This is a genomic window from Streptomyces sp. NPDC002076, from assembly GCF_053593835.1.
Window position 1 is genome coordinate 1 of sequence record NZ_JBSFDI010000006.1, and the last position, 57183, is coordinate 57183.

At 71.2% G+C, this 57183-nt stretch carries 48 protein-coding genes, 2 tRNA genes, 2 pseudogenes and 1 riboswitch (1 of these 53 only partly in view); of the genes and pseudogenes, 23 read left to right on the forward strand and 29 right to left on the reverse strand.

Features of this window, described 5'->3' with window-relative positions:
- Window positions 1-481 precede the first annotated feature (481 nt).
- Window positions 482-1033 (reverse strand): MarR family winged helix-turn-helix transcriptional regulator, encoded by a 552-nt coding sequence (locus ACWCQS_RS14400; protein WP_451004741.1) that lies wholly within the window; start codon window positions 1031-1033, stop codon window positions 482-484.
- A gap of 134 nt (window positions 1034-1167) precedes the next feature.
- Here ACWCQS_RS14400 and ACWCQS_RS14405 point away from each other — a divergent pair, with 134 nt between their 5' ends.
- Window positions 1168-2427: an MFS transporter gene (locus tag ACWCQS_RS14405; protein ID WP_451005070.1), complete on the forward strand. Its 1260-nt coding sequence runs from the start codon at window positions 1168-1170 to the stop codon at window positions 2425-2427.
- A 155-nt stretch (window positions 2428-2582) separates the two neighbouring features.
- Here the strand turns inward: ACWCQS_RS14405 and ACWCQS_RS14410 are convergent, their stop codons facing one another.
- Window positions 2583-4229, reverse strand: coding sequence for an ATP-binding SpoIIE family protein phosphatase (locus ACWCQS_RS14410; protein WP_451004742.1), 1647 nt, complete (start codon window positions 4227-4229; stop codon window positions 2583-2585).
- Window positions 4230-4360: 131 nt separating this feature from the next.
- The gene (locus ACWCQS_RS14415; RefSeq protein WP_451004743.1) at window positions 4361-5740 is read right to left on the reverse strand and encodes an NAD(P)/FAD-dependent oxidoreductase; all 1380 of its coding nucleotides are present in this window, start codon (window positions 5738-5740) and stop codon (window positions 4361-4363) included.
- A gap of 375 nt (window positions 5741-6115) precedes the next feature.
- Between ACWCQS_RS14415 and ACWCQS_RS14420 the strand changes: the two genes are divergently transcribed.
- Together ACWCQS_RS14420 and ACWCQS_RS14425 are read left to right on the forward strand one after the other, a co-directional pair.
- Entirely contained in the window at window positions 6116-6892 is a 777-nt protein-coding gene (locus ACWCQS_RS14420; RefSeq protein WP_451004744.1) for a TetR/AcrR family transcriptional regulator, read from the forward strand.
- Window positions 6893-7225: 333 nt separating this feature from the next.
- Entirely contained in the window at window positions 7226-9109 is a 1884-nt protein-coding gene (locus tag ACWCQS_RS14425) for a sigma-70 family RNA polymerase sigma factor (protein ID WP_451004745.1), read from the forward strand.
- A 31-nt stretch (window positions 9110-9140) separates the two neighbouring features.
- Here the strand turns inward: ACWCQS_RS14425 and ACWCQS_RS14430 are convergent, their stop codons facing one another.
- A complete protein-coding gene (locus ACWCQS_RS14430) occupies window positions 9141-12488 on the reverse strand; it encodes a BTAD domain-containing putative transcriptional regulator (RefSeq protein ID WP_451004746.1) in 3348 nt (1115 codons plus the stop codon).
- A 225-nt stretch (window positions 12489-12713) separates the two neighbouring features.
- On the reverse strand, window positions 12714-14789 hold the full coding sequence (locus ACWCQS_RS14435) for an asparagine synthase-related protein (protein ID WP_451004747.1): 2076 nt from the start codon (window positions 14787-14789) through the stop codon (window positions 12714-12716).
- 668 nt (window positions 14790-15457) lie between these two features.
- On the opposite strand from ACWCQS_RS14435, the gene ACWCQS_RS14440 reads away from it, so the two are divergent.
- The 4 genes from ACWCQS_RS14440 to ACWCQS_RS14455 all read left to right on the forward strand — a co-directional run bounded on the left by ACWCQS_RS14440 (window position 15458) and on the right by ACWCQS_RS14455 (window position 20412).
- Window positions 15458-16882 carry an MFS transporter gene (locus ACWCQS_RS14440; protein ID WP_388622368.1) on the forward strand — a complete coding sequence of 475 codons (1425 nt, stop codon included), beginning with the start codon at window positions 15458-15460 and terminating at the stop codon, window positions 16880-16882.
- 62 nt (window positions 16883-16944) lie between these two features.
- On the forward strand, window positions 16945-18162 hold the full coding sequence (lhgO, locus tag ACWCQS_RS14445) for an L-2-hydroxyglutarate oxidase (protein WP_451004748.1): 1218 nt from the start codon (window positions 16945-16947) through the stop codon (window positions 18160-18162).
- 57 nt (window positions 18163-18219) lie between these two features.
- A complete protein-coding gene (gene trmB / locus ACWCQS_RS14450; RefSeq protein WP_451004749.1) occupies window positions 18220-19044 on the forward strand; it encodes a tRNA (guanosine(46)-N7)-methyltransferase TrmB in 825 nt (274 codons plus the stop codon).
- A 42-nt stretch (window positions 19045-19086) separates the two neighbouring features.
- Complete coding sequence (locus ACWCQS_RS14455; RefSeq protein WP_451004750.1) at window positions 19087-20412, forward strand: PrsW family intramembrane metalloprotease; 1326 nt, start codon at window positions 19087-19089, stop codon at window positions 20410-20412.
- Window positions 20413-20518: 106 nt separating this feature from the next.
- Here the strand turns inward: ACWCQS_RS14455 and ACWCQS_RS14460 are convergent, their stop codons facing one another.
- Together ACWCQS_RS14460 and ACWCQS_RS14465 are read right to left on the reverse strand one after the other, a co-directional pair.
- Window positions 20519-21463: an aldo/keto reductase gene (locus ACWCQS_RS14460; RefSeq protein WP_451004751.1), complete on the reverse strand. Its 945-nt coding sequence runs from the start codon at window positions 21461-21463 to the stop codon at window positions 20519-20521.
- Between the two features lie 72 nt (window positions 21464-21535).
- Window positions 21536-22561, reverse strand: a complete 1026-nt coding sequence (locus ACWCQS_RS14465; protein ID WP_451004752.1) for a M23 family metallopeptidase — start codon at window positions 22559-22561, stop codon at window positions 21536-21538.
- 9 nt (window positions 22562-22570) lie between these two features.
- A riboswitch (cyclic di-AMP (ydaO/yuaA leader) is annotated at window positions 22571-22717 on the reverse strand.
- Window positions 22718-23038: 321 nt separating this feature from the next.
- Here ACWCQS_RS14465 and ACWCQS_RS14470 point away from each other — a divergent pair.
- Window positions 23039-23112, forward strand: a tRNA-Met gene (locus ACWCQS_RS14470).
- A gap of 55 nt (window positions 23113-23167) precedes the next feature.
- Here the strand turns inward: ACWCQS_RS14470 and ACWCQS_RS14475 are convergent.
- Window positions 23168-24301: a dihydrofolate reductase family protein gene (locus tag ACWCQS_RS14475; RefSeq protein ID WP_451004753.1), complete on the reverse strand. Its 1134-nt coding sequence runs from the start codon at window positions 24299-24301 to the stop codon at window positions 23168-23170.
- A gap of 78 nt (window positions 24302-24379) precedes the next feature.
- Here ACWCQS_RS14475 and ACWCQS_RS14480 point away from each other — a divergent pair, with 78 nt between their 5' ends.
- Together ACWCQS_RS14480 and ACWCQS_RS14485 are read left to right on the forward strand one after the other, a co-directional pair.
- Window positions 24380-24901, forward strand: a complete 522-nt coding sequence (locus tag ACWCQS_RS14480; protein ID WP_451004754.1) for a MarR family winged helix-turn-helix transcriptional regulator — start codon at window positions 24380-24382, stop codon at window positions 24899-24901.
- Between the two features lie 82 nt (window positions 24902-24983).
- Entirely contained in the window at window positions 24984-25616 is a 633-nt protein-coding gene (locus ACWCQS_RS14485) for a GTP cyclohydrolase II (protein WP_451004755.1), read from the forward strand.
- A 198-nt stretch (window positions 25617-25814) separates the two neighbouring features.
- Here ACWCQS_RS14485 and ACWCQS_RS14490 read toward each other — a convergent pair whose 3' ends face one another.
- From ACWCQS_RS14490 to ACWCQS_RS14510, 5 genes are all read right to left on the reverse strand, one after another.
- The gene (locus ACWCQS_RS14490) at window positions 25815-26261 is read right to left on the reverse strand and encodes a hypothetical protein (RefSeq protein WP_451004756.1); all 447 of its coding nucleotides are present in this window, start codon (window positions 26259-26261) and stop codon (window positions 25815-25817) included.
- Window positions 26258-26923: a TetR/AcrR family transcriptional regulator gene (locus ACWCQS_RS14495; RefSeq protein WP_451004757.1), complete on the reverse strand. Its 666-nt coding sequence runs from the start codon at window positions 26921-26923 to the stop codon at window positions 26258-26260. The genes ACWCQS_RS14490 and ACWCQS_RS14495 overlap by 4 nt, the downstream gene beginning before the upstream one ends.
- A 65-nt stretch (window positions 26924-26988) precedes the next feature.
- Window positions 26989-27411 (reverse strand): arsenate reductase ArsC, encoded by a 423-nt coding sequence (locus ACWCQS_RS14500; protein ID WP_451004758.1) that lies wholly within the window; start codon window positions 27409-27411, stop codon window positions 26989-26991.
- A gap of 28 nt (window positions 27412-27439) precedes the next feature.
- The gene (locus ACWCQS_RS14505; RefSeq protein WP_451004759.1) at window positions 27440-28174 is read right to left on the reverse strand and encodes an aquaporin; all 735 of its coding nucleotides are present in this window, start codon (window positions 28172-28174) and stop codon (window positions 27440-27442) included.
- Complete coding sequence (locus ACWCQS_RS14510; protein ID WP_451004760.1) at window positions 28171-28545, reverse strand: ArsR/SmtB family transcription factor; 375 nt, start codon at window positions 28543-28545, stop codon at window positions 28171-28173. The genes ACWCQS_RS14505 and ACWCQS_RS14510 overlap by 4 nt, the downstream gene beginning before the upstream one ends.
- A 111-nt stretch (window positions 28546-28656) precedes the next feature.
- Here ACWCQS_RS14510 and arsM point away from each other — a divergent pair, with 111 nt between their 5' ends.
- Complete coding sequence (arsM, locus tag ACWCQS_RS14515) at window positions 28657-29436, forward strand: arsenite methyltransferase (protein WP_451004761.1); 780 nt, start codon at window positions 28657-28659, stop codon at window positions 29434-29436.
- A 351-nt stretch (window positions 29437-29787) separates the two neighbouring features.
- Window positions 29788-30465 carry a GAP family protein gene (locus tag ACWCQS_RS14520; RefSeq protein WP_451004762.1) on the forward strand — a complete coding sequence of 226 codons (678 nt, stop codon included), beginning with the start codon at window positions 29788-29790 and terminating at the stop codon, window positions 30463-30465.
- 42 nt (window positions 30466-30507) lie between these two features.
- Here the strand turns inward: ACWCQS_RS14520 and ACWCQS_RS14525 are convergent, their stop codons facing one another.
- Together ACWCQS_RS14525 and ACWCQS_RS14530 are read right to left on the reverse strand one after the other, a co-directional pair.
- Window positions 30508-31152, reverse strand: coding sequence for a response regulator transcription factor (locus tag ACWCQS_RS14525; protein WP_451004763.1), 645 nt, complete (start codon window positions 31150-31152; stop codon window positions 30508-30510).
- Complete coding sequence (locus ACWCQS_RS14530) at window positions 31116-32732, reverse strand: histidine kinase (protein WP_451004764.1); 1617 nt, start codon at window positions 32730-32732, stop codon at window positions 31116-31118. Before ACWCQS_RS14530 ends, ACWCQS_RS14525 begins: the two co-directional genes overlap by 37 nt.
- 220 nt (window positions 32733-32952) lie before the next feature.
- Between ACWCQS_RS14530 and ACWCQS_RS14535 the strand changes: the two genes are divergently transcribed.
- Both ACWCQS_RS14535 and ACWCQS_RS14540 read left to right on the forward strand, forming a co-directional pair.
- Window positions 32953-33645, forward strand: a complete 693-nt coding sequence (locus ACWCQS_RS14535) for an ABC transporter ATP-binding protein (RefSeq protein ID WP_451004765.1) — start codon at window positions 32953-32955, stop codon at window positions 33643-33645.
- Window positions 33642-36011, forward strand: coding sequence for an FtsX-like permease family protein (locus ACWCQS_RS14540; protein ID WP_451004766.1), 2370 nt, complete (start codon window positions 33642-33644; stop codon window positions 36009-36011). The genes ACWCQS_RS14535 and ACWCQS_RS14540 overlap by 4 nt, the downstream gene beginning before the upstream one ends.
- 42 nt (window positions 36012-36053) lie before the next feature.
- Here the strand turns inward: ACWCQS_RS14540 and ACWCQS_RS14545 are convergent, their stop codons facing one another.
- From ACWCQS_RS14545 to ACWCQS_RS14560, 4 genes are all read right to left on the reverse strand, one after another.
- Window positions 36054-37253: an alpha/beta hydrolase family protein gene (locus ACWCQS_RS14545; RefSeq protein ID WP_451004767.1), complete on the reverse strand. Its 1200-nt coding sequence runs from the start codon at window positions 37251-37253 to the stop codon at window positions 36054-36056.
- 89 nt (window positions 37254-37342) lie between these two features.
- Window positions 37343-38026, reverse strand: coding sequence for a LuxR C-terminal-related transcriptional regulator (locus ACWCQS_RS14550; protein WP_451004768.1), 684 nt, complete (start codon window positions 38024-38026; stop codon window positions 37343-37345).
- Window positions 38017-39654: a sensor histidine kinase gene (locus tag ACWCQS_RS14555; protein ID WP_451004769.1), complete on the reverse strand. Its 1638-nt coding sequence runs from the start codon at window positions 39652-39654 to the stop codon at window positions 38017-38019. Before ACWCQS_RS14555 ends, ACWCQS_RS14550 begins: the two co-directional genes overlap by 10 nt.
- A 517-nt stretch (window positions 39655-40171) precedes the next feature.
- Window positions 40172-40903, reverse strand: a complete 732-nt coding sequence (locus ACWCQS_RS14560) for a GNAT family N-acetyltransferase (protein ID WP_451004770.1) — start codon at window positions 40901-40903, stop codon at window positions 40172-40174.
- 336 nt (window positions 40904-41239) lie between these two features.
- Between ACWCQS_RS14560 and ACWCQS_RS14565 the strand changes: the two genes are divergently transcribed.
- From ACWCQS_RS14565 to ACWCQS_RS14580, 4 genes and pseudogenes are all read left to right on the forward strand, one after another.
- Window positions 41240-41938, forward strand: coding sequence for a hypothetical protein (locus ACWCQS_RS14565; RefSeq protein ID WP_451004771.1), 699 nt, complete (start codon window positions 41240-41242; stop codon window positions 41936-41938).
- A 183-nt stretch (window positions 41939-42121) separates the two neighbouring features.
- Entirely contained in the window at window positions 42122-42928 is an 807-nt protein-coding gene (locus ACWCQS_RS14570; RefSeq protein ID WP_451004772.1) for a hypothetical protein, read from the forward strand.
- 6 nt (window positions 42929-42934) lie between these two features.
- Window positions 42935-43150: pseudogene (locus ACWCQS_RS14575) on the forward strand (helix-turn-helix domain-containing protein); the annotation flags it as partial.
- 102 nt (window positions 43151-43252) lie between these two features.
- Entirely contained in the window at window positions 43253-44098 is an 846-nt protein-coding gene (locus ACWCQS_RS14580) for an ImmA/IrrE family metallo-endopeptidase (protein ID WP_451005071.1), read from the forward strand.
- Between the two features lie 64 nt (window positions 44099-44162).
- Here the strand turns inward: ACWCQS_RS14580 and ACWCQS_RS14585 are convergent, their stop codons facing one another.
- From ACWCQS_RS14585 to ACWCQS_RS14595, 3 genes are all read right to left on the reverse strand, one after another.
- Window positions 44163-45113 (reverse strand): RNA polymerase sigma factor, encoded by a 951-nt coding sequence (locus ACWCQS_RS14585; protein WP_451004773.1) that lies wholly within the window; start codon window positions 45111-45113, stop codon window positions 44163-44165.
- A 509-nt stretch (window positions 45114-45622) separates the two neighbouring features.
- Entirely contained in the window at window positions 45623-46123 is a 501-nt protein-coding gene (locus ACWCQS_RS14590; protein WP_451004774.1) for an NUDIX domain-containing protein, read from the reverse strand.
- Between the two features lie 35 nt (window positions 46124-46158).
- Window positions 46159-47511, reverse strand: a complete 1353-nt coding sequence (locus ACWCQS_RS14595) for a helix-turn-helix domain-containing protein (RefSeq protein ID WP_451004775.1) — start codon at window positions 47509-47511, stop codon at window positions 46159-46161.
- 226 nt (window positions 47512-47737) lie between these two features.
- Between ACWCQS_RS14595 and ACWCQS_RS14600 the strand changes: the two genes are divergently transcribed.
- From ACWCQS_RS14600 to ACWCQS_RS14615, 4 genes are all read left to right on the forward strand, one after another.
- The gene (locus ACWCQS_RS14600; protein ID WP_451004776.1) at window positions 47738-48487 is read left to right on the forward strand and encodes a hypothetical protein; all 750 of its coding nucleotides are present in this window, start codon (window positions 47738-47740) and stop codon (window positions 48485-48487) included.
- Between the two features lie 83 nt (window positions 48488-48570).
- Window positions 48571-49482: an aminoglycoside phosphotransferase family protein gene (locus ACWCQS_RS14605; RefSeq protein ID WP_451004777.1), complete on the forward strand. Its 912-nt coding sequence runs from the start codon at window positions 48571-48573 to the stop codon at window positions 49480-49482.
- A 1-nt stretch (window position 49483) separates the two neighbouring features.
- A complete protein-coding gene (locus tag ACWCQS_RS14610) occupies window positions 49484-50176 on the forward strand; it encodes a class I SAM-dependent methyltransferase (RefSeq protein ID WP_451004778.1) in 693 nt (230 codons plus the stop codon).
- A gap of 30 nt (window positions 50177-50206) precedes the next feature.
- Window positions 50207-50785, forward strand: coding sequence for an HAD domain-containing protein (locus tag ACWCQS_RS14615; protein WP_451004779.1), 579 nt, complete (start codon window positions 50207-50209; stop codon window positions 50783-50785).
- A gap of 101 nt (window positions 50786-50886) precedes the next feature.
- Here the strand turns inward: ACWCQS_RS14615 and ACWCQS_RS14620 are convergent.
- Window positions 50887-51237, reverse strand: a pseudogene (locus ACWCQS_RS14620) (mobilization protein); the annotation flags it as partial.
- A 106-nt stretch (window positions 51238-51343) separates the two neighbouring features.
- On the opposite strand from ACWCQS_RS14620, the gene ACWCQS_RS14625 reads away from it, so the two are divergent.
- The gene (locus ACWCQS_RS14625; RefSeq protein ID WP_451004780.1) at window positions 51344-51826 is read left to right on the forward strand and encodes a DUF5994 family protein; all 483 of its coding nucleotides are present in this window, start codon (window positions 51344-51346) and stop codon (window positions 51824-51826) included.
- 36 nt (window positions 51827-51862) lie between these two features.
- Here ACWCQS_RS14625 and ACWCQS_RS14630 read toward each other — a convergent pair whose 3' ends face one another.
- From ACWCQS_RS14630 to ACWCQS_RS14655, 6 genes are all read right to left on the reverse strand, one after another.
- Window positions 51863-53056 carry a PP2C family protein-serine/threonine phosphatase gene (locus ACWCQS_RS14630; protein WP_451004781.1) on the reverse strand — a complete coding sequence of 398 codons (1194 nt, stop codon included), beginning with the start codon at window positions 53054-53056 and terminating at the stop codon, window positions 51863-51865.
- A 77-nt stretch (window positions 53057-53133) separates the two neighbouring features.
- Entirely contained in the window at window positions 53134-53574 is a 441-nt protein-coding gene (locus tag ACWCQS_RS14635; RefSeq protein WP_451004782.1) for a DUF5994 family protein, read from the reverse strand.
- Between the two features lie 165 nt (window positions 53575-53739).
- Window positions 53740-54696: an STAS domain-containing protein gene (locus tag ACWCQS_RS14640; RefSeq protein ID WP_451004783.1), complete on the reverse strand. Its 957-nt coding sequence runs from the start codon at window positions 54694-54696 to the stop codon at window positions 53740-53742.
- Window positions 54697-55173: 477 nt separating this feature from the next.
- Window positions 55174-55246, reverse strand: a tRNA-Lys gene (locus tag ACWCQS_RS14645).
- A 99-nt stretch (window positions 55247-55345) separates the two neighbouring features.
- Complete coding sequence (locus ACWCQS_RS14650) at window positions 55346-56851, reverse strand: amino acid permease (RefSeq protein ID WP_451004784.1); 1506 nt, start codon at window positions 56849-56851, stop codon at window positions 55346-55348.
- 60 nt (window positions 56852-56911) lie between these two features.
- Window positions 56912-57183 carry the 3' portion of an FG-GAP repeat domain-containing protein gene (locus ACWCQS_RS14655; RefSeq protein ID WP_451004785.1) on the reverse strand. The gene runs 2506 nt beyond the window's last position, so 272 of the gene's 2778 nt are visible here — the last part of the coding sequence; its start codon lies beyond the right edge, outside the window; the stop codon is at window positions 56912-56914.

The following is a 57183-nucleotide window of genomic DNA, read 5'->3' on the forward strand; positions in this document are numbered from 1 at the left end:
GCTGTTGAGTTCTCAAGGAACGGTCGCTTCCTTTGTACTCACCCTCTCGGGCTTTCCTCCGGGCGCTTCCCTTCGGTGTTTCCGACTCTATCAGACCTTTTCTCGATCCGATTTCCTCGGTGCTTTCCAGGTTCCCGCTCTCGCGTTTCCCTTTCCGGCGGTTCCGACTCTATCAGATCCTTTCGGCGTCTGACTCCCAGTCAGGGGGGCTTGTCTTCCCGGCCGTTGGGCCGTTCCGACGTCTCAAACCTTAGCGGATCTGCTCGGCGATTCCCAATCGGGCCACCGGGCTTCCATTCGAATTGAATTCGGGCACGCCGAAAACAACCCGTCCGGGAGATCGTGCTGATGATGTGAGGTGCCGCTCGGGGCGGCTGAGGTGCTGCCGGAGAACCGTTACGGCTCTGTGGCAACCCGAAGAACTTTACGGAACGACCAGGGGGGTGTCAACACCCCTCTGTCAAGATCTTTTACGACCGTCTCAGTCGAGGTCGCTGAGCCGACCGCCGGCGTCCGGCTGGGCGTGCTCCACCCTGCGTAGGAGCCTGGTCAGGACCTCGCCGAGCACCGAGCGCTCCGCGGGGGTGAGGTCCTGGAGCAGGTCCTCCTCGAAGACGGTGGCCAGGCGCATCACTTCCAGCCACTTCTCGCGGCCCTCGGGGGTCAGCTCGACGATCACCCGGACGCGGTTGGACTCGTCGCGCTCCCGGGTGACGAGTCCCTCGGCGACCATGCGGTCGATCCGGTGGGTCATCGCGGCCGGCGTGAGTCCGAGGCGCTTGGCGAGGTCGCTGGGGCCCATGCGGTAGGGAGCACCGGAGAGGACGAGTTCCTTGAGCACCTCCCACTCGGCGTTGCTGATGCCGAGGGCGGAGGTCTGACGGCCGTAGGCGACGTTCATGCGGCGGTTGAGCCGGGACAGCGCCGACACGATCTTCTCGACCTGGGGGTCCAGGTCCTGGAACTCGCGCTGGTAGGCGGCGATCTGCTCTTCGAGCGTCGGCTCTGTGACGCCGGGGGCTGTGTCGGCCATGGGCGCAGTATCGCACGCGGGTGCTTTGCGTTGAAGTCCTTCCGTGTGTAGTCTTTAGCTTCGAACTTTAGCTTTGAAGTCTTCAGGCTTAACTAGTGAGAGAGGTGAACGTGACCAGGGCGATGGGCGCAGCGATGCGCCGGATCCACGTGGGCAACGCACTCAGCGCGTTCGGGCTCGGCTTCACCGTCCCGTACCTGTACGTCTATGTGGCGCAGGTGCGGGGTCTGGGAGCCATGACGGCGGGACTCGTGCTCGCCGTCTTCGCCGTGGCCGCGCTGATCGTGCTGCCGTTCGCCGGCAGGGCGATCGTGCGGCGCGGCCCGCTGCCGGTCCTGCTCGCCGCCCTGGTCACCGCCGCGCTCGGTGCGCTGAGCCTGGGCCTCGCGGGCAACGCCACCGCCGTACTGCTGTCGGCCGCGGCGCTCGGTGCCGGTCAGGCCGTGATGCAGCCGGCGCTGGCGACGATGATCGTGGACTGCTCCACGGCCGACACGCGGTCGCGGGCGTTCGCGATGCAGTTCTTCCTGCAGAACCTGGGGCTCGGTACAGGCGGCCTCATCGGCGGTCATCTCGTCGACACCACGCGCGTGTCGTCGTTCACGGTGCTGTTCGCGATCGAGGCGGCGATGTTCCTGCTGCTGGTCGTGGTGATGGCGACCGTGCGGATGCCGCACTCGCCGCGGATCGAGGACGCCCCGGCACGGTCGGCGAAGGGCAGCTGGAAGCGGCTGCTCGGGAACCGGGCCATGGTGCAGCTGTGTGTGCTGGGCTTTGTGCTGTTCTTCGCCTGCTACGGCCAGTTCGAGTCCGGGCTGAGCGCGTACGGCGTCGAGGCCGCCGGGATATCCACCTCCGCGCTGGGGACGGCCCTGGCCGCGAACACACTGATGATCGTGGTCGCCCAGTTCGCCGTGCTGAAGTTCGTGGAGCGCCGGCGGCGGTCCCGGGTCATCGCCGGTGTCGGTCTGATCTGGGCCGTGGCCTGGCTGGCCGCCGGGTATGCGGGGCTGGGGCACGGCAGCCAGGAGATGGCGACGGCCGCCTTTGTCTCGACGTACGCGCTGTTCGGGCTGGGTGAGGCGATGCTGTCGCCGACGGTCGCTCCGCTGGTCGCCGACCTTGCCCCGGAGGGGATGGCCGGGCAGTACAACTCGGCGTTTGCGCTGGTCAAGCAGTTGGCGCTGGCCGTGGGTCCGGCGGTGGGCGGGCCGCTGGGTGCCGAGCTCCACGGGCCGTACGTGGTGACCTTCCTGCTGTTCTCGTTGGGGATCAGCGTGCTGGCACTGCGGCTGGGCAGGCAGCTCACGCCGGTGCAGGACCAGCCTTGGCTGGCCCGTGGGACCCGGGTCGTCGCCCGGGGTGGAGCACCTGCGGAGTCCCTGGCCGCATAGTCGTGCGGCGCCCGGTGCGGGTCCTGGGTGGGGATCGGGTCGCTTGCCTGCGCCGGCAGGGTGCCGCTGCGCCCACCCGTGCCGCCCCAGCGGCACGACTGCCCGCAGCTACGCATAAGGGGCGCGGGCAACTGCGCGAGCCACCCCCACGGCGCCTAGCTCTTCGGCAGTACGAACTCGCACCAGACGGCCTTGCCGCCGCCAGGCGTTCTGCGGCAGCCCCAGTTCGACGCGATGGTCGCCACGATGGCGATGCCCCGGCCGGACTCGTCACCGGGTTCGGCGCGGCGGCGGCGAGGGAGGTGATCGTCGCCGTCCGTCACCTCGATGATCAGGCGGCGGTCGGTGCGGCGGAGCCGCAGGCGCATGGGCGGAGTGCCGTGCTGGAGCGAGTTGGCGACCAGCTCGCTCGCGGCGAGGACACCGAGATCGTGCAGCTCGGCCGGGAAGCGCCAGCTCGTCAGCACGCCGGAGGCGAACGCACGGGCGCGCGGAGCCGCCTCGACGCCGCCGAGGAGTTCCAGGGCCGCGTTGCGGAAGAGGTCGCCGTCGGGGCCCGTACGGGCGGGGTGCTGGAGGACGAGGACGGCCACGTCGTCGTCGTGGTCGGCGGTGACGCCGGCCGAGCGGACCAGGCGGTCGCAGACGACCTGGGGGGTGCCGGTCGCGCCGGCGAGGGCGCCTTCGAGCGCCGCGATGCCCTCGTCCAGGTCTTCGTCACGGCGTTCGACCAGGCCGTCGGTGTAGAGGACGGCCGTGGAGCCCGGGCCGAGGGCGATGGAGCCGGAGGTGTGCACCCAGCCGCCGGTGCCGAGCGGCGGGCCGGTGGGCTCGTCGGCGCGGGAGACGGTGCCGTTCTCGTCGCGGACCAGGATCGGGAGATGGCCTGCCGAGGCGTAGACCAGCCTGCCCTCGTTGGGGTCGTGGACGGCGTAGACGCAGGTGGCGATCTGGTTGGCGTCGATCTCGGTGGCCAGGCCGTCCAGCAGCTGCAGCACCTCGTGCGGGGGGAGGTCCAGACGGGCGTAGGCCCGGACGGCCGTACGCAACTGGCCCATGACCGCCGCTGCCCGCACCCCCCGGCCCATCACGTCGCCGATCACCAGGGCCGTGCGGCCGCCGCCGAGGGTGATCACGTCGTACCAGTCGCCGCCGACCGCGGCCTCGGTGCCGCCGGGCTGGTAGGTGGCGGCGATGCGCAGGTCGTCGGGTTGTTCCAGTTCCTGCGGGAGCAGGGAGCGCTGGAGGGTCACCGCCGTCTCGCGCTGGCGGCGCTCGCTGGCGCGCAGCCGCTCCGCCGCCTCGGCGTGGTCGGTGACGTCGGTGGCGAAGACGAGCACGCCGCCGTCGCGGTCGCCGTGCTCGTCGACCGGGGTGCAGGTGAAGGTGTAGGAGCGGCCGTCCACGGCCTTGCGGGACTTCAGGGTGCGGGGCTTGCCGCTGCGCAGCACCTGGTCGAGGAGCGGGAGCAGGCCCAGTTCGGAGAGTTCGGGCAGCGCCTCGCGGGCGGGCGTGCCCATGGGCCGTACGCCGAAGGCCGCCACATAGGCGTCGTTGACGTATGCGATGCGGTGGTCGGGGCCGTGCACGAGGGCGACCAGGGCCGGGACCCGGTCGAGGACGTCGCGCGCGGGCAGTTCGTCGACGGCGGGTACCGGGGTCGTGCCATCAATCGGCTGTCCGGCGCGGGCCGCGGGCACGGAGCCTTCCCCCCGCCGGTCCGGGGAGACCGGGGTCTCGGTCCGCGCGGCGGCGCGGCGCTGCGTTCCGGGGAGCCGGGCGCTCCAGCGCGTGAAGTTCACTTGGGAAGAAGCCTCGTGGGTGCTGAGGGCGGGTGGGTGGCCCGCCCGCGGACGTGGGGCAGTCTGGCAGGGGGCGGGCCGCGGCGACATCCGTCAGACGCCTGGGCGGGCCGGGGAGTTCCTGGGTCCGGTCAGGACGACCCCTTCGGGTCGTCCGAGGGGCTGTGAGGAGGCTTTCCACCGGCGGCGAGTTCGAACTCCGCTCGCGGATGTTCGAGCGAACCGAGCGAGACGATCTCCCTCTTGAAGAGCCCGGCGAGGGTCCATTCCGCCAGAACACGGGCCTTTCGGTTGAGGGTGGGCACCCTGCTGAGGTGGTAGACGCGGTGCATGAACCAGGCAGGGTAGCCCTTCAGCTTGCGCCCGTAGACCTGGGCGACGCCCTTGTGCAGGCCGAGGGAGGCGACCGAGCCGACGTACTTGTGGGCGTACGTCTCCAGTGGCTCGCCGCGCAGTGCGTGGGCGATGTTGTCGCCCAGGGTCCGGGCCTGGCGGACGGCGTGCTGGGCGTTGGGGGCGGTCTCGGTGCCGGGTTCGGCGGCGGTGACGTCGGGTACGGCCGCCGCGTCCCCGGCCGCCCAGGCGTGTTCCGTGCCGTCGACGGTCAGCTGGGCGGTGCACTTGAGCCGGCCGCGCGCGGTGAGCGGCAGGTCGGTGGCGGCGAGCAGGGGGCTGGGCTTGACGCCGGCGGTCCACACGATCGTACGGGTCGGGAAGCGCTGGCCGTCGCTGAGGACGGCGACGCGGTCGACGCAGGAGTCCAGCCGGGTTTCGAGGAGCACCTGGATGTTGCGGCGGCGCAGCTGGGTGACGGTGTAGCGGCCCATCTCCTCGCCGACCTCGGGGAGGATGCGGTCGGAGGCCTCCACGAGGATCCACTTCATGTCCTCGGGGCGGACGTTGTGGTAGTAGCGCGCGGCGTAGCGGGCCATGTCCTCCAGTTCGGCGAGCGCCTCCACGCCCGCGTAGCCGCCGCCGACGAAGACGAAGGTGAGGGCGGCGTCGCGGATCGCTGGGTCGCGGGTGGAGGAGGCGATGTCCATCTGCTCGATCACGTGGTTGCGCAGGCCGATGGCCTCTTCGACGGTCTTGAAGCCGATGCCGTGCTCGGCGAGGCCGGGGATGGGCAGCGTGCGGGAGATCGAGCCGGGGGCCAGCACGAGCTCGTCGTAACCGAGGAGTTCGGCCGGTTTTCCCTCCTCGGCGGTGGCGAGCGTGTGGACGACGGCGGTGCGCACCGCGTGGTCGATGGACGTGACCTCGCCGACGACGACATGGCACTGGTCCAGGACCCGGCGCAGCGGTACGACGACATGGCGGGGGGAGATCGAGCCCGCGGCCGCTTCGGGAAGGAACGGCTGGTACGTCATGTAGGGGTCGGGAGTGACGACGGTGATGTCGACGTCCCCCCGCCTGAGCTCGCCCTTCAGCTTCCGCTGCAGACGCAGCGCCGTGTACATCCCGACGTAGCCGCCGCCGACAACCAGAATGCGCGCACGTTCCTTCACCATCCCATGACGCACCCGGCGCTGTTGTTTGTCCACAGCCCCGGCAATTTGTGTGACTGGCGGCCGGGTGTGCGCGGGGCCGGGCGCGCTGTCGGGGCGGGATGAAACGGGCCAGGTCAGCGGGGCCGGGCGAGGGGGAGAGAAGGTGAGGAAACGGGACGTACGAGACCCGTACTCCGATCGAGGGGCGCACTGTGCGGAACCTGCCCCTTCTGAATTGACTCCCTCTCAACTATGTTCGTGTGTCGACGGGGTGTAGGGAATGTGGTCGAACGGGTGCCGCGACGGGCGGACCCGGTCGAGAACGACGTCAGTTCCACGCACTTCGGATCAGAGGCGGGGAGTCTCCGGGGGGAGACGTCATTACCGGGGGAACACATGCATGTTCAGGACACGCATTGGTCATCCGCGGCAGCCATCGCACCCAATGGCGGGGCAATGAGCGCGGCGGTGGGCAACGGACGCGGGGAGGGGTCGCGTACGGCCCCGCTGCGGGTGGACGCACAGCGCAATCTGGAGCACGTGCTGCGTGCGGCGCGTGAGGTCTTCGGCGAGTCGGGGTACGGCGCGCCGATGGAGGACGTGGCCCGGCGGGCCCGGGTGGGTGTCGGCACGGTGTACCGGCGCTTTCCCAGCAAGGACGTGCTGGTCCGGCGGATAGCCGAGGAGGAGACCGCGCGGCTGACCGAGCAGGCGCGGGCCGCGCTCGGACAGGAGGACGAGCCGTGGTCGGCGCTGTCCCGGTTCCTGCGGACGTCCGTGGCGTCGGGGGCGGGGCGGTTGCTGCCGCCGCAGGTCCTGCGGGTCGGCTCCGCCGCTTCGGCCGAGTCGGGTGGGTCTGGCGTGGCGTCCGCCGAGGAGGCTCGGGTGCCTCAGCAGCGGGTGCAGCCGGCGGCCGGTGAGCTTCGGCTGGTGCCCGGGGAGGACTCCGGCGCCGCCGACGACAGCGGGGTCGGGGCGTTGCTCGATGTGGTCGGGCAGTTGGTCGAGCGGGCTCGGGCGGCCGGTGAGCTGCGGGCGGATGTGTCCGTGGGGGACGTGCTGCTGGTGATCGCCACGGCGGCGCCGTCCCTGCCGGATGCTGCGCAGCAGGCGGCGGCAAGTGCGCGGTTGCTGGACATTCTGCTGGAGGGGTTGCGGTCGCGTCCCGCGTAGGGGGGTCGTCCCCGCCGTCGGCGGCTGCGGGTGGGTGCCTTGCAGGCGGTTCGGGGTGGGTGGCCCTGTGGCCTTCGGGCTGATGGTGCGTGGGGGGCGATCGCGCAGTTCCCCGCGCCCCTGGGCAAGCCGCCGGACCGCCTGCCCCCTCGGCGCCCCTCGCCGAAAGCACCCTCTTTCGCGGTCCCTCGTTCGAGTGATGGCCGTAAGTCTGTGCTGACAACGGCCCTCGGATGAGTGGATGCCGTGTACCTGGGGGCCTTGCACAAGAGGCAATGTGGCACTCTGAGCCGGTGACGGGTTGGGCTGGGCCGGTGTCGGGGGCTTTCCGCGATGGGCGTTGACGGGTGGGACGAGTCACGCGACGACGACGCGGGCGCGGAGGCCGCCGCCGGCCCGACCCCGCCCCAGGTGCCGAATCAGGGCGGGCGTCCGGCTTCCACCGGCGGGCGACACGCGAAGAGCGTGCCCGCCCAGCGTGCGGGCAGCGTGCCGCCGCCCCGGGAGATGCCGTCCGACGACGGCGAGCTGATCGAGCGGATGCGCGGCGGTGACGACTCCGCGTACGAGGAGCTCTATCGGCGGCATGCGGACTCCGTACGGCGGTATGCGCGCACCTGCTGCCGGGACGGGCACACCGCCGACGACCTGACGGCGGAGGTCTTCGCGCGGATGCTGCAGGCGGTGCGCGGGGGATCCGGGCCCAGGCACGCCGTGCGGGCCTATCTGCTGACCTCCGTGCGGCGCGTCGCCGCGCACTGGGCCAAGTCCGCCCGGCGCGAGCAGATCGTGGACGACTTCGCCGTCTTCGCCCAGCAGGCCTCGCGCGCCTCGGAGGTGTCCGACGACGGCACGCTGGACCCCGGCGCCGATGTGCGCGCGATGCACGAGGCCGAGCAGTCCATGGCGATGCGGGCCTTCCGCTCGCTGCCCGAGCGCTGGCAGGCCGTGCTGTGGCACACCGAGGTGGAGGACGAGTCCGCGAGCGAAGTGGCCGTGCTGTTCGGGCTGGACGCCAACGGCACCCGCGTGCTGGCGAGCCGCGCCCGCGAGGGACTGAAGCAGGCCTACCTCCAGGCCCACGTCAGCGCCTCCCTCGCCGGTGACCAGGAGTGTGCCCGCTACGCCGACCAGCTCGGCGGCTACGCCCGCCGAAAACTGCGCATCCGTGCCGAACGTGGCCTGCGCAAGCACCTGGAGGAATGCGCCAAGTGCCGGCTGGCGGCCGCGCAGATCGAAGAGGTCGCCGGCGGTATCCCCGGCGTCGTCCCGGTCGCGGTCATCGGCTGGTTCGGGGCCGCCGGGTACGCCAAGGCGCTCGGCATCATCGCCGGGAACGCCGGGGCGGGGGCGGCGGGTGCCGCCGCGGCGGCCACCGGGTCGTCGTCCGGCGGGGCCGGTGGTGCGGGCGGTGCCGCGGCCCCGGAGGCGGTCGGGGCACCGGTGAAGGCGGGGATCGCGGCCGGTGTGGTCGCGGTGGCCGCCGCCGCGGTGGCACTGGCCCTGGTGAACGACAGCCGTCCGCCGGCAAAGGACGTCGCCAAGCCGTCGCCGTCCGCGCCTGTCGTACGGCCTCCGGCGCCGAAGCCAAGCCCGTCGAAGAAGCAGCCCTCGCCGGCGCCGGTGGTGCTCGCCCACGAGCCGACGCCCCCTCCGCCGCCGACGCCCACTCCGAAACCCACGCCCAAGCCGACGCCCAAGCCCAGCCCACCACCGACGCCCACTCCCAAACCCGCGCCCAAACCCACGCCCAAGCCGACGCCCCCTCCGCCGCCGACGCCCACCGTCTACGAGCTGAGCGATCTCGCCTACGACGTCGACGGTGACGGCACCAAGCCCGAGATCCGGCTCGCCGAGAGCAGTTGGGTGTGGCAGCGCCACGGCATGTCGATCGACGGCGAGCAGTACGCGCGCGGGGTGACCGTGCACGGCGAGTCCTCCGTCACTATCGCCCTCAACCGGCAGTGCACCGCCTACGACGCACTGGCCGGCGTCGACGACATGACGCTCGGCCTCGGCAAGGTGTCCTTCTCCGTCTGGGCGGACGGGGTCCGGCTGTGGCAGTCGGGGATGGTCAAGGGGCGCGACCAGGCCGTGCCCGTCCATGTGGACCTCACCGGGCGCGGGGTCGTACGGCTCGTCGTACGGCCGCACAGCAACGTCTTCGACCAGGCGGCGCTCGCGGACTGGGCGGAGTCCCGGCTCACCTGCCGGTAGGCCGGAGGGGCCGGGAGGACGGCGGTGGTCGTCACCGGCCGTGCTCGACGGCCGGCTCCGCCGCGCCGAGCTCCCGCAGTACGTCGGCCACGCCCAGGGACGCGCCCCGGGCGCGCTCGGCCGCGTACCGCTCGGGCGGCAGGGCTGCGCGGGCTTCGGCCTGCACCCGGGCGGCCTCGCTGCACTCCGGCTCGGGACGCGGATTGCCGTCGCGCCAGTGGTCCGCGGCGGCGAACAGCCGGACCGCGCCAGCCAGATCGCCGCATCGGGCCCGCAATCCGGCCGCGATGTCCACCAGCCCCGCCGTGATCGACTCGGCGCACCGCTGGGCCACGGCCACGCGGAGCGCCTCGGTGATGAGCGGCAGCCCGTGCGCGGGGCCCGACTCGTCGGCGGCGAGGAGCGCCTCGACGCTGCGCAGGGCCGCCTCGAACTGCGGTGGCGGGGTGCCGCCGCGGGCCGTGGCGCGGGTCTCCTCGTACAGCTCGCGGGCACGGGCGGGCTGCCCGTCGTACAGAGCGATATGGGCGAGCAGCAGCAGCACGAAGGCACGCGCCTCCGACACCGCGTACCGGTCGGCGGCCGCTCCCGCCTCCTCCAGGGCGGCCAGCGCGGTCTTCGGGTCGCCGGAGCGGTAGGAGATCTCGGCGAGGCGGGCGAGCAGGAACGGCGACTCGGCGTAGGCCCCCACCTCGTAGGCCAGGCGCAGTGCTTCCTCGTACTCACCGCGTGCCTCGGCGAACCTGCCGCGGGCCATGGCCGCCTCGCCGGCCGCGCTGCACACCTGGGCCCGCATCCAGCGGTCCCCGACGCGCCGGCTGAGCGTCCGCAGCTCGGCCAGGTCCTCGTCCACGCCGCGCAGGTTGCCCGGGGAGTCGACGATCACATGGGTGCGGAACATCAGGGAGACGCCGATCTCCCAGTCGCCGCCGTACGCCCGGCAGTTGGCCACGGCTGCGGCCATGTCCGGGCCGATGTCCGCCGGGCCGCCCAGGTAGTAGGCGGTCATCGGCCACACGATGCCCGGGAGCCGGGCGGCCTGCGGCCCGCCGTGCTCGTAGGCGGCACGGACGCGCGCGATGTACTCCGGGGCGCGCGGGTCGGCCGCGAGGTGCTCGGTGCTCGACTCTGAGGTCAGGAACAGGTCGAGCATCCGCACGTCCATCCGCAGTTCCCGCAGCGGATGCCCGGCCTCGCCGTCGGGCACGGCGAGGAAGCCGCCCACGGGGTCGGCCGACTCCGTCAGGGACATCAGGTCGGGGGCGGCACCGAGGGGTTCCGGAGTCGCCGGGCTCGCCAGGGTGTCCAGGACCACGCCCAGGCGGAGGACCAGACGGACCCAGGCGATCGCTTCCTGGCGGTGGTTGCGGAGCCACCAGAACCAGCAGATGGCCAGGACAATCGCGGCCGCCTCCGGCTCGTCCCCGGCGCGCACGGAGCGGTCCAGGGCGGCCCGGATGTTGTCCAGCTCGGTCTCCAGGCGGGAGATCCAGGGCAGTTGGTCCCCCGAGCGCAGGCGCGGCTCGGCCTCCTCCACCAGCGCCCGCACCCACGCGCGATGCCGGCGCTCGGCGGCGGCGCGCAGTCCGGGGACCTCCGTCGCGCGCTCGGTGGCGTACTCGTGGATGGTCTCCAGCATGCGGTAGCGCATGCCGCCGGAGCCGTCGGGACCGCTGGGCGCGGCCACGACGAGGGACTTGTCGACGAGGGCGCCGATCAGGTCGGCCGCCGGCCCGGTGCACACGGCCTCGGCCGCCGCGAGGTCCCAGCCGCCGGCGAACACCGACACCTCGCGCAGCACCGTGCGCTCGCGTTCGTCCAGCAGGTCCCAGGACCAGTCGACGACCGCACGCAGGGTCTGCTGGCGGGGCAGGACCGTGCGGCTTCCGGAGGTGAGCAGGCGGAAGCGGTCGTCGAGCCGGTCGGCGATCTGCCGCGGGGTCAGCAGCCTGAGCCGGGCCGCGGCCAGCTCGATGGCGAGCGGCAGCCCGTCCAGGCGGCAGCAGATCTCCGCCACGGCCCCGGTGTCGGCGAGCACCGCTTCGGCGTCGGGACGGACGGCCTTCGCGCGCTCGGCGAACAGGCGGTGCGCCTGCTCCGGGACGAGGGGCTCGACCGGGCGCACCGACTCACCGGGGACGCCGAGGGGTTCACGGCTGGTCGCGAGGACCGTGAGCCCCGGGCAGTGGGTGAGGAGGGTCTCGGCGAGGGCGGCGGCCGCGCCAATGACGTGTTCGCAGTTGTCAAGGATCAGGAGTTGGCTGCGCGGGGCGCAGTACTCGATCAGCAGGGCGACGGGGTCGGCCTGGGGGGGCGCCAGCTCGTTCGTCAGCAGCACGGTCTCGCGCAGACCGAGCGCGCTGACCACCGCGCCGGGCACCGCCTCCGGATGGTCGAGCGGGGCCAGCTCGACCAGCCATGCCTGGGGGAGCCCTGCGGCGGCCTCCTCGGCGAGGCGGGTCTTTCCCGAGCCGCCCGGCCCGGTGAGCGTGACCAGGCGGTCCCTGTGCAAGTCGGAACGAATGGCCTCGAGTTCTGGTTCCCGCCCGACGAAGGACGTCAGACGGGGGCGGAGATTGCCGGTCCGCTCGGGCGGTTGAGCGGGGGTCGGCGGCATCGGTGGGTTCGGTGACTTCGATGGCTGCGGCCGTGACTGTGGTTCCTGCTGCCTGAGCAACGACGCGTGCAGGGCTTGGAGTTCCCGGCCCGGGTCGGTGCCGAGGGTGTCGGCGAGGGTGCGTCGGGCGGACTCGTACGCGGCGAGGGCGGCGGCGGGGCGGCCGGTGTCGCGCAGGGCGCGGATGAGCAGGGCGTGCAGGGGCTCGTCCAGCGGGTGGGCCGTGGTGAGTTCCGTCAGCTCCGGTACGACGTCCGGGGCGCGGCCGAGGTCGAGGGCGGCGGCGGCCCGGGCGCGGGTGGCCGCCAGGCGCAGGGCCTCCGGGCGGGTGGCGGCGGTGCGGTCGGGGAGGTCGGCGAGGGCGGGGCCGTGCCAGAGGGCGAGGGCGTCGGTGAGGGTGCGGTGCGCGGTGGCCGGGTCACCGGTGGCGAGGGCCTTGGTGCCGGCGTCGACGAGGCGTTCGAAGACGTACAGGTCCACGTCGTCCTCCGTCGCTTCCAGGCGGTAGCCGCCCGGGGTGGAGGCGATGGTGTGTCGGCCGAGGGTGCGGCGGAGGCGGCCGACGAGGGCCTGGAGGGCGGCGGGGGCGTCGCTCGGGTGGTCGCCGGCCCAGATCTCGTCGATGAGGGTTTCGGGGGTGGTGGTGCGGGCGGGGCGGAGGGCCAGGGCGGTGAGCAGTGTGCGGAGGCGTGGGCCGCCGATGGGTACGAGGGTGCCCTGTTCGTCCGCTGCTTGGGCCACGCCCAGGATTCTGTACCGCACCTGGACATTGTCGCGGGGGGCTCGGGGTGAGGCACGGGGGTTTCCCACCCTTGCCGCGCCGGCGGCACGGCTGCCCGCAGGCTACGGCGGCAGGGGCGCCCCGTGAGGGGCGCGGGGAACGGCGCGACCGGCCCCCACCGGCCGCGGCGGCGTACGGCGGGAGCCACCCCGTACAGGGGCCTGGGGCGACAGCCCCCGGCAGGGCAGGGGCAGCGCCCCCAGCCGTCACGCGCCGGAGGCCAGGGCGCCCCTTCTCGGCTGGATCCCGGAGGGCACCGCACGCGCGCGTGCCGGTGTTCCCGTCCAGCATGTGCCCCGGCGGGAGAGCAGGCGGTGGAGCCAGAGTTCGAGGGAGACGAGGTCGGCGAGGCCGTCGAGGGGGAGGGTGTCGCCGGCGGCGGCGTCGCGCAGGGCCGTGCGGATGACGCGGGCCTCCACCAGGCCGGCGTCGGCCAGGAGAGGGGTGGCGAAGAGGTCCTGGAGGGGGTCGGCCGCCACGCGCAGGCCCGCGCGTGCGGCCGCCGCCGAGGAGGCGTGGGAGGGAGCGCCCCAGCCGGGCGGGAGGTCGGTGACGCCGGCGCCCTCCAGGACCGTACGGAGGATCGAGGAGCGGGCGCCCGGTTGGACGCGCAGGGCTTCGGGGAGGGCGCGGCAGGCGCGGACGACCTGGTTGTCGAGGAACGGCGCGTGCAGGCGCTGGGAGCGGATCTCGGCGGCCTGTTCCAGGACGCGCAGGTCGGCGGCGTGGCGGGCGAGGGCGGCACGCGCGCGGTACTCGCCGGGGCGCTGGGCGCCGGTTGCCGAGCGGTCGGCCTCCGCCTGCAGCAGAACCGATACTTCGGCCAGGGCCTCCCCGGTCAGCCAGCGGGCCGCCGGCCCGGGTCTGGCCCAGGTCAGCGCGGCGAGGGACGCGCCGACCGCTCCCCCGGGCTCGTCGAAGCGGCGCCGCATCAGCCGCTCGGCCAGCACCTCCAGGCCGGCCCGGTAGGGCGTGCGGGCGAGCCGTCGGGCGGCGCCGTACACGCGCGCGGGGACCATCACCGAGCCGTCGGCCTTGGCGAGCGCGGCGACGGGCCGGACGAGGTGGCGCCGTTTGCGGTCCATCAGGAGATCGGCCAGGCGGGCGGGGTGGGCGTCCAGGACCTGGCGGGCGCCGTGGCCGGTGAAGTGGTCGGCGCTGCCGGCGGCGAGGCGGGCGCGGTGCCGGGCGGCGGTGACCAGCGAGGGGCCGGGTTCGTCGGTGAGGGGGCCGTCGAGCTCAGCGTAGGGCAGGGTCTCCTCGGCGCCGGTCACGACGACGTGGTGCAGGCGCGGATTGGCGGCCAGCGCGCCGGCGCGCTCCAGTTCGGCCTCGCGGCCGCCCACGGCCAGGTCGTTGAAGGTGACGGCGAGGAGCCGCTCGCCCGCGCCCGTGCCGTGGCCCAGCAGCGTGCCGGGTCTGCCGGGCAGGCCTGCGGCAAGGAGCGCGAGGGTACCGGAGGCGGGGCCGCCGGAGAGGTCGGCGCCGATGCCGGGCACGGGCATCCCGCGCCGGGCCCGCCGCTCGGCCGGGCCCATGCCGGGGACCGGGCCGGGGTCGAGGTCGGGCACGTGCCGCGGGGCCGCCAACCGCGCGCGTACCGCCTCCACCAGGGCGTCCCGTACGGCGTCCACGGCGCGGTCGGGGTCGGCCGGGGCCGCGGCCACGGCGAGGGAGGCGACCGGCTCGTACCCGGCGATCTCGCGCGCCCCCGCGCGCAGCACGAGCGCGTGTCCCGGCGGAACGCGCCGTACGCCCTCGTACGGGGTGGTGTCGCGCAGCGCCGCCGGTACGTCCGGGGCGGCGAGCAGGGCGGCCAGGTGGCCGAAGTCGAGGTTGGCCTCGATGAGGTCGGCGAGGGGCAGCGCGGCGGTGGCGTAGGCGGTGCCGCCGGCCCAGGGGGTGTGGAACACCGGGCGGGCGCCCGCGAGATCGCCGCAGACGGTGATGCGGCGGCCCACCTTGACGACGGCCGTGTAGCTGCCGGGCCACGCGGTCAGATGGCGCAGTGCGCCCCCGCGCGCGGTGAACAGGCCGCGCCGCAGCTCCTCGTCGGAGGCGCCGCAGATGCCGAGGACCGCGATGCGGTTGTCCGCGTCGGCCTTCACCACGCGCACCTCGTCCGGGCGCCAGTCGCCGACGGCCCACAGCGGATCCGGGTCGCCCCACAGGAGTTGGGAGCCGACCGGGTGCAGGGTCTCGCCGTCGTAACCGGTGGCGCCCGCGGAACCGATCCCGGCGATACCCGCGGCGGTGCTGCTCCAACCCACCAACCACCGCATCGACGCCTCCACCGGCTGTGGACAACAGTGCACCGTACGAACCGGATCCCCATGCTGCCATGAGAGGCGCGTGGTGGAAGGTCAGCGGCACCGGCTTCGATCGAGGGAAATGCTTGGCGGGCCTGCGGGCGGTGCGACTCGAATGCGCCCCCTGTACGCTCCCCCAAAACACCCTTCACGCCCTCAAGTTGCATGGTCGGAGCACATGTCAAGCGCGACAGGTGGGGGCGATTTTCAGCCAAATACGCTGAGCGAAGCCGGGTTTGAGCACGCTCCGTACAGGCCTGCGGAAAGCGCGGCGGCGCGGACATGCGCACAGTCCGGGAGGCGGGCAGCGCCTCCCGGACCGGTCCGCCACCCGCGGGGATGAAGGTGGCGGTGTCCCCCAGCCCACTGGATCCAGTACAGCGGGCCGACCCACGCAAGAGCCATGGAACCGCTCCCCCGGTGGCCGGAGAAGAGCGCACGGACGGGCGCACGGCCACACGGGCGGGGGCACGAGGCGACGGGCCGTGCACGGTGCGTACAGGACCGCACTTCCGTACGGACCACAATCCCGCCATCCGGAACAATGCCCCTTAACGCTTGGGATGCGGCGAACTACGCTGGGTTTACGAATGCCGCATGGTTATGCCAGCGCGGCAGCCGTCTGTGTCGAGGGGTGGCGCATGTCCAGGGAGCAACGCGGGCCGAACGAAAAGCTCGGCGCCGTTCTCGCCCTCGCGGGAATCAGCAACGCAGGACTCGCCAGGCGCGTCAACGACCTTGGGGCGCAACGCGGGTTGACTCTTCGTTACGACAAGACCTCCGTGGCGCGCTGGGTGTCGAAGGGGATGGTGCCGCAGGGCGCGGCGCCGCACCTCATCGCGGCCGCCATCGGCCAGAAGCTCGGCCGCCCGGTGCCGCTCCACGAGATCGGCCTGGCGGACGCGGATCCGGCGCCCGAAGTGGGCCTCGCCTTCCCCAGAGACGTCGGACAGGCGGTGAAGTCGGCGACGGAGCTGTACCGTCTCGACCTCGCCGGGCGCCGGGCCGGCTCCGGCGGCATCTGGCAGTCGCTCGCCGGATCGTTCGCAGTGAGCGCATACGCAACGCCCGCCTCACGCTGGCTGATAACCCCCGCCGACAGCTCGGTCGCGCGGGAGGCGGGCTCTGCCGAGGGCTCCGGCGCACCGATCAAAGTCGGCCACAGCGATGTGCAGAAGCTGCGGGAGGCCGCCGAGGACGCCCGGCGCTGGGACTCCAAGTACGGAGGCGGGGACTGGCGTTCCTCGATGGTGCCGGAGTGCCTGCGGGTGGAGGCGGCGCCCCTGCTGCTCGGCGCCTACTCCGACGAAGTGGGCCGCGCGCTCTTCGGGGCGTCCGCCGAACTCACCCGGCTCGCCGGATGGATGGCCTTCGACACCGGTCAGCAGGAGGCCGCGCAGCGGTACTACATCCAGGCGCTGCGGCTCGCGCGCGCGGCGGCGGACGTCCCGCTGGGGGGCTATGTCCTGGCCTCCATGTCGCTTCAGGCGACTTATCGCGGCTTCGGTGACGAGGGGGTCGATCTGGCGCAGGCCGCGCTGGAGCGCAACCGCGGGCTGGCGACCGCGCGCACGATGAGTTTCTTCCGGCTGGTGGAGGCGCGGGCACACGCGCGTGCGGGGGATGCGCAGGCGGCGGGTGCGGCGTTGAAGGCGGCGGAGGGTTGGCTGGAGCGGTCGCGGGAGGGCGACAACGATCCTTCTTGGCTTGGTTTCTATGGATATGACCGTTTCGCCGCTGATGCGGCCGAGTGCTACCGGGATCTGAAGGCCCCGCGGCAGGTGCGGAGGTTCACGGAACAGGCCCTGTCCAAGCCGACCGAGGAGTTCGTGCGGTCGCACGGGCTGCGGCTGGTCGTCTCGGCCGTCGCCGAGCTGGAGTCCGGGAACCTCGACGCCGCCTGCGAGCAGGGAGTGCGGGCCGTGGAGGTGGCCGGTCGGATCTCGTCGGCGCGCACGACCGAGTATGTGAAGGACCTCCTGCACCGGCTGGAGCCGTACGGGGACGAGCCGAGGGTGGTGGAGCTGCGGGAGCGGGCTCGGCCGCTGCTGATGGCCCCGGCCTGAGAACCCGCACCGGCCGCGTTTGAAGGCGTTGTCAGTGGCGCAGTGCACTATCGAGGTGGGAGGTGGTGCAGGTGCCGGTCGGGGCATACGACTGTGATGTGCTCGTGGTCGGCGGGGGGATCGTCGGGCTGTCCACGGCGTACGCGATCACGCGGGCCGCGCCGGGTACGGCGGTCACCGTGCTGGAGAAGGAGCCCGGGCCGGCCCGGCACCAGACGGGGCGCAACAGCGGGGTCATCCACAGCGGGATCTACTACCGGCCGGGCTCCCTCAAGGCGAGGTACGCGGTGCGGGGCGCCGCCGAGATGGTGAAGTTCTGCGCCGAGTACGGCATCGCGCACGCCGTCACCGGCAAGCTGATCGTCGCCACGGACCGGGAGGAGCTGCCCCGGCTGCACGCGCTCGTGCAGCGCGGCCGGGAGAACGGCATTCCGGTGCGGGAGCTGGGGTCCGCCCAGATCGGTGAGTACGAGCCCGAGGTGCGCGGGCTGGCGGCGATACACGTCGGCACCACCGGGGTGTGCGACTTCGTGGGGGTCGCCCGGCAGCTGGCGCGGGGCTCGGGCGCGGAGATCCGGTACGGGGCGCGGGTCGTACGGGTGGACCGGCGGCCGGAGCGGGGCGTGGCCGTGCTCACCTCGGGGGGAGACGTCGTACGCGCGCGCGTGCTGGTGAACTGCGCCGGGCTGTACTGCGACGAGCTGGCGCGGCTGACCGGGGACGAGCCCGAGGTGCGGATCGTGCCGTTCCGCGGGGAGTACTACGAGCTGGCGCGGCCGGAGCTGGTGCGCGGGCTGGTGTATCCGGTGCCCGATCCGGCCTTCCCCTTCCTCGGGGTCCATCTGACCCGGGGCATCGACGGAGGCGTGCACGTCGGCCCCAACGCGGTGCCGGCACTGGCCCGGGAGGGGTACGGCTGGGGGGTCGTACGCCCCCGGGAGCTGGCCGGGACCATGGCGTGGCCGGGGTCGTGGGCGATCGCCCGGCGGCACTGGAGATACGGCGCGGGGGAGCTGCACCGCTCGCTGTCGAAGGCGGCGTTCCTGGAAGCGGTGCGCAGACTGCTGCCCGGAGCGGAGTCGGACGACCTGGTGCGGGCCCCTGCCGGGGTGCGGGCGCAGGCGGTGCTGCGGGACGGGACACTGGTGGACGACTTCTTGATCAAGGAGGGGGCTCGTGCCGTGCATGTACTGAACGCGCCCTCGCCCGCGGCGACCGCTTCCCTGCCGATCGGGCGGGAAGTGGGGCGCCGGGTGCTGGACATGCTCGGTTCGCTGTAGCGGCCGTCCCGGGCGCCGGTCCGTTCGTCAGTGCCGGGCCGTAAAATCTGTCCTACTGTGTCTGACTTCCTCAACGCCCCCGAAGCCCCCTCGCCGGCCACCCACATCCCCGGCGTGTCCGTCCGGCACACCCGGGCCAAGGGGGAGCCACGCTTTCCGGACGGTCCCAAGGCCGATCCCGCCGGGTCGCACTTCGAGCGGCGGATCCGGAGTTTTCAGCCGCGGCGCAGCCGGGTGACCGCCGGGCAGGCGGACGCCCTGCAGCGGCTGTGGCCCAAGTGGGGCCTGGACATCGACGGGCAGCAGATCATCGACCTCGGCGAGCTGTTCGGGAACGACCGGCCCGTCGTCCTGGAGATCGGGTTCGGGATGGGCGAGGCCACCGCGCAGATGGCCGCCGCCGACCCGGAGACCAACATCCTCGCCGTCGACGTGCATACCCCGGGCCAGGGCAATCTGCTGGCTCTCGCCGACCGGAACGGGCTGTCCCACGTCCGCGTGGGCAACGGCGACGCGATCATCCTGCTCCGCGAGATGCTCACCCCCGACTCGCTCGACGGGCTGCGGGTCTACTTCCCGGACCCCTGGCCCAAGAAGCGGCACCACAAGCGGCGGCTCATCCAGCCCGAGTTCCTGACCCTCGCCGCGACCCGGCTGAAGCCCGGAGCGATCGTGCACTGCGCGACCGACTGGGAGCCGTACGCCGAGCAGATGCTCGAGGTGCTCAGCGCCCATCCCGACTTCGAGAACACGCAGGCGGACGGCGGTTTCGCCACGCGCCCCGAGTTCCGGCCGCTGACCCGTTTCGAGGGGCAGGGACTGGACAAGGGACATGTGGTGAACGATCTGCTCTTCCGTCGCGTACCGCATCAGGGCCGGTAAACCGCTCCAGCCCCGCGTCCCGACACCGTTAGGGTCGATGCCGTGGCCACCAGTCCTCCGTTTCCGACGTATCCCCCAGGCCCCCACGGCCCCGTGCTGCTCCGCCATCCGCACTGGTGGCAGCGCAGGTGGGTGCGGTACGGAGCACTGATCACACTGCTCGCGCTGTCCGGTCTCGTCATCCTCGCGCTGGTACGCAGGCAGACCGGCACCGAGGGGTTCCTCGTCGGGCTCGGTCTCGCCGTGCTGCCCGTGCCCTGGCTGACAGCCGCCTTCCGGTGGCTGGACCGGGTGGAGCCGGGGCCCTGGCGGAACCTGGTCTTCGCCTTCGCCTGGGGAGCGTGCGCGGCGGCGCTGATAGCCATCGTCGCCAACAGCTTCGCGACCAAGTGGATAGCCACCGCCACCGCCGACCCGGCCGGTGCCGACACCCTGGGCGCCACCGTGATCGCGCCCATCGTGGAGGAGTCCGCCAAGGCCGCCGCCGTCCTGCTCGTCTTTCTCTTCCGCAGACGTGACTTCACCGGGGTCGTCGACGGGGTGGTGATAGCGGGCATCACCGCCACCGGGTTCGCGTTCACCGAGAACATCCTCTACCTGGGTACGGCCTTCGGCGCCGACCAGGTCAGTGGCGGCCCCGGTATCGCCTCCGTCACCGCCGCCACCTTCTTCGTGCGCATCGTGATGTCCCCGTTCGCGCACCCCCTGTTCACCACCCTCACCGGCCTCGGTTTCGGCTTCGCCGCGTTCTCCGCCGAGCGGCAGCGCGCCCGGCGGGTGCTGCTGCCGCTCGGCGGTCTGCTGCTCGCGATGAGCATGCACGCCTTCTGGAACGGCTCCTCCACCTTCGGCGAGTTCGGGTTCTTTGCCGTCTACGGCGGATTCATGGTGCCCGTGTTCGGGCTGCTGACCTGGCTCGCGATCTGGACCCGGCAGCGGGAGCTGCGGACCGTCCGGGAGGAGCTGCCGGCGTATGTGCTGGCCGGGTGGCTGGGGCCGGCCGAGCCGCTCGCGCTCGGGTCGATGCGGGCGCGGCGGACGGCCCGTGACTACGCCCGGCACCACGGTGGCCGGCCGGCGGCGCGGGCGGTGGCCCAGTACGAGGCGTACGCCACCTCGCTCGCCTTCCTGCGGCACCGGGGCCGGAAGGGGAAGGCAGGGGCCGACTTCGTCGTACGGGAGCGGGAGCTGCTGGACGAGCTGTGGCAGCGGAGGGAAGTGGCCCGGCCGGCGTTGGAGTACGCCGCGCGAGTTGCTCCGCAGGTTCGGCCGATGTACGCGGCGCCCGTGCCGGCGCCTACGGCGTATTGGCCGGGTTACGGCTATCCGGCGGTGCCCTACTCCGCTTACAACCCGTACCAGTACTAGCCGGTCGGGTGGCGGAGGGTTCGGCACCGCCGGAATCCGCCGTCGTGGCTGAGCGCCGTCGCGGCGGAAAGAGGTCAGCTGTCGGCCGGAGAAGCCACCGGAAAGGTCAGGCCGACGCCTCCGTCAGGCTCGCCACTTCCTCGTCCGTCAGCTTCAGGTCCACCACGCCCAGCAGGGCCGGGAGCTGGTCGAGTGTGCGGGCCGAGGCGATGGGGGCAGTGATCGTCGGCCGGGCCGCGAGCCAGGCGAGGGCGACCGTGGCGACGGGGGCGTCGTGGGCGGCGGCGATCTCGTCGAGCGCCGCGAGGACCTTCTGGCCGCGCTCGGACTCGGCGTACTCCTGGGCGCGGCCCGCGCGGGCGCTGTCGACCTTGGTGCCGGGGCGGTACTTGCCGGTCAGGAAGCCCGCGGCAAGGGAGAAGTACGGCACGGAGGACAGGCCCTCCTCGGCGACCAGGTCCTGCAGCGGGCCCTCGTAGGTGTCGCGGGAGACGAGGTTGTAGTGCGGCTGGAGGGCGACATAGCGGGCCAGGCCCTCGCGGTCGGAGAAGTCGAGCGAGGCCTTCAGGCGCTCGGGGCTGATGTTGGAGGCGGCGATGTGGCGGACCTTGCCCGCCTTCACCAGTTCGTCCAGCGCGCCGATGATCTCCTCGACCGGGATCTCGGGCTTGTCGAAGTGGGTGTAGTAGAGGTCGATGTAGTCGGTGTCCAGGCGGCGCAGGGAGGCGTCGGCGGCGGCCTTGATGTTGGCGGCGGACAGCCCCTGGAACTCGGGGTGCTGGCTGACCTTGGTCGCGATGACGACGCGGTCACGGTTGCCGCGGGACTTGACCCACTTGCCGATGACCGTCTCGGACTCGCCGCCCTTGTGGCCCTCGATCCAGGCCGAGTAGGAGTCGGCGGTGTCGATGAAGTTGCCCCCGGCCGCCGTGTAGGCGTCGAGGACGGCGAAGGAGGTCTCCTCGTCGGCGGTCCAGCCGAAGACGTTGCCGCCGAGGCAGAGCGGGAAGACCTCGAGGTCGGAGGAGCCGAGTGTGCGCAGAGAAGTCATGCTCCACATCAACACCGGCGACGGATGATCGCATTCCGCCGCCGGTGCAAAAGTCCCTCGGACAGACGGCTGTCAGGGGGTGAGGCCCTTCTCGCGCAGCCAGGGCGCCGGGTCGATGGCGGTGGCCTGGCCGTTGGGGTGGACCTCCAGGTGCAGGTGCGGGCCGGTGACGTTGCCGGTGGCGCCGACCCGGCCGATGACCTGGCCGGTGGAGACCTTCTGGCCGACGGAGACGTTGATCGAGGACTGGTGGCAGAACCACAGCTCGGTGCCGTCGTCCAGGGTGATGACGGTGCGGTAGCCGTAGGCGCCGGCCCAGCCCGCCTCGGTGACCGTGCCGCTGTGGACGGCCTTGATGAGGGTGCCGGTGGGGGCGGCGAAGTCGAGGCCGGTGTGGTAGCCGGAGGACCACATCGCGCCGGGCTGCCCGAAGGTGCCGGTGATCGTGTACGAGACGACCGGCAGCGTGTACTGCTTGGCCAGCTCGGCGAGCCGCTTGGCCTCGGCGGCCTTCTCGGCGTCGGCCTCCGCCTGCTGCTTGGCGGCGGCGGCCTTGGCGGCGGCCGCCTTCTCCGCCTTGGCGGCCGCGTCGGCGGTCTGCTGGTCGGCGGCTGCGATCGCTGCGGCGGTGGCCTTGCTGTCGGCCTGGCCCTTCTGCTGCTCGGCCTGGGCCATGATCCGGTTGCGCAGGGCCTCGCCGGCGTTGCCGGTGTCGGCGCTGTCGGTGCTCACGCCCACCTTGCTGAGGCCGGTGGTGGCCTGGTGCGCGTCGGAGGAGCCGGCGCCGAAGACGTGCTCGACGGAGTCCAGGTCCGGCAGGGAGATGGAGACCGGCGGCTTGCCGGTGTTCGCGCTGGCCATGCCGCCCGCGCCGACCGCGGCCATCACGCCGACGCCGAGGACGGTGGAGCTGCGCGCGAAACCGCCGCGCTGTTTGGCGACGCGGTGCCGGCCGCGGAGCGGGGCGACGGAGTCCTCGGTGGGGTTCCACTCCTCCCAGGGCCCCTCCTCGGCGCGGTAGGCGCCGTAGCCGAAGGTCTCCGGCTGGGCTTGCGGGGGCATGAACGGGGCTTCTGGGACGGGCCGGTTGGACGCCACGCGGGCGTGCTCCTTTCCTTCCTCCGCCTACCGGGTTAGCTGACGGGTTCGGAGCAGGAAGGTCTCCTACGCGCGTATACCAAGTGCGGCATTCGCGCGATTCACCCCAAGGTGGTGGTTCCCCGGCTCCCTTGCGGGATTCGGCTCGTGCGCACGGAGCCGCCTCTTGTGACGGCTGGGACGACCGCGCTGCGTTATCGAACGTTAATAGACCTGACAGCCACTTTCCAAGCCGTTCGGCTTGATCATTAACGTTTTCGGCCGCGGACTTACCGGTCAGGAGCGCTGCAAATCGGGCGAGTTGACCGCCGTACATGAGTGTCGGCGTTTTTGATGGTGTCTCAGATGTTACGCGGAGGGCGGTCGTCCGGTCACCGTCGGTGAAGGTGATCGCCGGTGACCACGGGCCGGCGAGGGGGCCGTGGGCGGTGTGGCGCCGAGGGGATGAGCGTGTGGTGTACAGTAGAGACACAACGACGCGGGGTGGAGCAGCTCGGTAGCTCGCTGGGCTCATAACCCAGAGGTCGCAGGTTCAAATCCTGTCCCCGCTACTGAAGGCTCAGGGCCCGGAATCCCAAGGATTCCGGGCCCTGAGTGTTTGCGGGCTCAGCCCAGCAGATGCCGGTTCGGCGCCTTGGCGAGTTCCTCCAGCTCGGGCAGTGCGACGACCTCCACACCCCCCTTGACCAGCACCCCCGTACCGTCGGCTGCCGCGACGAACGTGTCCGGCTCCTGCCACGCCGTGACCACCCGCCGCACCCCCGCCCGAAGGATCAGCTCGGCACAGGGCGCGGGCCGCGAGGCACGCCGGGCACACGGCTCCAGGCTGCTGTACACCGTGGCACCGGCCAGCCGGGGATCCGCCGGGTCGACCTTCGCCAGGGCGGCCTCCTCCGCATGGACCACGGGATCCTCGCCCTCCCGGGAGTGGCCGCGAGCCAGCTCCGTACCGTCGGCTGAGACCACCACCGCGCCGACGCTGAACGCCGTCTCCGAGGGCGGGCACAGCGCGGCGAGTTCACAAGCGGTGCGCAGCCAGTGACGGTCGGCGGCGGTGGCGGCCGGGCCGGTGCCGGGGGCGGTGGGCTCGTAGCGCATGAGGACCACGTCCTCGATCCGGCGGGTCTCGGTCAGGCGCAGCCGGCCGGCCTGGTAGCCGCCGGGGCCGAACAGGCGGGGCGCGGCCGGGTCGCCGACGAACAGCGGCGCGAGGACGAGCTGGAGCTCGTCGGCGAGGCCCAGCTGCAGCAGCTGGGTGTGCACCGTGCCGCCGCCCTCGACCATGAGCCGTCCGACTCCGCGCACGTCGTGCAGGTGGGACAGCAGGGCCTCCCAGTCGAGGCCCGGACCGAGCGCGACGACGTCGGCGGTGTCGCCGACGCGGCGGACCGCCCGCTCGGCGCCCTCGTCGGTCGTGTAGACGAGCTTGTCGCCGCCGGTGTGCCAGAAGTTGGCGTCGGGGTCGAGGTCGCCGGTGGCGGTGACGGTCACCTTGAGCGGGTACTCCGGCTTGCCCGCCCGGACGCGGGCGGCGCGGCGCTCGGCGGAGTTGACCAGCAGCCGCGGGTTGTCGGCACGGATGGTGCCGGCGCCGATCAGGATGGCGTCGACGGAGGCCCGTACCGCGTCCACCCGGTCGAAGTCGGCCGGGCTGGACAGCAGGAGCCGGTCGGGGCCGGTGTCGTCGAGGTAGCCGTCGAGGGAGACGGCGGCGGACAGCAGCACGTACGGGTACGACATCGGCGCGGTCTCCTGCGAGGCGAGGCTCGGTTCAAGCTCGATCTTGGTTCAAGTTTGAAACAAACTTACACTGGCGGCATGACGACCCGCTGGCTCACCCCCGAGGAGCAGCGCGCCTGGCGCGCCTATCTCGCCGCGACGCACCTCCTGGAGGACGCGATCGACCGACAGCTCCAGCAGGACGCCGGCATGCCGCACCTGTTCTACTCCGTGCTGGCCAACCTGTCCGACGCGCCCGACCGGCGGCTGCGGATGACCGACCTCGCCGAGACACTGAAGATCACGCGCAGTCGGCTGACCTACGCGGTGACCCGCCTCGAGCGGGACGGGCTGGTGCGCCGGGAGGACTGCCGCTGGGACAAACGCAGCAGCATCGCCGTGCTGACGGACGAGGGGATGGCCGCCCTGGAGCGTACGGCACCGGGCCACGTCGAGACCGTGCGCGCCGCCCTGTTCGACCGGCTCACGCCGGAACAGGTGGGGCAGCTGGAGGAGATCTGCACCGGGATCGCACGCGGACTGCAGGGCGACGGCGCCGAGTCCGCGGCGGAGGACGTGCCCTGGCGGCGGCGCTCCTCGTGTTCCTCCTCCGACAATTGATTGCTTTAAGTTTGAAGCATGAGGTAGGGTCTCCCGGGTACGCTGCTTCAAATCTGAAGCAGCAGCCTCCGGAGGGACCCGCATGCCCGACACCCCCGCCGCCACGCCGCGTGCCCGCGTCCGGGTTCCGCTGCGCTTCCACGACGGCTACAGCGTCGACGCCGAACTCGTCACCTTCCACGGCCTGGCCGACGGCCAGGAGCACGTCGCCGCCGTCCTCGGCGACCCCGCCCCCGGCGCCGTCCCGCTGGTGCGGCTGCACTCCGAGTGCCTGACCGGCGACGTCTTCGGCTCCGCCCGCTGCGACTGCGGACCCCAGCTGCGCGAGGCGGTCGAGCGCATCGCCGACCGCGGCGGCGTCCTGCTCTACCTCCGCCAGGAGGGCCGAGGCATCGGTCTCTACAACAAGCTCGACGCGTACGCCCTCCAGGACCAGGGCCTCGACACCTACGAGGCGAACGCCGCGCTCGGCCTGCCGGAGGACGCCCGCGACTACACGGCCGCCGCGCAGATGCTCGCCGCCCTCGGCATCGGGGAGCTGGACCTGCTGTCCAACAACCCCGACAAGGCCGAGCAGTTGCGCACGCTGGGCGTCGTGGTCCGGGACCGGGTGCCGACCGGCGTCTTCACCACGGCCCACAACGTCCGCTACCTGCGCGCGAAGGTCGTCCACACCCGCCACACCCTGCCCCTGGCGGACCTGAACGCGGGCTGACCTCGGCGGGTAGTAGGAGGTTGGCAGATCTGTTCCACCCGCTGGGCTGTCCTCCCTCGCATGAGGCACGCGGTGCGGAAGCCGGCCGGCTGCATGCCGGAGTGGCGGCGTTCCTGCGGGCCTATGGGGCGGGAGGCACAGGGCTGGTGGTGGCGTGAGGCGGTGAGGGCCGGTCGGTGAGCCGAGGCGTCGTAGGCGTCAGTCCCACCAGTTGAACATCAGCTCGCCCAGTGTCTGCGGGCGCCAGTGGCGGACCGCTTTCAACTCCGCCTCCGGCAGCGCGCTCAGATCGACCCGCTCGATGGGCGCATCCGGCTCCGCGGGCTCCAGCAGTCGGAACCCGGCGTCGGCCAGCGGGCCAGCCCAGGGCGGGGGAGGGACGAACTCCCGTACCGGAGAGCCGGGTTCGAGTGCGGCGCCGCTGAAGGCGGCGACGGGCAGATGACGGTGGACCAGTACGACCGTGCCCGCGATGTCCGCCGCATCGAAGGAGGCGCAGAGGCCGACGTCCAGTCCCCGCACCGCGGCCCCGGCCGTCCGCGCCGCCGCGTGACAGGCACGGCGGAAGGACTTGAGGTCGGTTTCAAGCAGCGGGACCTCGCCGGCTCGGTGGAAGCCGGTGGCTCCGCGTTCGGCGTGGGTCATCGGGCTCCGCGGAGGAGGCCCTCCACCACCCGGCGTACCTTGCCGGCGGCGCTGTCGTCGCCGAGGCGCATGGCGATGTTGGCCGCGTTGCACACGGCGTCGATCTGGAACGCGGCCAGTTCCGCGTCCGGCGAGGGGACGTCACCGGCGCCGCCGGCCCGCCGGAGCTGGTCGGCGAGCAGTTTCAGCCATGCCTCGTGATGGGCGAGCAGGGTGTCGCGCACCACGCCGGGGCGGCTGTCGTAGGCGGGAAGGTTGGCGGACCAGAAGCAGCCGCCGGCGAACAGGGGCGTCTGCGCGTAGGCGATCCAGTGTTCGGTCAGCTCCCGCAGCCGGGCGGAGCCCGCCGGGACGGACCGCGCGGGCCGCACGACCGTCCGCTCGAACTCCCGGCGCGCGCACTCGGCGGCGGCCAGCTGCAGGTTCTCCTTGGTCCGGAACAGCGTCTGGACACCGCTCTTGCTCAGCCCCAGATCAGTGGCGAGGCGGCCGATGCTGAGCCCGTCGAGCCCTTCCAGCGAGGCGATGTCGACGGCGTGCCGGGCGACCCGCTGCCGGGCACGCGCACCGCGCAGCAGCCGCAGATCGGTCACCTCCGGCCCCTCCGCGCCCAGGACTTCCCGGCCCATGCCGCGCTCCGCACCCTGCCGTTCGCTTTCCATCACCGTCATCGTGCCACCACGAAGCAGGCAGGTGCCCGCGAAGGACCTCGTGGTGGACGGCCGGCTCATGCCGCCGGAACACCCAGCTCGGCCAGCAGACCGCGCACCCGCTGCTCGATCTCGTCCCGGATCGGCCGCACGCCGTCCACACCCTGGCCCGCCGGATCTTCGAGCCGCCAGTCCAGGTACCGCTTGCCCGGGAAGACGGGGCAGGCGTCCCCGCAGCCCATCGTGATCACCACGTCGGAGGACCGTACCGCCTCGACGGTGAGGATCTTCGGCGTCTCGGCGGAGATGTCGATGCCGGCCTCTCTCATGGCCTCCACCACCGCCGGATTGACCGCGTCGGCGGGTGCGGAACCTGCCGAACGGACCTCCACGGCATCACCGGCGAGGTGGGTGAGGAAGGCGGCGCCCATCTGGGAACGGCCGGCGTTGTGGACGCACACGAACAGCACGGAGGGACGCGGGGTGGGGGCAGTGGTCATCGCAGGTGTCCTTGCGGGCGGAGGGCGGTCAGGAGGAGGCGAGTTCGGGCTCGCCGTGCGGGACGACGACGTCGTCCGCCGCGCGGGCGGGACGTCCGTACACGACCGCCACGGCGGCCAGCCCGAGTACGGCGCCGAGCAGTTGTGCCGTGATGAACGGGGCGACGGAGGCGGGGGCGATCCCGGCGAAGGTGTCGGTGAAGGCGCGGCCGACGGTGACGGCGGGATTCGCGAAGGAGGTGGAGGAGGTGAACCAGTAGGCGGCACCGATGTAGCAGGCCACGGCCGGCGGGGCCAGGGAGGCGCGGCCGACGCGCTCCAGGCCGAACACGAGCAGGATCAGCCCGCCCGTGGCGACGACCTCCCCCAGCCACAGATGGCCGGCGGACCGGTCGTGGGTGGAGAACTTCACCAGCGGTTCGCCGAACATGGCGTCGGCCGGCACCGCACCGCCGATCGCCCCGGCAACCTGCGCGGGGACGTACGCGGCGACCTCCCGCAGGCTCGGCCCGGCGCCGGTGCGGCGGCCGGTGAACCAGGCCGCGAGGGTGACGACGGGGTTGAAGTGCGCGCCGGAGACGGGACCGAGCAGCGTGCTCAGCACGCCCAGGCCGAAGACGGTGGCCAGCGAGTTGGCCAGCAGTCGCACGCCGACGTCGTGGGAGAGCTCGGTCGCCTGGATGCCGGAGCCCACGACCACGGTCACCAGCAGCCCGGTCCCCACCGCCTCGGCCGCGACACGACGGCCGAGGGGCGCGGTCACGCCGTCATCCCGGAGGTCCGCGGCGTCAGGAACCCGGCGAGCTGGTCCAGGGCGCCGGGCAGCACCCAGTAGTACACCCACGTCCCCCTGCGCTCGCAGTCGACGAGACCGGCCTGGCGGAGCAGCTTGAGGTGGTGGGAGATCGTCGGCTGGGACAGGTCGAAGGCCGGCGTCATCTCGCACACGCAGACCTCGCCGCCCTCCCGCGAGGCGATCATGGACAGCAGGCGCAGGCGCACCGGGTCGCCGAGCGCCTTGAAGACCTTCGCCAGCTCGGCGGCGCGTTCCTCGTCCAGCGGCGCGGCGGCGAGATCCTGGCAGCAGGCGGCGGCGCCCTCCGCGCCGATCACCGCAAGCTCTTGTTTCGACATGCCTCTATGTTGACGTTTCTCGATCCAAGGCGCAAGGTTGCATCAACGAACGTCAATACAGGCCGGTCCCGGGGCGCCGCCATGCGTGCCCCGTCACTCTGGAGTGAATCGATGCGCGAGCAGCCCACCGACCTGCGCGAAACCGTCCGCCGGCGGTACGCCGCAGCAGCCATGCACGTCACCGAGGGCGGCACCGCCTGCTGCGGGCCCGAACCGGCCGAGGCCGACGAGAAGTTCGGCTCCGCCCGCTACGCCGCCGACGAGCGCGACGCCCTGCCCGCCGAAGCGGTCGCCGCCTCCCTCGGCTGCGGCAACCCCACCGCCGTCGCCGAACTCCGCGAGGGCGAGCACGTCCTGGACCTCGGCTCCGGAGGCGGCATCGACGTCCTGTTGTCCGCCCGCCGAGTGGGGCCGACGGGGAAGGCGTACGGCCTGGACATGACCGAGGAGATGCTCGCCCTGGCCCGCGCCAACGCGGCGAAGGCAGGTGCGGCGAACGTGGAGTTCCTCAAGGGCACCATCGAGGCGATCCCGCTGCCCGCGAACACCGTCGACGTGGTCATCTCCAACTGCGTGATCAACCTGTCCGTCGACAAGCCCGCCGTCTTCGCCGAGACCTTCCGTGTCCTGCGGCCCGGCGGCCGGATCGGCGTCTTCGACGTCGTCGCCGACGACGCGCTCACGCCCGAACAGCGCGCGCGGCGTGGCGACCACGTCGGCTGTATCGCCGGCGCGCTGTCCTTCGCCGAGTACCGCACCGGCCTGGAGGCCGCCGGGTTCACGGACATCGAGATCGCGCCGACCCACTCCGTCGCGGACGGCATGCACTCCGCCCTCGTCCGCGCGACCAAGCCCGCCGCCTCCGTCAGGTCGGAACATGTCCGCCGCTGAACGCCCGGGTCGAGGCCGGCCGTCAGCCGGCCTCGACCCGCCCGTATCCCTTGGCGTGCGCGTCGCGCGCCGCCTGCCCGACACCCTCGGCGGAAGCGGCCCCACTCCCTGCAAGGCACGCACGGGCTGCGCTGTCGGTGCGTGGCCGGCGCCGGACCGTCCGACCGCGGGCAGGGCCCCAGCGACCGGTCACCACCGTGGGCACGGACGGAGTGCGAGCGCGCGCCGAGGGAATCCGGCCTTCGGCCGTCAACTCGTTCGGCGCATGCAGCGCGCACGGAGAGCTGCGCCAGGCAACGATGGACACGCCCGTCGCCATCCGTCCGCCCCGCCCACTCAAGGGAGGCCGCCTTGGGACACGCTGTCGGTGATGTGCTGGGCCTGGCAGCCGGTGTCGCCGTCAGTCCCCTGCCCATCGTGGCGATCATCCTCATCCTGGCGACGCCCCGCGGTCACCTCAACGGCCCGCTCTTCGCCCTCGGCTGGGTCCTGGGCCTCGCCGTCCTGGGAGCGATCATGCTCGCCGTGGGCGGCTCGGGAGGTGCCTCCACCCACAAGCACCCGGCCACCTGGGTAGGGGCCCTGAAACTCGCCCTCGGTCTGCTCCTGGCTCTGTTCGGCGCCCGATTGTGGCGTCGGCGCCCCGCCGACCCCGCCCAGGCGCAGTTGCCGAAGTGGATGGCCGCGATCGACCGGTTCACCCCGCTGAAGATCCTCGGACTCGGGCTCGCGCTGTCGGCGGCCAACGCAAAGAACGCCCCTTTGACCATCGCCGCCGGTGCCTCGATCAGCTCGGCCGGAATCCCCCTCCCGCAACAGATCGGCGCCCTCGCCATCTTTGTGCTCATCGCCTCGATCGGCGTACTCGCACCGCTCGCCGTCTACCTGCTCATGGGCGAACGGGCGAAAAGCGTGCTCGGCGACTGGCGGGACTGGGCCACCCGCCACAACGTCGCCGTCATGGCGGCCCTCTTCTTCGTCCTCGGCCTCAAACTGCTCGGCGACGGCATCGGCATCGTCGCCTCCTGACCGTGTGGGCCGGGTTCGCGGGCGAGTCGGCAGGGAGCGCCCTCAGCGGTTGAGGTACGCCAGCACCGCGAGGACGCGCCGGTTGTCGTCGTCGGAGGGCTGCAGGCCGAGCCGTGTGAAGATCGAGGCCGTGTGCTTGGACACCGACCGCTCGGTGATCACCAGGTGCTGGGCGATGGCAGCGTTGGAGCGCCCCTCCGCCATCAGCGCGAGCACCTCCCGCTCGCGCGGGCTCAGCGCGGCCACGGGGCCGTCGGCGGAGTTGTGGGCCAGCAGACGGGCGATCACCTCGGGGTCCATCGCGGTGCCGCCTGCCGCCACCCGTCGCACCGCGTCGATGAACTGGGCGCCGTCCATCACCCGGTCCTTGAGGAGGTACCCCGTGCCACCCCGGCCGGCGGCCAGCAACTCACGGGCGTAGAGCTGCTCGACGTACTGGGAGAGGACCAGGACCGGAAGCCCGGCGGTGAGCCGGCGGGCCTCCAGTGCGGCGCGCAGGCCCTCGTCGGTGAAGGTCGGTGGCAGTCGTACGTCCACGATCGCCGCGTGGGGCTTCTCCGCCGCCACCGCGGCCAGCAGGTCGGGGCCGTTGTCCACGGCCGCCGCCACCTCGAATCCGTGGGCCTCCAGCAGGCGCGTCAGGCCGTCCCTCAGGAGGAAGAGGTCTTCGGCGATGACAACGCGCACGGGATCTCCATGTTCACGATGGTCGGACCGCCGGGCGGGCTGCTGACGGCGAGTACTCCGTCGAAGGCGGCGAGGCGACGCTCGACACCGCGCAGGCCCGTGCCGGCCGCGGGATCGGCCCCACCCCGGCCGTCGTCGGTGACGGTGATGCGCAGCGTACCCGTGGCCGCACCGCCGTCATGGCCGATCTCGATCCATATCTGCCGGGCCTCCGCGTGCTTGGTCACATTGGCCAGCAGCTCGCTCACCGTGAAGTAGGCCGCCGACTCCACCGGAGCGGGCGCCCGGCCCGGCAGGTCGGAGCTGAAGTGCAGCCGGTACGGCAGGTCGAGGGCGAGTGCGTGCACCGCGTCGGCCAGGCCCCGGTCGGCCAGTACCGGCGGATGGATGCCGCGGATCAGGTCACGCAGTTCCGCCAGCGCCCGCGCCGAGGACGCCTTGACCTCGGCCAGCATGCTCCGCGCCGCCTCGGGGTCGGTGGCCAACAGGTGTTCCGCCGTGTCCAGGGCCATTCCCATGGCCACCAGCCGGGCCTGCGCCCCGTCGTGCAGATCGCGCTCGATCCGGCGCATCTCGGCCGCCCCGGCGTCGAGGGTGTCGGACCGGGTCTGCGCCAGGTGGTCGACGCGTTGCGCCAGTTCCTCCTGCCGGCTGGGGCCCAGCAGATAGCGGGCCGACCGGCCGTACGCCGACATCAGCCGGGGCGCGGCCCACAGCACGAGCGGCAGCGCCGTCAGAAGCGCCGTCGTCACCGTGAGGAGTGCCAGGAACACATGCGCGTTGGCGGGCTGCAGCGTGGCGGAACCGAGGAACGTGCCGAGCAGCTGCACCGCGACGTAGAGGGGGATGGCGACCAGCGCGGCGAGGACACCGCCCACGCCTCCGGTGAAGGACGTCCACAGCAGGTCCCGCCAGGTCGCCGGGTCGGTCAGGAGCCAACGTGCCCACAGCCGGGATCGCCCCCACAGCGATCGTCCGCCCGTGGCGGGCGCGGCACGGTACGGCACCGGGACGGGCACCCCGCACCACGAACCCGCCATCCTCCGGTGCAGCCCGGCCACCCAGCGCATGCCCAGCAGGCTGCAGGGGAGCAGCGGCAAGCTGAGCCAGACGACGCCGTGGTCGCCGCCGGGCAGCGGCCCGTGGCGGACCGCCAGGGCGGCCAGTGTCAGGACCGGCGGGACCAGCAGCGCCGCCCAGCCCTTCCCGAAGACGCCCTCGCCGATCCGGCCCGCCCTGCCGCCGCGGACGAGCCGGCGTGCCCCCAGCACCGCGCAGGGAAGCAGGGCGAGGACCGTCAACAGCCAGAAGTGGTACCTGTCCTTGCCGGCGCCGCTCATCGCGGAGGCCGGCGGTTGCCACGCCCGGAACACCAGGTTGACCGCGAGCAGTCCGGGAACGGCCAGCAGGGCCGCGGCCCCGATCAGGCTGACGCCCCAGACCGCGGCCAGCCGGACCGTCGCCAGGACACCCCTGCCGATCCGGGACGGCTCGGGTTCCGGTTCCGATTCCCCTCGCACGCCGTGGTACGGGCTGCGGGGTCCAGGCCCGCTGCCCGGGCTGATCGCACTACCGCTCACGTCCGCTCTCCTCCGCTGTCGGTCCGGACCAGTGTGCGAGCCGGCCGTACCGCCCGGCATCGGTCCTGGGCCCCGGAACCGGGATGTAGCCAGCTACACCTCCAAGAGCCCGCTCAGCCCCGTGTCGGCGAACTCCCGTCTCTCCCTAGCTTCTTCGGCGGCTACGACGGACACCGCAGGAGCGGCGCCCCGGTCGTCGCCCCGACACGTGGGAGGACCCGTGACCGCACCGATCATCGAGATCCGCGACGCGAGCAAGAAGTACGACGGCGGCCCCCCGGCGCTGGCCGGCCTGGACCTGGAGGTGAACCCCGGCGAGGCATTGGCGGTTCTCGGGCCTTCGGGCAGCGGCAAGTCCACTCTGCTCAACCTGATCGCCGGGCTGGACCGGCCCTCCGAGGGCACCGTCACCGTGGACGGACTCCGTCTGGACGGGCTGGGCGAGGCCGAGCTGGCGAAGTACCGCAGGGAACGGATCGGGATGGTCTTCCAGTTCTTCAACCTGCTGGACGACCTGACCGTGGCGGACAACGTGCTGCTGCCGGCCCAGTTGGCGGGCCGGCCGCGCGCCCTGGCCCGCCACCGGGCGGCCGGCCTGCTGGAACGCCTGGGTATCGCCCGGCACGCGCGCGCTTTCCCCGGCCGTCTCTCCGGCGGTGAGCGGCAACGGGTCGCGGTGGCGAGGGCGCTGATGAACAGTCCGCGACTGCTGCTGGCCGACGAGCCGACCGGTGCGCTGGACAGCGCCTCCGCGATGGAGGTCCGGGACCTGCTGGCCGAACTGAATCGCGAGGGGCAGACGATCGTGCTGGTCACGCACGACACCGCGCTGGCGGCCTCCTGCGCGACCCGCACCGTCGAACTCGTCGACGGCCGCATCGCCCGCGACGTCGTGCGGACGGTGGCCGGATGAGCGCGCTGGGCAGGGTGGTCCGCGCCGGTGTCGGCCGACGCCGGATGCAGACCCTGGTGATGGTGCTGACCACGACGATGGCGGTGGCCGCGGCGGTGCTGGCGACCGGACTGCTGGTCGCCTCGCGGGCGCCGTTCGAGCATGCCTTCGCCAAGCAGCGCGGGGCGCAGCTGACCGCCTGGTTCGACCCGGCCGGGGCACCTGCCGCGCAGGTGGCGGCGACCGCACACGTCTCCGGGGTGACCGCTGCGGCCGGTCCCTACCCGGTGCTGTCGCTGTCCCCTCGGGTCGGGGCCAACAGGTCGGGGTTGCCGGTGGGCGGTGGCATGCCCGAGATGAGCGTGGTCGGCCGGGCGGACACCGGAGGGGCGGTCGACGACCTGGTGCTCACCGCGGGCCGCTGGGCCACGGGCGGCGGACAGATCGTGCTCAGTGACCGGAACACACCGCTGGGCCTGGGCGACCGGCTGTCCCTCCCGGATCTGCCGGGCAAGCCGGTGCTGACCGTCGTAGGACTGGCCCGGTCGGTGACCGCGACCGCGGACGCCTGGGTCTCACCGGCGCAGCTCACGTCCCTGACCGTCCGGGGCAGCAGGCCCGGTCTGCAGATGCTCTACCGCTTCCGCAGCGCCGCCACCGATGCCGACGTCAGCGCCGACCGCAAGGCCGTGGAGGCCGCCGTACCGCCGGGGTCGCTGACCGGGGCCTCCTCCTACCTCCAGACCGAACGGTCCGCGAACCGCACGGAGGCGACCTTCGTCCCCTTCGTGGTCGCCTTCGGGGTGCTCAGCCTGGTCATGTCGGTGCTGGTCATCGGCACGGTGGTGAGCGGCGCGGTCGGCTCGGCGACCAGGCGCATCGGCATCCTGAAATCCCTGGGCTTCGCCCCGGCTCTCGTGGTCCGCGCCTACGTCGCCCAGGCGCTGATCCCCGCCTCGATCGGCAGCGTTCTCGGCGTCGTGCTCGGCAACCTGATGGCGATCCCGGCCCTGCACGAGGCCCAACGCGCCTACAGCACGGGTTCCCTGGCCGTCGCACCGTGGATCGACCTGGTCGTACCCGCCGTCGCGCTGGCCGCGGTCGTGGCGACGGCCCTGGTCCCCGCGCTGCGCGCCGGGAGGCTGCGTACGGTCGAGGCGCTCGCCGTGGGCCGGACCCCGCGGGCGGCCCGGGGCCGGGCGGTCCAGCGGCGGCTTGCCGGGCTGCCGCTGCCTCGCGCCCTGAGCCTGGGGCTGGCGGGCCCCTTCGCCCGGCCCGCCCGTTCGGCGACGGTGGCGGCGGCCGTCGTCTTCGGCACGGTCGGGGTGACCTTCGGGACCGGCCTGGCGATCTCGGTGAACGGCGTCCAGAACGGGCTCGACCGCAGGGACGCGGGCGCGGTCACCGTCCAGGACATCGCACCACTGACCGGCAAGGGGTCGACGGACACGGTCGATCCGGCGCTGATCGCCGCGAAGATCGCGGCGCAGCCGGGCACCCGGCGGTACTTCAGCACGGAACAGACCCAGGTCCGCGTGGCCGGTCTGACCGGTTCCGTCTACGTGACCGCCTATCGGGGCTACGCGGGCGACTCCTCCTGGGGCGCCTACCAGTTGGTTTCCGGAACCTGGTTCCACGGCCCCGGCCAGGCGGTCGTCCCCTACGGCTTCCTGCGGGCCACCGGAACGCATGTGGGCGACACCGTCACCCTCACCGCGAACGGCCGCCGCGCGGCGGTGCGGATCGTCGGCGAGGACATGGACGTCCGCGAGGGCGGCATGGTCATGCTGACCGACAGCTCCTCCCTGACCGGCCTCCACCTCAGCATCCCCTCCGAGACGGTGCAGTTCGACATCGACCTGAAGCCCGGCACCGACCCCACGGCCTACGCGGCCTCGCTGGGGAAAGCCCTGCAACCGCCGGGCATCCTGGTGCTCCCGTCCGGTGACAGGATCAACCCGACGATCATCGCCATGGACGGACTGGTGGCGATGTTCACCCTGATGCTGGTCGCGGTGGCCGGGCTCGGTGTCCTCAACACCGTGCTGCTGGACACCCGCGAACGCATCCACGATCTCGGGGTGTTCAAAGCGCTCGGCATGTCGCCGAGGCAGACCGTCGCCATGGTGCTCACCTCGGTGGCCGGGACCGGGCTGGCGGCCGGTGCCGTCGGAGTGCCGGTCGGCGTGGCCCTGCACCAGTGGGTACTGCCGGCGATGGGCCGCGCGGCGGGCACCACCCTCCCGAAGGCGGACATGGCGGTGTACTCACCGCCTGTGCTGGCCGCGCTGGTACTGGGCGGCCTGGTGATCGCCACGGCGGGAGCCCTGTTGCCCGCGGGATGGGCGGCAAGGGCGAGGACGGCGAAGGCCCTGAGGAGCGAGTAGCAGGGGCGGGCGTTCCCACTGGAAGTGACGCGGTCCGTCGCTTCATGGGATGAACGTCACCTCCGGAAAGGCCCGGCTCGGGCCGTCGAGCAGGTGTCCTGGGCGGTGCCGAAGATGAAGGTCGAAGAAGGCGAGCGGGTACGCCTGCTGGATCCGCACCGCCCGGTCCGGATCGAGGGTGCCGATCCACCCCCGCAGATCCTCGTCGCTCATCCCGACGGCTGGTGCCAGTTGCGGGATCAGGAACTGGACATCGCAGTACGACGAGTGCACCGCGCCTTCCGCCTGGACGTTGAGCCGCCAACCCCGCAGGTGCGACCAGAACTCGGCGACGCTCGGCTGCGTGGCCCGGGGGAACTCGGCGGTCATCAGCATGAACGGCCGGTCCAGGTCGGTGGTGACCGTCGGCTGCATCGGCCCGTCGAAGCTCAGCCCGGCCCGGACGCGCCGGTCCTCGCTCATCACGAAGGCCGTCGCCGACGCGCCCTTCGACCAGCCGAACATGCCGATGCGCTGCGGATCGAGGGCGCCGAGCAGGCCGGCCGGCAGCGGCCGCTGCTCGGCGTCGGGGTTGCGCCCGGCCGCGAGGTCCTCGACGCGGTCGAGCACGAACCGGATGTCGGTGGCGAAGTCCCGCGGTGTCAGGGCGGGTCGGTCGAGCGGGACCGTCAGCCGGCCGTCGGGGAACACGCTGAACGCGTCGTATGTGTGGTCCACCGTGACCACCACATACCCGTGGCCGGCAAGCTCCTGCACCACGATGGTGGCGTCCGCACGGTGATCGTGAGCGGCGTGCGAGAAGACGACGACGGGCAGTCGCCGGCCCGTTCGCAGCACCGGGGCGCCCTCATGGCCGGCCGTGAGCGGCGCCACCGCGATGTCGGCCGGAAAGCCCGCCGACCCGAGGAGCGCCCGCGCCACGGCCGGAGACGTCCAGCGGGCCAGTGGATACCGCTCGACGCCCCGGGCGGGGTACCAGACGGCGGCCATCAACTCCCGGTGATGCCCGGGGCCGGCCACGGGATCGGGACGTGAAGTGTCGACGAGGTGCAGGGGCACCGTGCCCACCGGATACGGTCCGGTGGGCACGGGCAGGGTGAGCCGCACCGGGCCCGGGGCGGTCGAAGCCGCCCACGCGGGGCGGGCGGCGCCGATCGGCACGGCGGCCCCGACTGCCAGCGCGGCACCGAGCATGCGGCGGCGCGTCATTCCTTCTCGGTTCATGAACGGCGTGGTTGTCACGGGCCCTCCCTGGGTTTCTGGGCAGCACTGGGCCACGCGCGGCGCCCGGGCCACCGGCCCGGTCCGGCAGTGTTTCGGTCTTGAACAGCTCAGTGGCTCGGCGGAGTACGGCCTTCACGCGGCGCGGACATGAGATGGGCGAGCACGGCCAGCACGCGGCGGTTGTCGTCGTCGGAGGGGGCGAGCTCCAGCTTGGTGAAGATGCTGGTGCTGTGCTTGGACACGGCCTTCTCGCTGATGAAGAGCCGGTTCGCGATGGCGCTGTTGGAGCGTCCCTCGGCCATCAGCTCGAGCACCTGGCGTTCCCGCTCGGTGAGCCTGGACAGCGGCCCGCGTTCGCCACGGCCGCGGCGGCCGAGCAGCTTGGTGACCACTTCGGGGTCCATGACCGTGCCGCCCGCGGCGACCGTACGGATCACGTCGACGAACTGGTCGTCGCTGAAGACCCGGTCCTTGAGCAGGTAGCCGACCCCTCCGGCCTGGTCGGCGAGCAACTCCTGGGCGTAGATCTGCTCGACGTACTGCGAGAGCAGCAGGATCGGCAGCCCGGGGATCCGTTCCCGGGCGGTCAGCGCCGAACGGAGTCCGTCGTCGGTGTGGGTGGGCGGCAGCCTGATGTCCACGACGGCGAGGTCCGGCCGGAGCTCCAGCAGCGCGCCGAGCAGGCCCGGCGCGCTGTCCGTGGCCGCCACGATCTCGAACCCACGTGCCTTGAGGAGCCGGACCAGCCCCTCGCGGAGCAGGAAGAGATCTTCCGCGACGACTACGCGCACGGCACCTCCATGACCACGATCGTCGGCCCCCCGGGCGGGCTGCTGACCGCCAGGATGCCGTCGAAGGCCGCCAGCCGTCGCTCCACCCCGGCCAGCCCGGTGCCCCGGGCGGGATCCGCGGCGCCCACCCCGTCGTCGACCACCTCGATGCGCAGCAGCCCGTCCGTCCGGGCCATGCGGATCTGGAGGCCGTGCGCCGAGGCGTGCCGGACGGCATTGGTGACCACCTCGGCGACGGCGAAGTAGCAGGCCGACTCCAGCGGCGCGGCGAGCCGCTTCGGCAGATCGATCTCGGTCTCGCACGGCAGGGGCAGATCCAGCGCGAGCGCCCGGACCGCCTCCCCCAGGCCCCGGTCGGCCAGCATCGGCGGGTGCATCCCTCTGATCAGGCCGCGCAGTTCCTCCAGTGCCGCCGCCGAGGCGACACGGGCCTCCACGACCAGTGCGGCGGCCTCGTTCGGATCGCTGTGGATCATCTCCTCGGCGACCCGGAGGTTCATGCCGATGGTGACCAGCCGTCCCTGCGCGCCGTCGTGCAGGTCCCGCTCGATCCTGCGCAGTTCGGCGGCCGCGGAGCTGACCGCATCGGCCCGGGTCTCGGTGAGTTCCCGCACCCGCCGGGCCAGCGCCGGATCCGGCCCCCTCCCGAACAGCCGTCCGGCATCCGCCAGCACGGTCCTGGGCAGCAGCCAGAGCCCGAGGGCCAGTAGCACCGCCCCCTGGATGCCGCCGAGGACCGACGCATGGTGGGCGATCTCCAGGGGGAGGGACGGTGCCGGCCCGGGCGGAGAGCCGAACTTCCGCACCACCACCAGGTGTTGTCCGAACCCGCTCTGGGCGACGTCGTACGCCCCGATACCCACCAGCCCCAGCACAGCCAGGTTCGCCGCCGCCCTGGGCCACCGCACCAGCCCGGCCACGACGGCCGCCAGCAGCGCCAGTCCCGCCAGGTAACCCACCACTGCCGGACCGATCCCGGTGCCCGGTGACGCGAACTGCCACAGATCGAGACCGAGCAGGTCACCGGTCATCACCACGACGGCGGGCAGCAGCAGGGCCCAGCGCGCGGACCTCGACGCGTCGGCTCCGGCCAGACGCACGGGCCTGCCGTTCGCAGGCCGGAGCAGAGCCGCACCGGCGAGGGCGGCGAGCACCGGGACGCTCACACAGCCCACCAGGACGTTCAGCAGTGTCCGGCCATAGGAAGCAGAGGAATGCGTGAGCCAGTACGTCCATTCCAGCAGTTCGCCGGTCACCGCCGCGGCCACGGGCGGTAGCCACCTCCTGGGCGCGCGCGCCCCGGTCAGCAGCGTGGTGGCCAGCAGGCCGGCCATCAGGAGCGCCGCAGTAAGCAGCCCGTCGGGTTGCAGATCCGGCATGGTGACGACGTAGCCGCCCGTTCCGGCGGAGTTGTGCAGGGCGAACAGCAGGGTCGGCACACTGCCGTACGCCGCCGTACCCACCAGCCCCGCCACGACCGGCCAGCCGATCCGCCCGGCCGGTCGCGCGGTACGCCCCGGCCGGTCCCGCGCCTGCTCCGCCCTGAAGGCCAGCACCGCACACACCGCGGTCAACGCCACCAGCACGCCCGCCGGCCAGGGCGCCCCGCCCATCGGAAACGGCCACATGTCCGCCCCCCGTCTCGTCCTCCCGGCCACGCGCTGTGGCCTGGAGATCATGCTGCTGCGCGGGGTCCGGCAAGCGCCATGGGCCGAAACCTACTTCTGGGGTAGGCAAACACCTACCTTGCCCGCAGGCCGTCGTACCCGCGCCGGCGGTGGCGCACGAGCCCGAAAAAGAGACAGCACCCGAGCCGGCCAAAGCCGACCCGAGCGCTGCGCAGCAGGTCAGAGGGCATGTAGCCCGCCTGCAGACCGTAGGCCCTGTGGGACTCGAACCCACAACCAATGGATTAAAAGTCCTGGCCAGGACATGACGGGCTGTTCCGGACACTGCTTCGGTGTCCGGAACAGCCTGGTCAGAGCAGGTCCGGTCTGAAGACTGGCCTGATCAATCACGGTCAGTGCCACGTCGTCCGCTCACGCATCGCTCACGCAGGAATGCCCGCTGACCAGATGTCTCAGCGCCGCGTCGGCTCGCATCGGTCTCAGCGCAATCGCAGACCGCTTGACGGCGCGTTCATGCTCACGAAGGGCCTGATGGCATCGCCCCAGGCACCCCGACAAGCACCCCGCCGGGGATTGGCACAGGGGGTTGTCCAGGAGCCTGGGCCATAAGTCCCGGTTGCACGGTGACCTCCTTGCTCAGCGCCTTCCATGAGGTCCGGCAGTCGGTGTGAGCCGGCCGGGGAAAGATGATGCCGCCGGGCAACCCGACGTGTAGCGGCTGCCCCTCGGGCAAGAGTGTGAATCCCGCCTCGGCGTAGTAACGAGCAAGGTGGGTCCGAGAAGGCTCAAAGTCCGCAATCAGCAGTCGGCAGCCTGACTCGCGCAACTGCTCTTCGGCGCGCTGAAGAAGCTGCTGGCCAAGCCGCATTCCGCGTGCCTCGGGTGCAACCGCAAGCGCCTCGATGGTAGCCACCGTACGCGCCAGCCCGCTCCGAAGCAGCGAACCTATAGAGGGGTCCTGCAGCCAGTCGAACGGCGATACGGCGACCAAAGCTCCCAGGAGCTTGCCCTCCTTGTTTTCGACGACAAGGTCTACCGAGAGGCCGACCGACTGCGGCATGCCCTGTCCCGAGTCGATCACCCTCTCCAGACTCTCGAAGGACTCCGGATGATCGGGATCCACAGGGCGCACGAGGTCTCGAACCAACGCGCCTTCGCCGGGCCGAGCTTCGCGGATGCGTATGCCTTCACCGGCCAGCTGCCGCCGTACAGCGAGGGCTGCCGCTCTTTCTCTCGATCTACGTCCCATGGATGGATGGTGTCATGCACGGTGAACGGTCCTGCATAAGCTGATCACAAGACCTTCACCAGTGGCATGCTGAGGACGCCGCCAGCACCAACACCGGGGGAAACCTTGCCAGCGCCATTGGATCCGGACATCGCTGAAGCGCGCATGCGGGCGAAGGGGTGGGTGCCAACCATCCCTTTCCCTGGCGCTGACAAACCGTGGCCAGGCTGGTGCAAGTGGTGCAAAGAGCCTGGCAGGCCGCGCTACTCCAATGTCTGCTCGCCCAACTCCAAGCAGGGTCCATGCCGTCCGTGCAGCGGAGCACAGAAGAAGACCGAGGAGGAAGCGCGGGCGATCATGGCCGAGCGTGGCTTGGTGCCTCAGGTCCCCTACCAAAGCAACAACACACCCTGGGAGTCAGAGTGCGGGAACTGCCACGAGGTGACCTGGCCGACGCTGTCGAGCGTCAAGAAGGCGATCACCCAAGGACAGCCGAAGTGCTGTGACCGGTGCAGACGCAACGGCCCAATCCGTCCGGAGGTCGCTGAGGATCTGCTGCGCCGAGCGGGCGGCGAACCCCTCATGCCCTTCCCGGGGGTAAGGAAGAAGTGGCCGGCGCGTTGCCTCAATGCAGAGTGCCGCCGCGACATCGCCCCCTGGTTCGACAGCATCAAGAATGCAGGAACAGGCGCATGCTGCTACTGCGGTGGCTACGGCATCCGAGCCGACGACAAGGCGCTGGTTTACCTGATACTTCATGACCGGTACGCCGCAGGCAAGATCGGTATCGCCAAGTTCGGCAGTCGACGCATGGCCCTGCATCAGGGCAAGGGGTGGGTGCTCGATAGGCAGGTCACCATGCTCGGGGCTCAGGCTCGCGCCGTCGAAGGCCGCGTATTGCAACTGTGGTCTTCACTGGCCCTTCCCTACGGCGTTAGCCCCGCGAACATGCCCTATGCAGGCTTCACCGAGACCGTCAGCCTAGAAGCGCGCCCGCTGGAACAGTTGCGGGGCGACCTCGCCGACGCCTTGTTTGCCGAAGGCATACCGGCCTAGGTGACAGCCTCACGAAGTCCGACTCCACCTGCCCTGCGCCCTCCTTGGCGCCGCCTGCAGCCAGTGCTCGCAGTAAGGGGCATCTGAGGTACAGATGCCCTCATGCTCTTGAGATGGGAGCGTCGACACGCCAACCCACTTGATTCTCGTGCAGAATTGGTGGCTTGCTGGTATCGTCCTACCGTGGAAATCACTCTGCAGCAGGCAGTGAGTGATCTCCAGCAGGTGCTGGAGATCGTCCGGAGCGTCGCGCGCGAGGTGTACGCGACCAACGCCGACCGTCATGACCCGTCGCACGGGGACGACAACGGCACCTTCGCTCAGCTTGTCTGGCGGAACATCGCCAACCTCTCCTACCAGAGGCTCAACCAAGCAGGGATTCCGGTGCGAAAGGTGGCCGGCGGGGCCATCGAGGTCATTTCCAGCCCGTGGGTCGTGAGGATCTACAAGTTCCCGCTGACCGCCCCCAACAAGGTGCGGGACATGCTCGAACAGCTGAGCTGGGACAGCAGCGCCGCTCGCTTCCGAGGGGCCGTGCTGAACAGCGCCACGAAAGGGCAGCTGGCCTTCGACCATGACCCGGACTGGGCTGACAGCTTCGCTGAAGCTGTTCGGCAGGGGCACGTCCGTATCATGCACACGGGCGACCCGGAGACAGGGAACTGCGTCATCGAAGTGGGTCTGCCGCGCGACAACCGCGAAGGCGGCTCGCCTTGGCTTGATGGCACCGTCGAGATCCACAATGATCTCCAGGTGAGCCTCCCGGCTCCGCGGTCGGCAGAGGACGCTCTCCTCGACCAGGGCGGGCTGCCTCCGGCAGGACTTCCGGATCGAGACGACGAGCTGCCGTCTGAAACGGATTCCGACGCGGGCCGACCGGCTGCCGGGAAGGCGCCGAAGGTGCCCGACTACACAGACCTCGAAGAGAACGACCTGCCGCTTCGCTGGCGCACTGAAGAGACGCGCGATGCGCGCGAGAACACAGACTGAGAAACCATGCCGACACCGCTGCGAGGATCGAGAGGCGCTGAACTCGCCTCCCGCTCCTTCGAACCTGAAGCTCTGACCACAGCCCGTCAGCTTCGAGGACTCCGTAAGAATGAGCTCGCCAGGAAGGTTGGGCTCACGCCGGCAGCGGTCAGCCAGTACGAGCTGGGACAGAGTCGGCCTTCGGCCTCGGTCGTCGCGCAGCTGGCCATTGCTTTGGGGGTGCCGGCCACGTTCTTCGCTACAGGGCACCCGCATCCAACAGTGCCCAGCGCCGCCCACTTCCGAAGCCTCAGGGCGACGACACAGCTGCAACGGGATCAGGCTGTGGCCTTCGGCAAGATCGTCTGGCGGCTAGTTACGACGGTCGAGCACTACGTTGAGCTTCCCCCCGTAACACTGCCGCGCCTAGCCCTGCCGACCGAGCCGAGCAGGGCTGACATCGCGGCCGCAGCTCGCGATGCTCGCGATGCCATGGGCGTTCTAAGGGGACCGATCCCCCATGTGACCCGACTGCTCGAAGCCCATGGCGCCGTAGTCCTGGAGCTACCAGCCATGTCCAAACGGGTGGATGCCTTTTCGCATTGGTACGGGAGCAGGCCGCTGGTCTTCCGGAACCCTGCCAAGAATGACAAGGCTCGGTCGCGATTCGACGCAGCTCACGAGGCCGGACACTTGGTCATGCACCTTGATGCTGAGCCCGGAAGCCGCATCGTCGAGAACCAGGCGCATGACTTCGCCGCTGAGTTCTTGATGCCAGAGGCCGAGATCCTTGAAGAGCTGCCGCAGAGACTGGACTGGGAAGCGCTCTACGCGCTGAAGCGACGCTGGGGTACTTCCCTTAAGGCCCTCGTCTACCGTGCTCATGCCCTCGGTGCCTTCCGGGAGACGACATACAAGCGCGCCATGATGATGCTCTCTCAGCACGGCGATCCAGAGCCGTGTGACCTTGGCCCCCGCGAAGCACCCCTCTTGCTTGAGAAGGCGGTCCGCCTCTGCGATGAGACAGGCGTTTCGTTCGATGAACTTGTCTCACGCTCGGGCTTGCCCTTCGAGTTGGCGAACGAGGTCTACGCCACCGCGACCATGACGAGGCCGCGACTTGCACTGGATGCAACCGAGGAGAGTGATAAGGCGACCGTCCCCGAGGTGCTGACGCTATTCCCAGGCTGATCGTCGTAGTTAAAGCAGTTGGGCTTCACCCGCTCCTTGCGCTGCGTTCCTTTGGCTACAACCTTCAACGACGCGTCTTGAGTGGCCCGCCAGCCCCCGGCAGGTAGGTACGGGTCCGCCATTGGCTGTGCGGTGGCTCTTCGACTGTGCGCACCCTCCTCCGCGGGTCCCAACGCATGCTCATCCTGAACCACCATTCCGAACACAGCGTGCGCAGTTGTCTTGTCAGGGGCTGGGGTGCGAAGGTTCCCGTCTCCTCGGGCCCCCGGCGGCGCTTGAGCCACGCGATCAATGCCCAGAAGATGAGACCGGATAGCAGCATCAAGCCACTGGCCCAAAGCAGCCATGAGTCGTCCGAGGGCGTCTCTGGTGTCCGATTGCGCTGGCTGCCAGCAGCCGGCACAACGTTGAGACAGCGTCCGCCCACAATGAACGTCATCGTCACAGCAGCAACCAGCACGGCCACGAGATTCGCGCGCAGGGCAGCTACGGCTCGCACCACGTGAGTGGCAACCGTACCTGGGCTCTTGGCCATAACCTCAGCAGTCTCGGACTGTGTGTAGTCCAGCGCCTTTGTCGCCCACACCGCAGTGCGCTGCTGGGGAGAAAGGTCGTACAACGCCTTATACACAGCCATGCGGTTGGCGACCAGCTCGCTGAAATCTGCGACCTGGATGTCCTCTATTACAGGCCCTGCCCCAGTCAGCTCCGTGACCGGCTCTGTTCGGACGCACCGTCGGCGACTCAAACCCCGAACGTCGTTGCGAATCACCGCGTACAGGTACGCGCGTGGTTCACGAATGCTCGCAGGGGCTCGCAATGCCTTCGTGAACGCACTTTGCACGACATCCTCGGCGCTCGATACAGATTCGGTAAGGCCCTCCTCGGCCATCAGCCGACGAGCGAGCCCTACCATCTCGGCACGCCGATCCTTGTACAGGGCACCAAGGCTTGCCGCTGAGACCTCTGGCTCCTCAACCAAGGTTCCTCCCCCGCTTCCCGTCCAGCTCCTCACCGGTCAGCCCACTTACCACCCCGCGACGCGCTCGGACCAGAGCCGCCCTGGCCTGTGCCCGGTTACGGTAGGCCACACTGTCCACCCACTCCTTCAGTGCCGGGGTGAGAACGACAGCAATGGACAACAACGCGCCGGCTACGTCCACCGGACTACCTCCTCCGATCGGCGGCCCTCCACAGTGCCCTGCACTTCAGGGCGTAGGCCGTACGTATCTGAAGAGGCCGCGCGGGCTCATCCTCATGACAAGCCAGTACAAGTTTTTCTGCCCAGCTTCGTCGGCTCGGGCGTGGCTGAGGAGGGATGGTCGGCTCCGCTGTTTCGCTCCTCGGATGTGGTTCTGCGGCCAGCTGCTCCGCGCGGTCGAGCCGAGACCGCGTCGAGGGCTCGGTCGAGAATGCATTGCCATCCGGCTGCGCAAGGTCTTTAGCCTCTGAAACACGGCAGGCAACAAGCTCTGCTGGCCCCTGCTCCGGGTCAGGCACGCCACGATGACGCCATGCTGATCCCTACTTCCACCCATCCAGCGATACCTGAGGGCCACCGGTGAGATAGCGGTGGAGGGCGCTCGCGGTGGTGTCCACGAACTCCTCCGGGATGGCATCGGCATCGACCCAGCAGACCCGAGCATGCTTGCGAGGTTCGCGGTTCTCCGGTTCGCCGGTCCAGTCGTGCGCGGTGAAGACCACCGTGAGGAAGCCGTTGGGAGCTTCGACGCCCCAAGCGCCATGGATGACGTGGGCGACCTTCAGGGCCTCCGGCTTCACGGTCAGGCCGGTCTCCTCGTACAGCTCGCGCACCGCTGTCTCAGTGATCGGCTCACCGGGTTCGCTCTTGCCAACCGGGAGGTCCCACATGCCCTGGGCGAACTTGGCGTTCTGGCTGCGCTGGAGGAGGACGACGCGGTTGGCGGCCTTGTCGTGGACGATGACGGCGGCGACCAGCAGGGTCATGGATTCGAGGGCGGGCTTGAGGGCTTTGGGGTGGTCGTCGGTTGTCCGCTGAGCCACGGTTGTGTCCCTTCGTCGGCCGGTTGGTGGGCAGCTTAGGCCAGTGCTTCGCGTGCGCGGCGGGCCAGTTCGGCCGCCCCGGGCACCCTGCGCCGCTGGTAGACGGCGAGAGTGGAGCGGAGTGAGGTGATCGCCTTGCGGGTGCGGTCAGAGGTCATGCCCTCCATGAGAGTCAGGGCCTGGGACCAGGCGGCGACGGCCTCGTCGGCGCGGGCCTGTGCTGCGAGGCTGTCCCCGAGGTCGGCGTAGGTGAGGGCGTGGACCCGTTTGTACTTCTCGGGGTCCCAGCGGACCAGGGCGTCGCGGTGTTGTTGCTCGGTGCCTACGTGGTCGGCGAGGTCGGTCAGTGTGCGGGCGGTGTGGCTGGCCACGGTGCCGGCGGCCGGGCCGCTGACGCGGGAGTAGCTCGGCTGTGGGCCGTCGTCGCGTATGAGGGCGTCTTCGGCGGCGAGCAGGGCGCGGGCCGCTGCGGGCTTCTCGCCCACAGCGGCGTACGCGCGGGCATGGGTGATGTGGAGCAGCGCCTCGGTCTGGCCGTCGACGCGGCCCAGGCCGCGGGCCAGTGCGCCCTCGACGAGGTCGACGCAGTGGTAGGGCTGCTTGAGACTGAGGGCCTGGTGGGCGAGGGCACGCATCATCCAGGCGGCGTGGCCGTGCGGGTCGGCTTCGCAGGCGAGTTGGTAGCCGACCTGGTAGTAGCGCTGGGCGGCGCCTTCCTGGCCGAGGTCGTGGTGCTTCCACCCTGCGAGGTAGGCGAGTTCTGCGACGGCCCCGAAGGCTGCCCGGCGTAAGGCTTCGTTCGGGAACCGTCCGCGGAGCATGGGGGCGGCGGTGTCGGCGAGATACGCGGTGACGGTGGTAAGCCCATGGCCGCCACCGAGACGTTCGTCGGCGGCACTGAAAGCTGCGGTGATCTGGCGTACGACGTCCACGTCCTCCGCACCGACCAGGGAGCTGCCGGTGCGGGCTCGAAGCATGCGGGCAGTGGCCTCGTGGTCATACGCGAGGGGCATGGCGACGCCGGCTGCGGTGAAGGCGGCCACGACCAGGAAGCGTCGGCGTTCGACATCGGCACGGCCCAGGTCGGTCGCGGCGAGGACGGGATCAGCCTGCTCGGTCGGTGCCTCGCCCCCGCAGAGACCAATCTCCGTCTCAGTGACCGTGCGGCCTGCTCGCCTGGACAGTGCCTCGGCGAGGTACCGGGCGGTACGGCCGGTCGGCTGGCGGTTGCCGTTCACCCAATGGGAGACAGCCGACTTGTTGGTCTGGAGGGTCTCGCCGTTCTCGGCAGCGATGCGTCGGATGTCCTTCGCCAGAGCCTCAAAGGTGCAGCCCGTCGCCTCGATGGTCTCGCGCAGGCGGGAGTTGGGTTCTCTCTGCGCTGCCACGATCGCCTCCGCTCCGGAGCTGTAAACCGCGTATACCGCCTGGACTGCCTCTCACCGTACCCACTGTGCGTGACGGCGTGTTCACTGGATATCAGCCGCCCGGCCCGGTCCGACACCGCGACCAGGCTCCCCCCCTTCGGCCGGGCGGCTCCCTGAAGTTCCGTACGCCCGCTCCGGGTTCAGGCATGCCTGCGCCCGAACCCGGCCGATCAGAGACGGAGACACGGTGACCACCATCGACACCACGGCCATCACGGTCGAGCTGCCCCAGGCGTTCGACGAGCGCTGGAGCCGCCTGCCGGGCATCCAGGTCGACGGCCGGCGCATCACCATCAACCCGGCCGAGTACTTCTTCCGCTTCGAGTCCAACACCTGGCTCGTCGCTGACTGGGAGCTGGTCAAGTCCCAGCTCCTGGACGTGGCGGAGACCACCGAGAGCGCGATCGAGCAGCTCGCGTTGGACTTCATCAAGGCCCACGGCGAGTCCACCTCGGACGCCGCCCGCGTGCTGTCCACCGCCTACGAGGTGTATGCCTACCTGTTCCGCGACGAGCACCTCGTCGACCTCGGCCTGCCGCAGATCACCGCCGAGCACCTGCGGATGCTCCGCGAGGCGGCCACGCTGATGGCGCTCAACAAGGTCGAGCTGGACGGGCACATCTCCAACGTCGGCCCGTGCTGGTTCTTCCCCGCCGCCACCTCGGTCGTCTTCGACCTGGACGACGAGATGGGCGGGATGCTGGACGAGGTCTACCACGGCGGCTGGTTCAACGAGCACCGCCGCATCGAGTCCATCAAGGCCCACGCCGCCCTCGGCGGACGGCTCGTGCACGGCTGCCAGTCCGTGCCGGACCAGGCCGGCGGAGTCGTCGCACCCTACGGTGCGTCGATGACCGCCTTTCGCGACCACCTCGCAGCCTTCAAGGCCGACTGGATCGAGCAGGTCTACGCCCACCGCGTCAGCCCTGCCGCGTAGCACCACCGCCGCACACCAGGCTCCGGGGCGGGCAGGCACCTCTCGCCCGCCCCGGACGCCACCATCGCACTGGAGAGCCCTTCATGGACGCGACCCTCAACGCCGAACTCCTGGACAACCTGCTGACCCTCGCCAACCGCACCTGCGCATCGCGTGAACAGGTGCGCGTCTGGTCCATGTCCGGCGTCGAGCGCCTGACCTTCACCGACGGCAGCACCGCCATCTTCAAGTACGCCAGAAGGCCCTTCGACTGGGAGGACCAGGCACTCCGGTTGGCAAAAACGCTCGGCGTCCCCGTCCCTTCCGTTCACGCCTCCGCAGTCCTGGACGGCTGGCTCGGGATGCTGCTGGAAGACCTCGGCGCTCCCATCCGCGAAGCCGACGACCTCGACGGCGCCGCCGCAGCCGTGGTCCTGCACCGCACCCACACGGCCGCGGCCCTGCCGGTCCTCGATCAGGAAGGTCTGCGCGGCCTCCCGGCGCGAGCCTTGGAACACCTCGGCCACCTGCGCAAGGCCGACCGGTGGGAGGACACCCACGACATCGAGGACGCTCTCGACGGCATCGCCCAAGCTGCTGAAGCGCGCTCGGGCGGCGCCACGGTCGGCCCGTTCGGCTGGGTGCACTCCGAGTTCCACCCCACCAGCCTCCACATCGGCCGACGCGGCTGGCGCCTGCTGGACTTCGCCCGCGCCTTCACCGGCCCCGGCCTGCTCGACCTCGTCAGCTGGCACGGCACCATCGAGGACCCCGACCCCGTACGTCTGCGCGTCTTCCTGGAGACGTACGTCACCGAGGGCGGCACCCCCGACGCACTCGCCGAGCGAGGCGGGCTCCCGGCCGAGAAGTGGGCGCTGGGCTGGCACCGCGTCTGGGCCGTCGAGTGGTTCATGGAGCAGTCCATCCGCTGGATCAACGACCCGGCCACCGACCCCGCCTACATCAAGGCCGTACGCCGACACCTCACCGACGTCCTCCACCTCCTGGAGGTCTGACGTGCTCGCCCAGGCGTCCCCCTGGTACGTCCACGCCCTCCAGCGCACCACGGCCAGCCCCGCCGAGCCCCTGTCCGTCCCCGCGCGGATGGAATGGACCACGCGGCCCGGAGGCAGCCCCGGCGCCGAAATCCTCGGACCGGATCTGCGCCGCAAGCGACTGCTGGAACTTGGCTGTGGCCCCGGCCACAACGCCGCCCACCTCGCCACCCGCTACGGCGCCCACGTCACCGGCGTCGACCTCGTCGGCCTGCAGGTCCGCCGCGCCCGCTCGCACTACGGCCGGCTGAACAACCTCACCTTCGTCGCCGGACACGCGCTGCACTACCTGCAAGCCTCCGACGAGCACTTCGACGCGATCTACTCCGTCTTCGGAGCGATCGGCCTCGTCGCCCCTGAGCTTCTGCTCCCGGCCATCGCCCAGCACCTCAAACCCGGATGCACCCTCGCCTTCTCCGTCCCCCACCCCCAGCGCGGCGGCAGACGCCCTTCCACTGACGACCGGCCCGGCCGCGACTACGTCACCCTCCCCGACCGCATGCGCCTGCCCATCGCACGCTGGGAGTTCGACGCCGAACGCTGGGAGAAGCACCTCGGACGAGCGGGCCTCTGGCTCGCCTCGGCCCAGGAATTCCACGACGCCCGCCACGGCCTCTGGCCCACCACCCTGCTGATCACCGCGCGCAAGCTCTGACCCCAGCCCCCGGCTCCCTGGGAGAACCCGATGCGCCCGCCCTACCTGCTCCTCGACGTCGACGGCGTCCTCATCCCCTTCCCGGACGCGGAAGGGACCGGTCCCGAGACCCACACCCGCCACGACGTCGTTCCCGCCGACCGAACCGCCGACAACCCGGTCACCATCTGGCTCAATCCAGCCCACGGCCCCCTGCTCATGCACGTGATACGAACCGGCCTGGTCACCCCCGTCTGGTGCACCAGCTGGCGCCAGGACGCCACCACACTCATCGGCCCACTCCTCGGCCTCCCGCCCCTGCCGCACGTCGAGTTGCCGCGTCCGCAGATCACGACCAGCCACCCCAACGGCTACCTGTGGAAACGCGACCACGTCGACGCCTGGCTCGGCGACGCGCCCGCCATCTGGATCGACGACGACTTCACCGACCTCGACCACGAATGGGCCAGGGAGCGCACCGCCCGTGGCCATGTCACCGCCCTGGTTCAGCCGGACCCGCACGTCGGGCTCCTGGCAGAGCACTTGGTCGAGGTCTTGGCTTGTGCCGCCCTGTTGCGCGTCGCGCGGGCTGACGCCTCAGGCGTCCCATGTGAAGCGAAGGTCGCCTAGCGCGGCAAAACCGCAGGAATCGCTGATGCCCTCGTCACCAAGAAGGAGCGAGGGCATCAGCGTTGACAGCTGTGTCGCCGGGAGGCAGGCAGTGTTGGTCCCTACCGACGCTGCCGGTGCTGATGTTCGGTGAGCGTCGATGCCGCAGCTGTGATCTGGTGACCACGGCTCTGGGAAGTGCCGACCGAGCCCGCGATGGTCGAGCGTCGACGGGCGGCTTCGGCGCGGCGGTTGGGGGCCGGGTTTCGGCCGGTGTGCTGGATGCGGGTGATCATGACGCGGGCGGGCTGGCGGGCGGTGGTCAGTTCGCGTTGGGCGGCGGCCTCCTTGAGGAGCTGGTGGGGTTGGTGGCCGCGGGCTTCGGCGTCTGCGAGGACGGTGGCGAGTGCCGGCCAGGCCGGGTCGGTAAGGATCCGCTCGGCGTGGTCGGGGACTGCCGCTCGTACGTCTCCACCACGGCGATCTCGCAAGTACCGGCGCCGGGCGGTACCTGGAGTAGCGTGGTGAGCGCGAGGCGATTCCCGTGTTCGCAACGCATCCCGAACGGGTGGTCCGCTCATGGCCGACTCCGACATATCCCATGCTTCCCGGCATCTGCCAAGTGGTGTACACCATGCCGTGCGACCGGGGAGCGCATTGCTCCGGCTGGAGACGACGGCATCACGCGAAGGCGTCCTCGACGGTGCGTGGTGGCCACGGTCGCGGGACATCGGAGCCGAGTTGCCCGCGCTGCTGAGCGCCCTCGCCGAGCACTTGGGCCCTCTGAGCCGGGTCGGGCTGGACGCCACAGCTTGGGAGGGGCTCCCGACGCGGATCGTCATCGACGACCGCGTGGTGCACGTGGACTCCTTCCCAGTGGGTGATGGCACCATCTTGATCACCCGGGGCGACAGGGACCACTTCTCGCTGCTGGTCATCCCCCCGGAGGCGACGCCCGAGGCCGCTCACGCGGCGATGGCGCAGGCCGTCCTGGCCGGCAACGTCAGCTCTGCGGAGCAGATCCTCATCGACACAGGAGGCGGGCAGACGGCGTCGGGCTGATGAGTCGCCGCGGGCGGGGCAGACTCGGCGGTGCGGTCAGCCGCGCCACTCCACCAGGAGCAGCGTCGCATCGTCCGTGGTCTGGCCACCCCGTGCCCGCTTGAGTGTGTGCGACAGGGCACGCGCCACCGCCCGGACCCCGCGGCCGGTTCTCTCCAGCCCGTTCACCCAGTCGATCAACTGCTCCTCCCCGAACTGCTCCTCGCCCGTCGCGTGCTCCTCGATCAGCCCGTCGGTGAAGCACAGGACGCGGTCTCCCCGTTCCAACCGCAGCGCACTTACCTCCGGCTCCGCACCGCCAAGGCCCACGGGGAGAGTCGTCGGGCCGACCAGTCGGCGCGTGACACGGTGGTCGCGGACCAATATCGGCGCGGGGTGGCCGGCATTGACCCACTGCAGGTGGCCCGTCGTCGTGTCCAGCCGCATCATCTGCGCGGTGACGAAGTGGTCGGCGCCGAACTGCTTCGCCACGGCGTCGTCCATGAAGGCGTAGATCTCCGTCAGGCCGGTGCTCAGGCGGCGGGCGTAGCGGTACGCGCCGATGGCCACGGTGGCCATGGTGGCCGCGCCGAGGCCGTGCCCCATCGCGTCGATCATGGCCAGGTGGAGGACGTCGCCGTTGAGCGCGTAGTCGAAGCTGTCCCCCGCCACGTCGTACGCGGGCTCCAGGACTCCGGCCAGGGCGACGTGCGGCATGATCATGGCCAGGGGCGGCAGCAGCGCCCACTGGATCTCGGCGGCCACGCTCATCGGTTCACGGCGTCGGGTACGGAAGAACAGGTCGGAATATCCGTGTTTGGTCACCAGCAGGTCGGCCACCAGAGCGGAGAGCCGGCGCAGCATGCGGCGGTCGTCGTCGTCGACCCGGTCCAGCGTCACGGCCATGACGCCCACCTGGTCGCCGCCGTCGAGCAGCGGCAGGTGGACGCGTACGCCGTCGCCCTCGGGCAGCTCGACGGGCAGCGCACCGAGAAAGCAGCGGCCCGCGGCGGAATCGTCGATCACCTGGGGGTCCCCGTCCGTGAGGCCCTCGCCGGGCAGGGGTACGAGCAGCAGCTGGCCGTAGTCCTGCAGCAGGATCTGCGGACGGCGGCCTCCCAGCCGCTCCATCATGTCGGCGACCAGTGGGCCGACGAGGTGGGGCGGAAGCTCATGCGCGCGATCGAGAACCGTCCCGAGGAGCGCTTCCCCGAAGCTCTCGGAGCGGTCCGCGCGCGGTTCGGCCGTCATCCGCTCACCCGACGTGATCCACGCGGACACGGGCGGCGGCGGTGGCCGACGAAAGAGCTGCCGGTCCCATCAGTCCATCATGGGCCGTTCCGCTGCCTGCCGCTCTCCTGGCCGAGGCCGTCCTCGACACGGGCGAGGATGCGCTGAGCCGACTGCGTGTTCCGGGGATCGGCGGCGGCCGTCAGCAGCCGGCCGGCCGCTCCCGTCGGCTCGTCGGGCGGGATAACCAGCAGCTTCCAGCGCCCGACGGTGCCGCACTCCAGGGTGATGGCATGCGCTTCGTCGGCGGTGTCGCTCAGGACGACCTCGATCATGTGGTCGGGCGCCGGCACTGTTCCTGGGGCGTCGGGCCACGCGGCACTCCCCACCGTGACGCGGGTGACCGTACCCTGGCCAGGGTCCAACGAGCCCACGAGGGCGGGCAACTCCAGCTCCAGGACGTCACACCGCGGCCACCATGCTCCGTCGAGCGGGCCGTGGCTGGACTCCGGGGTGAGGCTCAACCGTGCCAGCGGCATCCGGGACGTGTGCTCGTCATCCGGTGGCATACCTTCGGCCGGGCGGTGCGAGGGAGTCCATCGTGCGATCCCGTCCCGGGCAGTGAAGGCGCTGCCCTCGTTCGTCACTCGCCGGGAACGGCGCCGCCAGATCGTGCGCCCGACATGCTCTCGGTGTCTCCCAGGCTACGCCCGGCTCGGGCCCAAGGCCGGAGGCGCCGGTACCGGCCCGTTCGCCGGGAACAGGACCAACACGCAGGGTGTGCCCAGACCGGGCAGCCCCACCATCTCCCCGCAATTTCGCCAGCCCCAGGACTCGAATGCGGCCTGGCCGGCCTGGTCTGCCGGACGGATCAGGGCGACTCCGAGCGCGGTGTGCCGGTCTGCCAGCAGACGCTGTTGCAGACGGCGACCGATGTCTCGGTGTTGGGCGTGATGATGCGCCACGACCTGGGTGAGGAGCAGGAACCGGGCACAGCCAGTGAGCCGCTGGACGCTCTCCTGCAACCCCCGGTCCGAGCGGACACCGGGGCCCACCGGGAATCCGAAGGCGCACCCCACCAGCACGGTCGTTTCGGCGACCAGCAGCGCGAAGCCGGGCCGTCGGGCACTGACGGCAAGCCGCCCCAAGAAGTCGCCCCGCGCCCGGTCCGCGCTCGCTGACAAGCCCGCGACGGGTTGCACGGCCAGGTCGGCGATGTCCTCGCTCATGTCCTCCGCCTGCCAGCGGGTCAGGCGGCGGAGACGGATCCCGTCCTTCACGACTGGTGCACTGGCAGGGTCGCCGCCGCCCTGCTGCTCGTCGGCCGATGGAGACGCTCCCGGCAACTCACTGAGCAGGGAGGCGGAGCCGGTGACGGCGAGAAGTCGGGTGATCTGCGCGCACGGATGGTGCAGCCGCACGAAAGCATGCACCCGGTCCGCGCGCTGCGACGCCGTCAGGAAGACGTCCAGGCCCTTGGAGTCACAGGAGCCGACCGTGGTGAGATCTACATCGATGCCGGTCACGCCGTCGCGCAGGCACTGCTCCAACGCGGTCCGCAGCAAGGGCGCTGTGGCCGGCCCGATCGCGCCGACGAGCGTGACGAGGGCCCGCTCTCCCCGGTCACGCCGGTGAATGTCCAGCCGCTGCACGACCGTCACGCCGCCCCTCGGCAGGGAAGGGCGATAACCGGGGAGGGTCGCGGAGTTGCTGTGCTCGCCGTGGCCATGATGCCGACCCGTCTCCGCACCGTCCGCTCGGGCGGCCCGGGTCTCGTCTCTCGCCGAGGACGACCCGACAGGACAGCCGGAGTGCGTGATGCCCGCGGTACTTTCACCGTACGTCGCCGGCAACCGGGAATGTGGCGCCGGGCAGACTCATCCGCGCCGAGCACACCGCCTGCCGAACGGTCCATGGAGACCTCCGCGGCAGACGGCCCACTCGTGGGCACTCTGCCTGACCCCATACCTACGGGGTATCCACCGCCCCTGGGCCCAAGCACGTTCCGCAGGCCACGGGCACATCCGCTCACGCATCGCTCACGCACTGGCTCGAAAACGAAGCAGCGCCCGAGCCAGCCGAAGCCGACCCGAGCGCTGCGTAGCAGGTCAGGGGCCATATCCCCCGCCTACCAGCCGTAGGCCCTGTGGGACTCGAACCCACAACCAATGGATTAAAAGTCCACTGCTCTGCCAATTGAGCTAAGGGCCCAGGCGATGTTGCCTGTCCGAGCATAGCCGGACGCGGCCGTGTCTCCGATCGGGTATCGGTGACGCGGCCGCGTCGGGAGGGGAGCAAGGCTCCGGATGGTCACTTTTCGGCCAGCTCCGGGGCCCGGGTCCGCTCCTCGCGGAGGAACCAGTGGCGGGCCGAGGCCAGCCACCAGGTCGCGGCGAAGCCGAGGACGACCAGGACGGCGACCGGGGCGTAGTTGAAGGTCTTCCAGGTGACCGGGGAGACCTGCGGGAGCATGAAGAGGATGGTGATCGCGGCCACCCACAGCACCGAGACCACGCCGATCGCACCCGACCAGCGGCCCAGGTGCCAGGGCCCGCGTTCGAAGGCGGCCCCCTTGCGGACCCGCAGGAAGGTCGGGATGACGTACGCGATGTAGAGGCCGATGACGGCGATGGAGGTCACCGCCGCGTACGCCGTCGAGTTGATCAGGTAGGGCAGGCCGAGGACGAGGGCGGCCAGCGCGGCCAGCCAGACCGCGGCCACGGGGGTGCGGGTGCGGGGGCTGACCGTGTGCCAGACGCGGGAGAAGGGCAGCGCGCCGTCGCGTGAAAAGGCGTAGATCATGCGGCTGTTGGCGGTCACCGAGGCCATGCCGCAGAAGAGCTGGGCGCCGATCACCACCAGCAGCAACAGCTTCCCCGTCGTCGCTCCGAGCGCGTCCAGGAGGATCTGGGCCGGGGGCACGCCCGTCGGGGACGCCAGTTCCTTGTCGTACGACTGGATCGCGAACGTGAAGCCGAGCAGGAGCACGAAGCCGGCGATCCACGACGTCCAGATCGAGCGGACGATGCCCTTAGGGCCCGCCGTGGAGGCGTCGTGGGTCTCCTCGGTCATGTGGGCGGAGGCGTCGTAGCCGGTGAAGGTGTACTGGGCCATCAGGAGGCCGAGCAGGACGACGTAGGTGCCGCTGCCCCAGCCCGTCTCGTTGACGAACTTCGTGAACACGAACGTCGCCGACTGGTGGTGGTCGGGGACGAAGGCGAGCGCGCCGACGATCACGGCGACGCCCAGCACGTGCCACCACACGCTCACGTCGTTCAGAACCGCGACGATCCGGACACCGAAGGTGTTCAGCAGGCCGTGCAGGATCAGGATCGCCGCGAAGATGAGGACCGTGCGGCCCGGGGTCACCTTGAAGCCGAACTGGAGGTCCAGGTACGCGCCCAGGAAGGAGGCGGCGCCGAAGTCGATGCCGGCGGTCACCGCGACCTGGCCCAGCACGTTGAACCAGCCGGTGAACCAGGCCCAGGCCGCCGCCGAGCGGGGTGGTGCGAGGCGGTGCGCCCAGAAGTACAGGCCCGCCGAGGTGGGGTACGCCGAGCAGATCTCGGCCATCGACAGGCCGACGAACAGGGTCATCAGGCCCACTGCCACCCAGCCCCAGGTGATCACCGCGGGGCCGCCGGTGGTCATGCCGAAGAGGTAGAGGGTCAGGCAGCCGGACAGGACCGAGATGATCGTGAAGGAGACGGCGTAGTTCGAGAACGCCGACATCCGGCGAGCGAGGACCTGTGTGTATCCGAGCTGGGCCAGCCGGTCCTCGTCCGACAGCCCACTCACTCTCGCGTCATCTGTCATGCCCCCAGCAATTCCCTCGCCGGGGGCGTGACATGCGCCACGGGGTGGCTGAAAACGGGGCTAGAAGAGGCCCTTGTATCCGCCCCAGCCGCTCCCGATCTTCGTAGGGGCGCCGAACGACCCCTTTCCGTCACCGGCGCTGCGGTACAGATTGCCCGCGGTGTCCCGCTCGACCAGGTCGTTCTTGCCGTCACCGGTGATGTCGCCGACGCCGACGACCGCGTTGTACGCGGCACCCCACTTCGTGAAGACCTTGACCCGCGTCTTCAGCTTCCCGGCCCCGGCGCCGTCGTAGCGCCACAGCGTGCCCGAACCGTCCCGGGTCAGCACGT

Excerpts from the sequence above, each read along its gene's own strand:
- ACWCQS_RS14630 (WP_451004781.1), bottom strand. The coding sequence starts at position 53,056 with ATGACGGCCGAACCGCGCGCGGACCGCTCCGAGAGCTTCGGGGAAGCG.
- ACWCQS_RS14560 (WP_451004770.1), bottom strand. The coding sequence starts at position 40,903 with ATGGGACGTAGATCGAGAGAAAGAGCGGCAGCCCTCGCTGTACGGCGG.
- ACWCQS_RS14425 (WP_451004745.1), top strand. The coding sequence starts at position 7,226 with ATGGGCGTTGACGGGTGGGACGAGTCACGCGACGACGACGCGGGCGCG.
- ACWCQS_RS14435 (WP_451004747.1), bottom strand. The coding sequence starts at position 14,789 with ATGCGGTGGTTGGTGGGTTGGAGCAGCACCGCCGCGGGTATCGCCGGG.
- ACWCQS_RS14460 (WP_451004751.1), bottom strand. The coding sequence starts at position 21,463 with ATGACTTCTCTGCGCACACTCGGCTCCTCCGACCTCGAGGTCTTCCCG.
- ACWCQS_RS14480 (WP_451004754.1), top strand. The coding sequence starts at position 24,380 with ATGACGACCCGCTGGCTCACCCCCGAGGAGCAGCGCGCCTGGCGCGCC.
- ACWCQS_RS14490 (WP_451004756.1), bottom strand. The coding sequence starts at position 26,261 with ATGACCCACGCCGAACGCGGAGCCACCGGCTTCCACCGAGCCGGCGAG.
- ACWCQS_RS14605 (WP_451004777.1), top strand. The coding sequence starts at position 48,571 with ATGGACGCGACCCTCAACGCCGAACTCCTGGACAACCTGCTGACCCTC.
- ACWCQS_RS14555 (WP_451004769.1), bottom strand. The coding sequence starts at position 39,654 with ATGTGGCCGTTTCCGATGGGCGGGGCGCCCTGGCCGGCGGGCGTGCTG.
- ACWCQS_RS14625 (WP_451004780.1), top strand. The coding sequence starts at position 51,344 with ATGGCCGACTCCGACATATCCCATGCTTCCCGGCATCTGCCAAGTGGT.
- ACWCQS_RS14475 (WP_451004753.1), bottom strand. The coding sequence starts at position 24,301 with ATGTCGTACCCGTACGTGCTGCTGTCCGCCGCCGTCTCCCTCGACGGC.
- ACWCQS_RS14615 (WP_451004779.1), top strand. The coding sequence starts at position 50,207 with ATGCGCCCGCCCTACCTGCTCCTCGACGTCGACGGCGTCCTCATCCCC.
- ACWCQS_RS14540 (WP_451004766.1), top strand. The coding sequence starts at position 33,642 with ATGAGCGCGCTGGGCAGGGTGGTCCGCGCCGGTGTCGGCCGACGCCGG.
- ACWCQS_RS14405 (WP_451005070.1), top strand. The coding sequence starts at position 1,168 with ATGCGCCGGATCCACGTGGGCAACGCACTCAGCGCGTTCGGGCTCGGC.
- ACWCQS_RS14415 (WP_451004743.1), bottom strand. The coding sequence starts at position 5,740 with ATGGTGAAGGAACGTGCGCGCATTCTGGTTGTCGGCGGCGGCTACGTC.
- ACWCQS_RS14635 (WP_451004782.1), bottom strand. The coding sequence starts at position 53,574 with ATGCCGCTGGCACGGTTGAGCCTCACCCCGGAGTCCAGCCACGGCCCG.
- ACWCQS_RS14485 (WP_451004755.1), top strand. The coding sequence starts at position 24,984 with ATGCCCGACACCCCCGCCGCCACGCCGCGTGCCCGCGTCCGGGTTCCG.
- arsM (WP_451004761.1), top strand. The coding sequence starts at position 28,657 with ATGCGCGAGCAGCCCACCGACCTGCGCGAAACCGTCCGCCGGCGGTAC.
- ACWCQS_RS14510 (WP_451004760.1), bottom strand. The coding sequence starts at position 28,545 with ATGTCGAAACAAGAGCTTGCGGTGATCGGCGCGGAGGGCGCCGCCGCC.
- ACWCQS_RS14565 (WP_451004771.1), top strand. The coding sequence starts at position 41,240 with ATGGCCGAGCGTGGCTTGGTGCCTCAGGTCCCCTACCAAAGCAACAAC.
- ACWCQS_RS14440 (WP_388622368.1), top strand. The coding sequence starts at position 15,458 with ATGTCCAGGGAGCAACGCGGGCCGAACGAAAAGCTCGGCGCCGTTCTC.
- ACWCQS_RS14650 (WP_451004784.1), bottom strand. The coding sequence starts at position 56,851 with ATGACAGATGACGCGAGAGTGAGTGGGCTGTCGGACGAGGACCGGCTG.
- ACWCQS_RS14495 (WP_451004757.1), bottom strand. The coding sequence starts at position 26,923 with ATGGAAAGCGAACGGCAGGGTGCGGAGCGCGGCATGGGCCGGGAAGTC.
- ACWCQS_RS14420 (WP_451004744.1), top strand. The coding sequence starts at position 6,116 with ATGCATGTTCAGGACACGCATTGGTCATCCGCGGCAGCCATCGCACCC.
- ACWCQS_RS14500 (WP_451004758.1), bottom strand. The coding sequence starts at position 27,411 with ATGACCACTGCCCCCACCCCGCGTCCCTCCGTGCTGTTCGTGTGCGTC.
- ACWCQS_RS14400 (WP_451004741.1), bottom strand. The coding sequence starts at position 1,033 with ATGGCCGACACAGCCCCCGGCGTCACAGAGCCGACGCTCGAAGAGCAG.